Genomic DNA, 57,671 nt, shown 5'->3' with positions numbered 1-57,671 from the left:
AGAACAGGCCCTAGCTGACCCGGCCCGGATCGTCCACCGTGGCGGCGGGGAGGGCAGCTGCCGGGCGTTGCCAGCCGCGGGAGCCGCGGGCGCGCAGCCATGCCGTGGTCTCCTCGGCGGGCATCGCCGCGGCGACGAGCCATCCCTGTACGGCGTCGCAGCGCAGGTCGCGCAGCCGCTCCCAGGTCTCGTCGTCCTCGACCCCCTCGGCGACCACGAGCAGCCCCAGGGAATGCGCGAGATCGACGGTGCACCGCACGATCTCCGCGTCCTCCGCGTCGACCGCCAGCCGGGCCACGAACGAGCGGTCGATCTTCAGCTCGCTCACCGGCAGCCGTTTGAGGTGGACGAGGGAGGAGTAGCCCGTGCCGAAGTCGTCCAGGGACATCTTCACGCCGTGTCCGGTGAGCCCGGCGAGGGTGTCGGCGGCGCGCTGCGGGTCCTCCAGCAGGACGTGCTCGGTTATCTCCAGTTGGAGCGCTCCCGCCGGTACGCCGTGCCGGGCGAGGCGGGCGGCGACCGAGCCCGCGAAGCCGGGGGTGTGGACGTCGCGTGGGGAGACGTTCACCGCGACCGGCACGAACAGCCCCTGCGCCCGCCACTTGGCCACCTGTCCGAGCGCCGTCTCCAGCACGTACTCCGTCAGATGCGGCATCAGCCCCGACGACTCGGCGATCGCGATGAACTCGTCCGGCGGCACCTTCCCGCGCTCCGGATGCACCCACCGGACCAGGGCCTCGAGCCCGGCCACCTGTCCGTCGAAGCGGACCTTGGGCTGGTAGTGCAGCTCGACCTCGTGCGCGTCCAGCGCGCGGCGCAGGTCGGCGAGGAGGCCGAGGCGGTCCGGGGTGTTCGAGTCCCGCTTGGACTCGTAGACCTCGACACCCGTACGGTCCCGTTTCGCCTGGTACATCGCCACGTCCGCGCGGCGCAGCAGGCCTTCGGCGTCGAGTGCGTGGTCGGGGAAGACGGCGACCCCGGCGCTGGCCTCCAGCACGAGGGTGAGGCCGTCGAGGTCGAGCGGGGAGCTGAGCGCGGCGACGAGGCCGCGGGCGATGCGGGTGGCGGACGTCGTGGAGTCGGCGACCGGTAGTAAGACGGCGAACTCGTCACCGCCGAGCCGCGCGGCCTCCGCCCCGCGTGGCAGGGCCAGTCGCAGCCGGTCGGCGGTCTGCAGCAGCAGCCGGTCCCCGGCCAGATGCCCGAGGGTGTCATTGACCGATCGGAAGCGGTCAAGGTCGATCAGCATCAGGGCGGCGCGGGCGTCGATGCGCTCGGCGTCGTCCAGTGCGGTCCAGATGCGCTCCAGGAGCCACTGCCGGTTGGGCAACCCGGTGAGCGGATCGCGCAGTTGCTCCTCCGCCCGGGCGCGGGCCATCCACAGCGTGGAGTCGAGCGCGATGAGCGGAATGGCGAACAGCGGCAGCAGGATCGGCTTGGCGACGGCGACCACACAGACCAGCGGTGCGATGCCGAGCAGGGCGACCGCGACCAGGCCCTGTCTGACCAGGGCGGTGCGGGCGATGGTGGGCAGTCCGCCGGTGCGGGGCGCGTGCAGGTACCACAGCAGCGTGCGGGAGACCGCGAGGTAGGCGGTCGCGACCAGGACCACCTCGGGGGCGGTGTAGAGGGTCCAGGTGTCGGGGTTCCACGGGTTCTCGACGGACGGTACGCGTCCGAAGGCGGCCAGCACGACGGCGCCGGCACTGATGCCGAGGATGTCCACCGCGCCGTGCAGGACGCCCTGCCGCCAGCGGTGGCGCCGGGCTATGCCGACCAGCACGACGACGGTCAGACTGACCATCCCCGCCGGCACCCAGCCGTACAGCAGCAGCACGGCCAGGGTGAGGGCGGCGCCGGAGCCGGTGCCGCCCCACCAGCGGGCGCGGCCGAGCGCGACCAGGTGGCCGACGATGACGCCGGTCAGCACGGCCAGCGACCAGCCGGCCGTGCCGGACGGGAAGAGCGCGTGATGGCCGGTGAACGCCCGCAGGAATCCGGCGCCGAGCGCGAAACCGGCCGCCGCGACGACGGCCGCGGGCAGCGCCGGCCAGGACAGGTGGGGGTGCCGCTCGGCGTCGGCGCCGGGCAGTCCGGCGGTGCGGGCGGCGGCGTACCCATCCGCCGCGGTGGGCCGGTCGGCGACGCGGTCCGACGCCTGCGCGTCCGCACGCAAAGCCGTCCGGAATCCCTCTCGCCAGACGCCGGCCACCCGGCGCAGCCGTGAGTATGGGGCGGCGCTCTCGGTCGGTTCCATTCCCGTCCCTCTCACAGCCGGCGGTGCCCACGCCCCGCGGCCCGATGCCCGACATCCCTCAACGGCACCGCGGGCACGGCAGGTGCACACCTCAACAGTAGGCCGCAGAAGGCTTCCACGGGCAGCGGTCGTCGACGGTTGCCCGAATGCGCCCTGCCCGCCCGTATGCATCTGGTATGCGCCGATCGGGTGTTCTTCAACCGCTACTCGGTGGCGGGGAGCGCGACCTCCGACGCCGCCTCAGGCCCTTGTTCCAGCAGGACGTTGAAGCCGTCCTCGTTCAGAACCGGCACCTTGAGCTGCATCGCCTTGTCGTATTTCGATCCGGGGTTGTCACCCACAACGACGAACGAGGTCTTCTTCGAAACCGAACCGGTCACCTTGGCTCCCCGGCTCTGCAGCGCCTCCTTTGCGCCGTCCCGCGTGAAGTGCTCCAGCGTGCCGGTGACGACGACGGTGAGACCCTCGAGCGGACGGGGCCCCTCCTCCTCGCCGGTGCTCTCCTCCTCCATACGGACACCGGCGGCCCGCCACTTGCGGATGATCTCCTGGTGCCACTCCTCGGCGAACCACTCCTTCAGCGAGGCGGCGATGATCGGGCCGACCCCCTCGGTGTTCGCCAGCTCCTTCTCGCTCGCCTGCTCGATACGGTCGATCGACCGGAACCCGCGGGCCAGCGCCTCGGCGGCGACCGGACCGACATGACGGATCGACAGGCCGGTGATGATGCGGGCGAGCGGGCGCTGCTTGGCGGCGGCGATGTTCTCCAGCATGGCGAGGGCGTTCTTCTTGGGTTCGCCCTGCTGGTTGGCGAAAACGGTGGCGATCTTCTCCTCGCCGGTCTTCGGGTCGCGCTTGGGCAGGCCACTGTCCTGGTCGAGGACGTACGCCTTGATGGGCAGCAGTTCCTCGACGGTGAGGCCGAAAAGGTCGCCCTCGTCCTTCAGCGGCGGTTCCTCGGGCTCCAGCGGCTTGGTGAGGGCGGCCGCGGCGACATAGCCGAAGTGCTCGATGTCCAGCGCCTTGCGGCCCGCCAGATAGAACAGGCGCTCACGCAACTGTGCAGGGCACGTACGGGAGTTCGGGCAGCGCAGGTCGACGTCGCCCTCCTTCATCGGCCTGAGCGCCGTACCGCACTCGGGGCACTCGGACGGCATCACGAACTCGCGCTCGGTGCCGTCGCGCAGGTCGACGACCGGGCCGAGGATCTCCGGAATGACGTCACCGGCCTTGCGCAGCACCACCGTGTCGCCGATGAGGACGCCCTTGGCCTTGACCACGTCCTGGTTGTGCAGGGTGGCGAACTCGACCTCCGAGCCGGCCACCGTCACCGGCTCGACCTGGGCGTACGGCGTGACCCGGCCGGTGCGGCCCACGCCCACGCGGATGTTGACGAGCTTGGTGTTGACCTCCTCCGGCGCGTACTTGTACGCGATCGCCCAGCGCGGGGCGCGCGAGGTGGAGCCGAGGCGGCCCTGGAGGGAGATCTCGTCCAGCTTGACGACCACACCGTCGATCTCGTGCTCGACCGAGTGGCGGTTCTCGCCGTAGTACGCGATGAACTCCCGTACGCCGTCGAGGTCGTCGACCACCTTGTTGTGCCGCGAGGTGGGCAGGCCCCATTCCTTGAGCAGGTCGTAGGCCTGGGAGAGGCGGGTCATGCCGTCGAAGCCCTCCAGGGCGCCGATGCCGTGGACGACCATGTGCAGCGGGCGGGTGGCGGTGACGCGGGGGTCCTTCTGACGCAGGGAACCGGCCGCCGCGTTGCGCGGGTTGGCGAAGGGCTTGTCGCCGGCCGCCACCAGGCGGGCGTTGAGCTCCTCGAACTTCTCCATCGGGAAGTAGACCTCGCCGCGGATCTCCACGAGGTCCGGGACGCGCTCCCCCTTCAGCCGGTCCGGGATCTCCGCGATCGTCCGGACATTGGGCGTGATGTCCTCGCCGGTGCGACCGTCGCCACGGGTCGCCGCGCGGGTGAGGCGGCCGTGTTCGTAGGTGAGGTTGACGGCGAGGCCGTCGACCTTGAGCTCGCACAGGAAGTGGTACTCCTGGCTGCCGAGTTCTCTGGCGATGCGCTCGGCCCAGGCGGCGAGGTCCTCGTCGTTGAAGGTGTTGTCGAGGGAGAGCATGCGCTGGCGGTGCTGGACCGCCGTGAACTCCGTCTCGTACGACCCGGCGACCTTCTGGGTCGGCGAGTCCGGGGTGCGCAGCTCCGGATACTGCTCCTCCAGCTCCTCCAGGGTGCGCAGGAGCTGGTCGAACTCCGCGTCGCTGATGACGGGGGCGTCCTTCACGTAGTACCGGAAGCGGTGCTCCTCGACCTGCTCGGCGAGCTGCGCATGCCGCTCCCGTGCCTCGGCGGGTACCGCTGTGGACTCCGCTTGCTTGTCGCCGGCCACCGTGTTGTCCTCCCGTTACTCAGGGTTGTCCGCGAGGGATCTCGCCGCCCGGACGCAGTGCGCGAGGGCCTGGCGCGCGTACTCCGGGGAAGCGCCCGCGAGACCGCACGTCGGCGTGACCGTGACTGCCGTCGCCAGCAGACCCGGTTGCAGCCCCAGCCTGCGCCAGAGCGTCCGAACACCCATGACGCTACCGGCAGGGTCTGACAATCGGCTGTCCGTGCTGGGCACGACGCCTGCGAACAGCCGGGTACCCCCTTCCACGGCTTCGCCGATCGCCTCGTCGTCACGTTCGGTGAGGAGTGAGAGGTCGAAGGAGACGGCCTTCGCTCCGGCTCGGCGCAGCAGGGCGAACGGGACGTCCGGTGCGCAGGAGTGGATCAAGACCGGACCGCCGTCGTGTACGCCGATGACGTCCCGGAGCGTGGCCTCGACGATCTGCCGGTCGACGGCCCGGTGGGTGCGGTAGCCGCTGGCGGTCTTCACCCGGCCGCGCAGGACGGCGGTCAGGGACGGCTCGTCCAGCTGGAGGACGAGCCGGGCGCCGGGTACGCGCCGCTGTACCTCCGCGAGGTGGAGCCGGAGTCCCTCGGTGAGGGAGGCGGCGAGGTCGCGACAGGCGCCGAGGTCGGAGAGGGCGGCCTCGCCGTTCCTCAGCTCCAGTGCGGCCGCGAGGGTCCACGGGCCGACGGCCTGCACCTTCAACGGGCCCTCGTAGCCCTGCGTGAACTCCTCCAGCGCGTCCAGGTCCTCGCCGAGCCACGACCAGGCGCGCTTGGTGTCCCGCCCCGGCCGGTCCCCGATCCGCCAACCGCTGGGCTCCACGCGCGCGTACAGCTCGACGAGCATCCCGGCGGTCCGCCCGATCATGTCGGCGCCGGGCCCCCGGGCGGGCAGTTCGGGCAGGAACGGGAAGTCCTCGAAGGATCCGGTGACGGTCTTGGCGGCCTCGCGCGCGTCCCCGCCGGGCATGGAGCCGACGCCCGTGGCCGCGCCGAAGCTGAAGTTTTCGTTCACGGGGTGAAGCCTACGTATGGCGTTGGGGCCGGTGTGCGGCTGCGGGCCTCGGTTTCTCGCCCCGCCGCCCCTACCCGTCCCGTCCCTGGGGGCTGCACCCCCAGACTCCCCTTCGGCCTGAACGGCCTCGTCCTCAAGCGCCGGACGGGCTGACTTGTGTCCGCCGGCGCCTCACCATGCCGTTACCACCCCGGCCGCACCGTCAGATCATTGACCTCCGCATCCCTCGGCAGGTCCAGCGCCATCACGATCGTCGTCGCCACCGACTCGGGGTCGATCCACCTCGAGGGGTCGTAGTCCTTGCCCTCCTGCTGGTGGACCTTGGCCTGCATGGGGCTCGCCGTACGGCCCGGGTAGACGGAGGTGACCCGGACGCCGTTCGCGTGCTCCTCGTGACGCAGGGAGTCGGCCAGCGCCTTGAGGCCGTGCTTCGAGGCCGCGTACGCGGACCAGCCGGCGTGGGCGTTGAGGCCGGCGCCGGAGTTGACGAACAGCACATGGCCGCGGGCGGCGCGCAGTTGGGGCAGGAAGAGGCGGGTGAGTTCGGCGGGGGCGAGGAGGTTGACGTTGAGCTGGTGGCGCCAGGTCTTCGGGGTCAGGTCGCCGACCGGGCCCAGGTCGACCACACCGGCGATGTGGAGCAGGGAGTCCACCCGGTCGGGCAGCGTCTGGTGGGAGAGCGCCCAGCTCAGCCTGTCGGGCTCGGACAGGTCACCTACGAGGGTCCTCGCCCCCGGGAACTCGGCGGCCAGTTCCTTCGCACGGCCGGCGTCACGCGCGTGCAGCACGATCTCGTCCCCGCGCGCGTGCAGCCGGCGGGCCACGGCCGCTCCGATGCCGGAGCCCGCCCCGGTGATCACATGTGTAGCCATGCCGCCATGCTCGCATCACTCGCGCGTCGCTCCACGCCCCGGCCCGCCGCGAGGTACACCGGCGCGCCCGCACCTTGCCCGGGGCCACCGTACCCGGGAAGAACCGGGCGCCGGCGAACGCTTTCTCGGGTATGACCCAAGGACACACGATCACCATCGAGCAGGGCACGCAGCGGGTACGGGCCGTCCACGACGGGCAGGTACTGGCGGAGAGCGACCGGCCGCTGATCCTGCGGGAGACGGGCTCTCCCGTGCGGTACTACCTGCCGCCGGAGGACGTCCGGCTCGATCTGCTCACGCCCTCCGAGACCCACACCTACTGCCCGTTCAAGGGCACCGCTTCCTACTGGTCGCTGCCGGGGGCGGCCGACCTCGTCTGGGCCTACCCGGACCCGAAGCCGGGCGTGGCCGAGATCAAGGACCACCTCTGCTTCTACGACGTAGAAGAAGTGTCGTAACCGATGAGTTCCATGCCCCGTGGCAGTCTCCACAGGCATGGACAAGAACACCATCTCGCGCGACGGCACCCCCATCGTGTACCAGCGCATCGGACAGGGCCCGGTAGTCGTCCTGGTCAGCGGGGCGATGTCGGCGGGCGCCACGGTGGCACCGCTGGCCGGGCCCCTGTCGGACCGCTTCGGCGTCGTCGTGTACGACCGCCGGGGCCGCGGCGAGAGCGGCGACACGACGCCGTACACGGTGGAGCGTGAGATCGAGGACCTGGCGGCGCTGATCGAGGCCGAGGGCGGCGACGCGGCGCTGTACGGCATCTCGTCGGGCGGCGCGCTGGCGCTTCATGCGGCGGCGAGCGGGCTGCCGGTGCGTCAGGTGGCCGTGTACGAGGTGCCGTTCGCCATGGACGAGGTCGCGGCGAATGGGCGCGCCGAGTACAGCGAACGGCTCACCGAGGCGCTCGCGCAGGGGCGGCGCGGCGACGCCGTCGAACTGTTCCTGAGGCTGACCGGCCTGGCCGAGGAGATGATCCAGGGCGCGCGCCAGTCCCCCCTGTGGTCCGGCATGGAGACCATTGCGCCGAGCCTGGCGTACGACGACGCCGTCATGGGCGACGGCCGGGTCCCCCGGGACCGGCTGGCCGCCATTACCGCGCCCGTCCTGGCCCTCGCGGGCGGGGCGAGCCCCGGCTGGATGAGACAGGCGGCCCGAGCGGTCGCGGACGCCGCTCCCCAGGGCGCGTACCGCGTCCTCGAGGGCCAGACGCACATGGTGGATCCGCAGGTCCTGGCGCCGGTGCTGGCGGAGTTCTTCAGCGAGTGAGTGCGGCCCAGGCTGCGGCTCAGGCCACGCCCGCCGTCGCCCGCACCGTCGACGCGATCGTCGCCGACCCCACCACGCGCGTGCCGTCGTACAGCACGATCGCCTGGCCCGGGGCCACGCCCCGCACCGGCTCCGTGAAGTGCACCCGCAGCTCGCCGTCGACCGGTTCGGCGGTCACCTCGGTCTCGCCGCCGTGGGCGCGCAGCTGGGCGGTGTAGGTGCCGGGGCCGGTCGGGGCCACACCGCACCACCGGGGCTTGATGGCGGTGAGGGCGCTGACGTCCAGGGCGGACGCGGGGCCGACCGTCACCGTGTTGGTCACCGGGGAGATGTCGAGGACGTAGCGCGGCTTGCCGTCGGGGGCGGGGGTGCCGATGCGCAGGCCCTTGCGCTGGCCGATGGTGAAGCCGTACGCCCCCTCGTGGGTGCCCACGCGGGTGCCGGACTCGTCGACGATGTCGCCCTCGGCCTTGCCGAGGCGACGGGCGAGGAAGCCCTGGGTGTCGCCGTCGGCGATGAAGCAGATGTCGTGCGAGTCGGGCTTCCTGGCGACGGCGAGGCCGCGGCGCTCGGCCTCCGCGCGGATCTCGTCCTTGGTGGTGACCGTGTCGCCGAGCGGGAACATCGCGTGGGCGAGCTGCTGGTCGTCGAGCACACCGAGGACGTACGACTGGTCCTTCGCCATGTCGGAGGCGCGGTGCAGCTCGCGGGAGCCGTCCTCGCGGACGATCACCTTCGCGTAGTGACCGGTGCACACCGCGTCGAAGCCGAGGGCGAGCGCCTTGTCCAGCAGCGCGGCGAACTTGATCTTCTCGTTGCAGCGCAGGCAGGGGTTCGGCGTGCGGCCCGCCTCGTACTCGGCGACGAAGTCCTCGACGACGTCCTCGCGGAAGCGGTCGGCGAGGTCCCAGACGTAGAACGGGATGCCGATGACGTCCGCGGCGCGGCGGGCGTCGCGGGAGTCCTCGATCGTGCAACAGCCCCGCGCGCCGGTGCGGAAGGACTGCGGGTTCGCGGAGAGCGCGAGGTGGACGCCGGTCACGTCGTGGCCCGCCTCGGCCGCGCGGGCGGCGGCGACGGCGGAGTCGACGCCACCGGACATGGCGGCGAGGACGCGGAGGGGGCGGGGGCTCTGCGGGGTGTCAGTCATAACGCTTCCAGGGTACGGGGGCGCGGGAACCGGAGCCCGCGAGTATCCGTTCTCGCTCACATGGAAGAGAAGAAGGGCGGCTCCGGCCGGCGAATCGGGCGACGGTCACTGATCCTCGGTGGGGCCGCGGCCGCGGTCGGCACCGGAGCCGTACTGGCGCGCGACGAGCTGCCGCGGCTGTGGTGGCAGGTGCCCGGGGTGGAGAAGCCGCGGGTGGCGGGCGCCGTCGACTACCGGGGTGCGCGCTGGGTGGCGGCCTCGTCGGCCAACTGGCGGCGGGCGGACCGGCCGGACGACTACACGATCGACATGGTGATCATCCATGTCACCCAGGGCAGCTTCGACAGCGCGGTGAAGGTCTTCCAGGACCCGGGCCACGGCGCCGCGTCCCACTACATCGTCCGCAAGGACGGCCACGTCACGCAGATGATCCGCGAGCTGGACGTCGCCTACCACGCGGGCAACCGGGACTACAACGAACGCAGCGTCGGCATCGAGCACGAGGGCTTCGTCGACCGCCCTCAGGACCTCACGGACGCGATGTACGCCGCGTCCGCCCGTCTGACGGCGCAGATATGCCGGCGCTACGCCATACCCGTCGACCGCGAGCACATCATCGGCCACGTGGAGGTGCCGGGGACGGACCACACGGATCCCGGGGAGCACTGGGACTGGGACCGGTACATGAAGCTCGTACAGCAGGCGGGTACGACCGCGACACCCGCCTAGGCCGCTAGGTCAGCCCCGCCGCGCGGGCCCGTTCCACCGCCGGGCCGATGGCCTTGGCGACCGCCTCGACGTCGGCCGGTGTGGAGGTGTGGCCGAGGGAGAAGCGGAGGGTGCCGCGGGCCAGGTCCGGGTCGGTGCCGGTGGCGAGCAGGACGTGGCTGGGCTGGGCGACGCCCGCGGTGCAGGCGGAGCCGGTGGAGCACTCGATGCCCTGGGCGTCCAGGAGCAGCAGCAGGGAGTCGCCCTCGCAGCCGGGGAAGGTGAAGTGGGCGTTGGCCGGGAGGCGGTCCACCGGGTCCCCACCCAGGATCGCGTCCGGCACCGCCGTACGGACCGCGTCGATCAGGTCGTCGCGCAGGGCACCGATCTCGCGGGCGAAGCGTTCGCGGTGTTCGGCGGCGTGCTTGCCGGCGACCGCGAAGGAGGCGATCGCGGGGACGTCGAGGGTGCCGGAGCGGACGTGGCGTTCCTGGCCGCCGCCGTGCAGGACGGGTACGGGGGTGTACTCCCGGCCGAGGATGAGCGCGCCGATGCCGTACGGGCCGCCGATCTTGTGGCCGGAAACGGTCATCGCGGCGAGCCCGGAGGCGGCGAAGTCGACCGGCAGCTGGCCGACGGCCTGGACCGCGTCGGCGTGCAGCGGTACGCCGAACTCGGCGGCCACCGCGGCGAGTTCGGCCACCGGCAGGACGGTGCCGATCTCGTTGTTGGCCCACATGACGGTGGCCAGGGCGACATCGTCGGCGTTGCGGGCGATCGATTCGCGGAGGGCCTCGGGGTGGACGCGGCCGTAGGAGTCGACGGGGAGGTACTCGACGATGGCGCCCTCGTGTTCGCCGAGCCAGTGGACGGCGTCGAGGACGGCGTGATGTTCCACGGGACTGGCCAGGACCCGGGTGCGGGCCGGGTCGGCGTCGCGGCGGGCCCAGTACAGGCCCTTGACGGCGAGGTTGTCGGCCTCCGTTCCACCGGAGGTGAAGACGATCTCGCTGGGGCGGGCGCCGAGGGCTTCCGCGAGGGTCTCGCGGGCTTCCTCGACGGTTCGCCGCGCGGCACGGCCGGATGCGTGGAGGGAGGAGGCGTTGCCCGTGATGCCGAGGTGGGCGGTCAGCGCCTCTGCCGCCTCCGGGAGCATCGGGGTGGTCGCGGCGTGGTCGAGATAAGCCATGGTGAGGCCGATTCTACGGCCCCGTCTCGGTCGGCCCGGAGCTGCCCACGGCCAGTTCGTGGACCAGTTCCGGCCGTCACGGCCCCGGGCTCAGAAGCTCCACGAGATCGTGTTGTCCGCCTGCATGAACGCGGCGAGTACGACGAGGTCGGCGACGCCCAGCCCGAGGCCCAGCCAGGCCCGGCCCCGGCGGTTGGTGCCCCGCGCGAGTGCCACGGCGGCCAGGCCGATGGCGATCGGGCCGAGGAAGATGTTCAGGACGAGCAGGCCCAGGAGGCCGAGGATGAAGGACGCGACGGCCATGCCGTCGGTGTCACGGATTCCGGTGCGGCGCGTGGCCGGCGCGGTGAGGTGCATGGTGGTCAGCTCCCGACGAGCGGATCGGTCGGATGGACGGTGGTCAGTTCGTCCGGGCGGCGCGGCGGCGGCCGTGGCGCTCGCGGAGCGCGAAGATGCCGAGCCAGCCGGCGATCACGATGGCCGCGACGACGGTGAAGGTGAGCGGTGCGTGGGCGACGGTGCCCATGACCAGGCCGAGCAGCAGGAGTGCGGCGACGAGGAACAGCATGGGTTGGATCCCCCTCCGGATGCCCTCGGGCGGCTTCCGCCCGAAGACTCGGTGAACGATTGTAGTTACAGTTGTTCACTGACTTCCCAGTCTAGCGCGCCCCATGACTTTTAAATTCCAGAGAACAGTTGTTAACTGCATGGCATGAGTCACACCCTCGGCCTGCGGCAGGCACAGAAGCAGAAGACCCGACAGGCGCTGCTGGAGGCGGCGTTGGAACTGCTGGAGGGTCAGAGCCTGAGCAGTCTGGGCCTGCGCGAGGTCACCCGTGCCGTCGGGGTCGCCCCGACCGCCTTCTACCGGCACTTCCGCTCCACCGAGGACCTCGGCGTGGCGCTGGTGGAGGAGGCACTGGGCAGTCTGCACCCGATGGTCAGCACGATCGTGTCAACGGCGGGCGACAGCGAGGAACGCATCATGCGCGCCGTGGAGTTGATCGCCCGTCATGTGGACGCGTACCCCTCCCACGTCCGTTTCATCGCCCGTGAGCAGCACGGCGGGGTCCGGCCGGTGCGGGAGGCCATCCGGAACGAACTGGCCCGGTTCACCGAGGAGGTGAAGGCGGCGCTGGTCACCGACCCCATGGCCGAGGGCTGGAGCGACGACGATCTGCTGATGCTCGCGGGCCTGTACGTCGACCAGATGCTCATCGCGGCCTCGCTCTTCCTCGAGGCCCTGGAGGGTCCCGAGGAGGAACGGCAGCGCGTCACCCGGCTCGCCGCCCGTCGGCTGCGGCTGATCAGCATCGGCCGCGCACACTGGCTGGACTGACGGACAGGGCTCCGCGGACGCGGTCAGCCGAGCCGGACCCGCGCCAGCTGTCGGGACTGGGCGACCAGCCGGTCCGCGCTGTCCCACACCTCGGCGTCCTCCTCGAGGAAACCGCCGGCGAGGTTGCGGGTGGTGATGGACACCCGGAGGGGGCCCGGCGCCGGGCGGCACCGTATGTGCACGGTCAGTTCGACCGTCGGCACCCAGCCGGAGATACCGAGTTCGAAGGCGGTGGGCGGCAGGGCGTCCACCGCCAGAAGCAGCGAGAAGGGGTCGGCGTCCCGGCCGTCCTTCAGGCCGAACCAGGCCCGCATCTCGCCCTTGCCCGACGGCGAGCCGAGGGCCCACCCCAGGGTCGAGGGGTCGAGCTTGAGCATCAGGCGGTCGGTGATGGCCGAACTGCCCGGGACGGGGGCGGGTCCGTCCTCGGGTCCGAAGCACTGGTCCATCGGCGGGACGGCGGGCGGCTTCGCGGTCGTACGGACGTCGTCGGGGAGCGTGTCGAGGTCGCCGTACGAGGCGAGGACACGGATCCGTTCGACCTCGCCACCCTGCTCGTCGTACTGGAAGAGGGACGCCTGGCCCGTCGACAGGGTCCGGCCGGTGCGCACGACGTCCGTGCGGACGACCGCGGGTCCCGGCCGGGAGGCGGTCAGGTAGTGCGCGGAGATGGTGAACGGGTCCGGGTGCGGCAGGGCGTCGGCGAGGGCCCGGCCCAGGACGGCCAGCAGATAGCCCCCGTTGACGGCGTTGATGATCGTCCAGCTGGCCGAGAGGTCGATGTCGTAGACGCCCTCCGCACGGCGGGTGACAGCGGTGTCTCGGTCGAACTCGCTGTTGCCGATGGTCGCCTGGGATGCCTGAGCCATGCCGGTACGGTACAACAGAAAATTACTAAGCGGTAGCTTTTGAGGGTTCCTCCTCGCGTACCGTCGATCGCCGGTTCCACGCGCGCGGCGCCCGCCAGTGGAACCGCATCGCCAGCAGCCGCAGCACGAAGGCCACCGCGGCCGCGATTCCGCTGGTCAGCGGGGTCAGGGCGTCGAAGCGGATACAGAACGCCACCATCGTGGCGCCGACGATCGCGGGGACGGCGTACAGATCGCGGTCCCAGCGCAGCAGTGACGGCACCTCGTTGGCGAGGACGTCCCGCAGCACACCGCCCCCGACGGCGGTGGCGAGGCCGAGGGCCGCGGAGGCATGCAGGCCGAGTCCGTACTCGTACGCCTTCGTCGTGCCCGCGACGCAGAACAGGCCGAGGCCGGCCGCGTCGAAGACGTTCACGCCGGTCTGGATGCGCTCCACCTGCGGGTGCAGGAAGACGACGAGGAGCGCGGCGAACAGCGGGGTGACGAAGTACCCCAGATCCGTGAACGCGGCCGGCGGTACGGCCCCGATGACCAGGTCCCGGAACAGCCCGCCGCCCAGCGCGGTGACCTCGGCGAGGACGGCGATGCCGAAGACGTCGAAGTTCTTGCGGACGGCCAGCAGCGCGCCGGAGATGGCGAAGACGAAGATGCCGATCAGGTCGAGCGTGTGCTGGACGGAAGGGCTGAACAGTTGCTGGAGCACCCGAACATTCTGACGCGCGACGGGGCGTGCACCTGCCGAAGCAAGGTGCACGCCCCGTCACACGGCTACTTGTCCGACGCCTTCGGGTTCTCGTCGGTGCCGTCGGAGGTCACGGTCTCCTCCGAGGGCTCCGAGTCCGAGTCCGAACCCGACGAGTCCGCGGCGTCCGAATCCGACGAGCCCGCCGACTCCGAGCCCGCCGCATCCGAATCCGACGGGTCCGCCGCGGCCGAGTCCGCCGACTCCCCGGAATCCGACCCCGCCGACTCCGCAGCCACCGCCTTCGCCACGGCCGCGCTCGTCTCCGCCGACTCCGCGAGCACCTCGTCCGCCACCAGCTCCGCCGCCTCCTTGGCCGCGGTGAGCAGCACCGTGTCCTGCGGGGCCTGGTCCTCGAAGTTCTCCGGGTGGTGGCAGGCCACCTGCTGGCCGGGGCGCAGCTCGAGCAGCGGCGGCTCGGTGGTCTTGCAGATCTCCGTCGCCTTCCAGCACCGGGTGTGGAAGCGGCAGCCGCTCGGCGGGGAGATCGGCGAGGGCACGTCGCCCTTGAGCAGGATGCGCTCGCTCTTGGCCGACTTGCGGGAGGGGTCCGGGATCGGCACCGCCGACAGCAGGGCCTTGGTGTACGGGTGCATCGGCGACCGGTACAGCTTGTCCCGGTCGGCGAGCTCGACGATCTTGCCGAGGTACATCACCGCGATCCGGTCGGAGACGTGCCGGACGACCGACAGGTCGTGCGCGATGATCACGTACGTCAGGCCCAGTTCCTGCTGGAGGTCGTCCAGCAGGTTCACGACCTGCGCCTGGATCGACACGTCCAGCGCGGAGACCGGCTCGTCGGCCACGACCAGCTTCGGGTTCAGGGCCAGCGCGCGGGCGATGCCGATGCGCTGGCGCTGGCCGCCGGAGAACTCGTGCGGATAGCGGTTGTAGTGCTCGGGGTTGAGACCGACCACCGACAGCAGCCGCTGCACTTCCTTCTTGATGCCGCCCTCGGGCGTGACGCCCTGCAGCCGGAAGGGGGCGCCGACGATCGTGCCGATGGTGTGGCGCGGGTTCAGCGACGAGTACGGGTCCTGGAAGATCATCTGCACATCGCGGCGCAGCGGACGCATCCCGCCGACGCCGAGATGCGTGATGTCCTTGCCCCCGAACTCGACCGTGCCGGCCGTCGGTTCGAGGAGCCGGGTGATCAGGCGGCCCATCGTCGACTTGCCGCAGCCGGACTCGCCCACGACGCCGAGGGTTTCACCGGAGCGCACCTCGAAGTCGAGGCCGTCCACCGCACGGACCGCGCCGACCTGCCGCTTGAGCAGGCCCTTGCGGATCGGGAAGTGCTTCTGCAGCCCGGTCACCTTCAGCAGGGTCTCGCCGGGGGCGGCATCCGCGGTCAGCGTGGCACCGTCGCTCTGCGCAGGGCTACTCACTGCTTTTTCCTCGCTCACAGCTTCGGCGCAATCTCTTCGATCCAGATCCGCTCCCGCTGCTCCGGGGACATGTGGCAGGCGGCCCAGTGCCGGCTGCCGACCTCGGTCAGCTCGGGGCGGACCGTGCGGGTGACGTCGTCCTTCGGGATGTCCGCGTACGGGCAGCGCGGGTTGAAGGCGCAGCCGGACGGGAGGTTGATCAGGGAGGGCGGGGAGCCCTTGACCGGGACGAGGCGCTCCTGCTGGTCACGGTCCAGGCGCGGCATCGAGCCGAGCAGGCCCCAGGTGTAGGGGTGGCGGGGCTCGTAGAACACCTTCTCGGCGGGGCCGCGCTCCACGCAGCGGCCGCCGTACATCACCAGCAGGTCGTCGGCCAGTTCGGCGACCACGCCCAGGTCGTGGGTGATGATGATGACGGCGGAGCCGAACTCCTTCTGCAGATCGCGGATCAGGTCGAGGATCTGCGCCTGGACGGTCACGTCAAGGGCGGTGGTCGGCTCGTCCGCGATGAGCAGTTCGGGGTTGTTGACCAGCGACATCGCGATCATCGCGCGCTGCCGCATACCGCCCGAGAACTCGTGGGGGTAGTTGTCGACCCGCTTGTCGGGCTGCGGGATGCCGACCCGGTCGAGCATCTCCACCGCGCGCCGCTTGGCGGTCTTCTTGTCGACGTCGTGGTGGATGCGGTACGCCTCCACGATCTGCTGGCCGATCGTGTAGTACGGGTGCAGCGCGGACAGCGGATCCTGGAAGATCATCGCCATCTCGCGGCCGCGCATCCGGCGCACCTGGTCGGCGGGGGCGGACAGCAGCTCGGTGCCGTTCAGCCAGATCTCGCCGGAGATCTGCGCCTTGCGCTTGCCGTACTGGCCGGCGGTGTGCAGGCCCATGATGCCGAGCGAGGTCACCGACTTGCCGGAGCCCGACTCGCCCACGATGCCGAGGGTCTTGCCCTTCTCCAGCTGGAAGCTGAGCCCGTCGACGGACTTGACCAGGCCGTCGTCGGTCGGGAAGTGCACCTTCAGGTCGCGCACTTCGAGGAAGGCGGTCGGGGCGGCAGCGGTGGTGGGCTCGCCCACGGCCGCTCCGGTCTTGCTGAGTTCGGTCATGCGAGCCTCACTCGGGGGTCGATCACGGCGTACAGGATGTCCACCACGAGGTTGGCCAGGAGCACCGCGAGGGAGGTGATCAGGGTGACGCCCAGGATGATGGGCAGGTCCTGGGTCTTGATGGCGTTGAGCACCGCCTGGCCGAGGCCGGGCAGGCTGAACGTGGTCTCGGTCAGGATCGCGCCGCCGATGAGGGCGCCGAGGTCCATGCCGAGCATGGTCAGGATCGGCGTCATCGTCGAGCGCATCGCGTGCTTGCCGATGACCACCTGTTCCCGCAGGCCCTTGGCGCGTGCGGTGCGGATGTAGTCCTCGCCGAGGATCTCCAGCATGGTGGCGCGGGTGATCCGGGCGTACATCGCCGCGTACAGGAACGCGAGGGTGACCCACGGCAGGATCATGCCGCCCAGCCAGCCGGAGAAGCTCTCCTCCAGCGGCACGTACTGCCCGTCGATCCAGCCGAGTCCGTAGCTGAAGATCGCCAGGCTCAGCAGACCGGTGAAGTAGATGGGCAGGGAGACGCCGCCCAGTGCGACGACCATCGCGCCGCGGTCCCACAGGGTGCCGCGCTTGAGGGCGGAGAGCACACCGGCGGCGACACCGAAGACCAGCCACAGCAGCGCGGCACCGAGCGCCAGACCCAGGGTCACCGGGAAGCGGTCGGTGAGCACCGGCCAGATGGCCTGCTCGCTGCGGAAGGAGTAGCCGAAGCACGGCGCGGAGCAGTGCGTGACGTCACCGCCGGCCGCGTAGGTGCGGCCCGCGAAGATGCCCTTGAAGAACTCCCAGACCTGAACGTAGATCGGTTCGCCCAGACCCAGCTTCGTCCGCACGGCCTCGACGGCAGCGGGGTCGGCCTGCTTGCCCACGAAGCTCGTGGCGATGTCGACGCCCACCCACTTGGGGACGAGGAAGAAGATGCTGAAGACCACCACCATGATGACCACCAGCATCACTGCGGCGGCGAACAGCCGCCTGATGAGGTAAGTGAGCACAGCTCTCGGCCCGCCGCGGACCGCGGGCCACCGGAGGTCGTCCGATGGCCCGCGGTCACGCCACGCCGGCCTTCACCTGCCTTTCGTGCCGTACGGCGGGTGTGCCGGGTTTACTTCGGGTTCTTCAGGCCGAGGTTGACGAAGTCGTACATGCCGCTGTAGCCGTCGGACGTGTAGACGTTCGCCAGGTCGCTCGAGCGCCAGTTGATGAACTTCTCGAAGACGAAGGGCAGGTAGTAGCCGCCCTCCATCACCTTGTGGTTGATCTCCGTGGCGATCTTGGCCTTCTCGGCGTCGTCCAGCTCGTTGACGTAGTCGTCGAACAGGCCGTCGATCGCCTTGTCCTTGATCAGGGCGTAGTTGTTGTTGCCGCTCTCAAGGATGTAGCTGCTGTCCCACAGCGGCAGACCGAAGCCCTGGACGGTCGGGAAGTCGGGGCCCCAGCCCATGATGATGATGCCGAACTTCTTCTTCTCGACGTTGGAGGGGCTGCCGATGATGCCGCTGGTCTGCGAGCCGTCGTACTGCTCGATCTCGGCCTGGATGCCGACCTTCTTCAGCGAGGCCTGGAGGGACTCGGCGGTGGCCACCTCGACCGGCTTGTTGTTGCGGACCGCGATGGTGGTCTTGAAGCCGTTCGGCTGACCGCAGGCCTTCAGCTCTTCCTTGGCCTTGGCGACGTTGCCGCTCTTGTTGGCGGTGGCGAGCTCGAACGGGTCGTACTTCTGGCCCTCGGAGCCCGGGACGGACGGCGGCAGCATGTTGGTGCCGATGTCACCACCGGCGATGGGGCCGCCGCGCGCGGTCTGCAGGGAGACGTGGTCGGCGCCGTAGATCACGGCCTTGCGGCAGTGCTCGTTGTCGAACGGCTTCACGCTCTGCGGGAAGACCGCGTAACGGATGTAGCCGGACACCGGGTTGTCCAGGTTGGCCTTGTGCTCCTTCAGGGCGGTGGTGCGGCCCTGCGGCGACATGCCGGTCTGGTTGATGTCCAGGTGGTAGTCGCCGTTGATCAGGCGCTGGTCCATGTCATTGGCGTTGGAGAAGAAGTTGACCGTGATCGCGTCCGGGTAGGCCTTGCGGATCGGGTCGGAGGACTGCTTCCAGTTCTCGTTGCGGACCAGCTTCAGGGACTTGCCGGGCTCGTACGACTCGAACTTGTACGGGCCGGAGGAGAACGGGTGCAGGCCGTACTTGGACTTGGTGTCCTTGTCCTGGCGCACCGGCGAGGCGGAGACCAGGGCCAGCATCTCCTCGAAGTCCGAGTTGGCCTTCGGCAGCTTGAAGATAATGGTCTTGTCGTCGGGCGTCTCGATGGCCTTCAGACCGAGCTTGTCCTTGGACTTGTCCTTGTACGGGCCCTGGTACTCGCCCTTGGGGTCGAGGACGTCCTTCAGGTACACCGGACCGCCGGCCAGCACGTCCTGCGCCCAGACGCGCTCGATGCCGTACTTGACGTCCTTGGAGGTGATCGGCTTGCCGTCCTCCCACGTCACGTCGTCACGCAGGGTGTACTTGTAGGTCTTGCCGTCGTCGGAGACCTCGGCGAGCCCGGTGGCGAGGTCGGGCGCCAGCTCGGCGCCGGCCTTGCCCGGCTCGGCCTTGTTCGTGACGAGCTGGCGGGCGTAGTAGCGGGAGAAGTTCCACATGAAGCCGTAGTAGCCGCGCGTGGTGTCCCACGAGTCGGCGTCCTGGGCACCCGCGAACTTCAGCGTGCCGCCCTTCTTGGCCAGGTCGGCCTGGGCGACCTTGTTGTTGGCGGCGTCGAAACCGGCCGCGCCGTCCTTCGAGCCACCGTCGCCGTCGCCGTTGCCGCCGCCGCACGCCGCCGTGGTCAGCAGCGCGGCGACCACGGCGGCAGCGGCCATGGCCTGCTTGCGCCGCCCTGAGGTGCGTTGGGTAGTCACGATCTCGGATCCTCCGGATTAGATGAGAGACCCCGTGCTTTGGGCCACGGGTCGCTTGGGGTACGGCAGTTCAGCGGGAGCCCTTCGGGTCCAGCGCGTCACGCACGCCGTCGCCGAAGAGGTTGAAGGCAAGAACGGTGAGGAAGATCGCCACGCCGGGGACCACCATGTACATGGGGTCCGAGTCGTAGTAGTCGATCGCGTTCGAGAGCATCTGCCCCCACGAGGCCGTGGGCGGCTTGACGCCCACGCCCAGGAAGCTGAGTGCCGCCTCGGTGAGGATGTTGGTGGGGATCATCATCGTCGTGTAGACGATGATCGGTGCGACCAGGTTGGGCAGCAGCTCCTTGAAGAGGATGTACAGCCGCCCGGCGCCCAGCGACCGGGCCGCCTCGACGTACTCGCGCTCACGCAGCGAGAGCGTCTGGCCGCGCACCACGCGTCCGATGTAGGGCCAGCCGAAGAAGCCGATGACCAGGATCATCACGAACAGACGCACGCCCGTGCCGGTCAGCCCCAGCATCTCGTTCGGCATGACGGAGACCAGCGCGATGATGAACAGCAGCTGCGGGAAGGCCAGCAGTCCGTCCATCACCCGGCTGATGACGGAGTCGACCCAGCCGCCGAAGAAGCCGGCGAGGATGCCCAGCACGGTGCCGAGGACGACGGCGACAACGGCGGAGAGGAAGCCGACGAGCAGCGAGATCTGGGCGCCGTAGACGATCCGGGCGAAGATGTCGCGGCCGCTGACCGGCTCGACGCCGAGCAGGTGCTCGCCGCTGATGCCGCCGAAGGAGCCGATGGGGGTGCCGAAGAGCGGGTCGATCAGGTCCTCGTGGTGGGCCTCGGGGTCCTGCCCGACCAGTCCGGTGATGACCGGCGCCAGCACGGCGACCAGAATGAGGAGAAGCACCACGATGCCGCCCGTGAGGGCCAGTTTGTCGCGTTTGAGGCGCTCCCAGGCGATCCGCCCCAAGGAACGGCCCTGTACGGCCTTCGCGTCGCCGCTGACCAGCGCCGCTTCCTCGGCCGCACTCGGGGCCGCTTCCGCGGTCGGCTCGTGCAATGGTGCCGTCATCTGGCAGGGACCCCTCTCAACCGGCGGTAACCGGCCCGCACTTGCCGCTGTAGCGGCGTGATCAGTCCGTCGTACACAGGGGCGCCCTCCGGACGAAGACGCGGAAGAACACCCCTGGAGCGGGAGTCTTCAACGCTTTGGCGATCTGTTGCCAGACTTGACGGTGAATGGATGCGTAACCGTGATGCTGTCCTGGGGTTTCCGTTATCCGGACAGTGGTTAACGGGGGTCGGACGGGGACCAAGTGGAGCGATTGGGACAAGAGGCGCCTTTCTACCCTTGTCTACGCGCGAAGAAGAAGCCCTGGTACGGACCGCGGGAGCGCCAGGGGCTGGTTCCGGTCAGTACCGTCCCTGGGCCGGCGGAAAGCCGTACCCGGCCGCCGGCGCCTGGGCCGGGGCGGCGGCGTGTGCCTCACGGTCGTAGAAGGGTCGGGCGTTGGCGCGCAGCCACATCGCCACCGGGTCGTACTCGTCGGACATCGCGACGGTCGACACCGGAAGCCCGTCCGGGACCGCGCCGATGGACTGCTGCATCATCGTGCGCACCGAGTCGACCGCGGGCGGCGAGGTGTCGTACACATCCAGCCCGATGGCGAGATACGGCGCCCCGAGCGAGGGCTGCACCCAGGCGCGGCGCAACGAGCGGACGGCCGGGGTGCGGTGGGCGTTCTGCGACAAAAGGGCATAGAACTGCGGGATCTGGATGCCGGGTTCGGACAGCCGCAGCGGGCCCGCCGGCTGTCGGTCCAGTCCGGTGGCGATCCGGCGCAGGTCGAGCCAGGGGATGCCGACGCCGCCACCGGGGGCGTGCGGGTTCAGCCAGAGGCCGTAGTGGTCGGGGTAGAGGGTGCGGGCGACGTCGACTCCGTCGACGACCTCGTAACTGCGGTTCCAGCCGCTGGCGGAGAGTTCCTGGGCGGAGGTGACGCAGGGGGCGTAGCCGTAGCCGTCGACCTCCATGTTCCCGTACTGGGCGTCGGGGCTGCCGGCCTGGCCGTGCCACAGCAGCATCCAGACCTGGCCGGAGTTGGGGGTCGCGAGGGCGCGCAGGAGTGCCTCGTAGGCGTCGTAACGCCCCGGCGTCACCTGGCGCAGCATGTGCTCGACCTGGTCGGCCGCGGCGGTGCCGCTCGCGCTCACTTTTTACCGCCCCTTCGTGCAACGCCGTCGTTTGCGCACTAGCTTAAGGCCGCCTACCAGCTCGGGGCTTGGTGTCGTCTTGCGGCTGCGGGTTGTTCGTGGTTGATCGCGCCCACGGTGGGGGTCCCCCCGCTCGAGCGAAGCCGAGAGTGGGGGAGGAGCCGCATATCGATACAGCCCCGCGCCCCTGAGTCGGCTGCCCCCAGGGACGTTTACAGGCCCCGTTGGTAGAAGGGGCGCACCTGCTCGCGCAGCCAGGTGACCACCGGGTCCTGCGCCACGTCCATGAGGACCAGGTTGACCGGCCACTTCACCGGGACCTTGCCCAACGCCCGGCCCAGCGCGTCCAAGGGAGCTGCCCGCAGATCGCCCTCCCACTGGGAGAGTTCGACTCCCACGAACATCACCGGGTCCGCCGTTTCGATCGCCGCCAGGCAGCGACGGGCCGTCAGGACCACGCCGATGCCCTCGAACTCCGCAGACGCCGCCGCGAGGAAGTCGACCGGGTCGTCCTGCCAGTCGGGTTCGAAGAGGCGGACTCGGCCGCCGCTCGTGAGCCCGTCGAGCGGGGTGCGCCCGGCCCGGCACAGTTCGGCCACGGCGGGCGGCGGCAGCGGGATGCCGACCACGCCGCCCGGGTTGACGACGATGCCCGCCTGCGGGGGCAGGCCGCGGGCGAACTCCACGGCCGGGGCCACGGTGTACGACATGTGGGAGCCGACGACCTGCCGGAACTGTTCCTCGGAGCTGAAGACCGGCACGTAGGCCTGACCCTCGATGTCCAGCGTGGGCAGGTCGAGCGGGCCGCTGTGCGGGCCGCCGCCGTTCGGCAGCGGCACCCACACGAAGCTGCGGCCCAGCACCTCGACGATCCGGCCGCCGGCCGAGGGCACACCGAGGGAGGCCGACAGCACCTCCTCCAGCTCGTTGCCGGGCCATCCGCCGTGCGGATGGGGGTGCGCCTGCGCCGGGAAACCCCCGGAAAGGTCCGGGGGGAAGTCCGCCGGGAAGTCGTCCATCTGCCTACCGCCTGCTCCGTACCTCTACTGCGGCTGAAAGGCTAACGCCCCTCACGGGGCGGGTCCCCTCAGCCCACGAAGCCGATGCGGCGCAGGGTGTCCGCCGCCTCCCGGTCGAGGAGGACCGCGCCGCCGCAGCCGTGCGGCAGATCACCGCGTTCCGTGCGGCGCACCAGGCGGCCGGCGGCCCGGCGATGGCGCAGGAACGCGTACCGCGAGACCCCGCGGCCGCGCTCGCGCTGGCCGTCCAGGGCCTGCTCCGGGGTGACGTCGAGCAGCAGCATGTGCAGGGTGCCGCCGCGGCGGCGGGCCTCGCGGGCCAGCCAGGCGCGCACCCAGGCCTGCGTACCGCAGTCGTGCACGACGACGCCCTCGCCGGTGCGCAGGGTGCGGCGCAGTCCGGCGTAGTGGGCGAGACGGACGAGGGGCCGGTAGACCGCGTACGGCAGCCAGGCGGGCATGCGGCCGTCCCAGCGGTCGCGGGTGTCCTGGGAGTCGACGCGCAGTCCGCGCACCGCCCTGCGCATCAGGGTCGACTTGCCGCTGCCGGGCAGGCCCGTGACCACGACGAGGTCGCGGGGCCCGAAGAGCAGCGCATGCGGGCTGCGGCCCTCCCGCTCGCGCAGGTCGCGGACGACGGGTGACGGCAGCGAAGCGCACGCCTCCCTGGCCGGGGCGGTCGGCTGCTTGGGCAGCGCGAGACCCGAGGTGGTGGCGTACGCCGTGGTCCTGTTCACCGTGATCGTCCTCCCCTGGGGCGGTTCACGAGTTCCCATCCCCGTCGAGTGTAAAGAGAAGGTAATGCTCGGTGCCTCCTGTTTCCGTCCCCTTCCTGCAACAGCGCTGCTACAGCATGCCCCGCCCGGCTGTGCGGAATCTGTGCGGCCGCTGTTCGCGGGCCCCGGTAAAGGCCCGGCAAGGTGACCCTGCCGCACCCGGCCGATGCATGCAATGATGGCCGCGCCAACTGCATACCGGCCGTTTGAATCCGCGCGGGAGAGTCCCCGGCAGCACTGCCGTCGGGGCGCCGAAGGAGCAAGTCCCTCCCTTGAATCTCTCAGGCCCCGTTACCGCGCGGGCGAGGCACATCTGAAAAGCGGGCCCTGCGTGCAGTGGCCCCACCCAAGGTGCAAGCCAGGACCGACACATGGTCATGGCGAACCTCTCAGGTTCCGATGACAGATGGGGAGGAACGACCTTCCCGTCATGCCCTTGGAGACCGACCGATGAGCAGTACCGCACTCCGCCGCACCGCGCTCGATGCCCTGCATCGCTCGCTCGGCGCGACGATGACCGACTTCGCCGGCTGGGACATGCCCCTGCGCTACGGCTCCGAGCGCGACGAACACCTCGCCGTGCGTAACCGGGCCGGCCTCTTCGACCTCTCCCACATGGGCGAGATCACCGTGACCGGCCCGCAGGCCGCCGCCCTGCTGGACTACGCGCTGGTCGGGAACATCGGCGGCGTCAAGGTCGGCCGCGCCCGCTACACCATGATCTGCCGGGCGGACGGCGGCATCCTCGACGACCTGATCGTCTACCGGCTCGCCGAGGCCGAGTACATGATCGTGGCGAACGCCTCGAACGCCCAGGTGGTGCTCGACGCGCTCACCGAGCGGGCCGACGGGTTCGACGCCGACGTCCGCGACGACCGGGACGCCTACGCCCTGATCGCCGTCCAGGGCCCGGAGTCCCCCGGCATCCTGAAGTCGCTCACCGACGCCGACCTCGACGGCCTGAAGTACTACGCCGGCCTGCCCGGCACCGTCGCCGGCGTCCCCGCCCTGATCGCCCGCACCGGCTACACCGGCGAGGACGGCTTCGAGCTGTTCGTGAAGCCGGAGCACGCCGTCGCGCTGTGGCAGGCGCTGACCGAGGCCGGCCAGGGCGTCGGCCTGGTCCCGTGCGGGCTGTCCTGCCGGGACACGCTGCGCCTGGAGGCGGGCATGCCGCTGTACGGGCACGAGCTGTCGACCTCGCTGACGCCCTTCGACGCCGGGCTCGGCCGGGTCGTGAAGTTCGACAAGGAGGGCGACTTCGTGGGACGCGAGGCCCTTGCCGAGGCCGCCGAGCGTGCCGCATCCGAGCCGCCGCGCGTCCTGGTCGGCCTGATCGCCGAGGGCCGCCGGGTGCCGCGCGCCGGGTACGCCGTGGTCGCCGGCGGAGCCGTGATCGGCGAGATCACCTCCGGTGCCCCCTCCCCCACGCTGGGCAGGCCGATCGCGATGGCGTACGTCGACGCCGCGCACGCGGCGCCGGGCACGCCCGGGGTCGGCGTGGACATCCGGGGCAGCCACGAGCCGTACGAGGTCGTGGCGCTGCCCTTCTACAAGCGCCAGAAGTAGACACCGGGCCGCGGGTCCGGCGTGACCCCGCGCACATTTCCCCTGCTCACCCGCAATTCCAGCAGTCCCCCATTCACCAGCACTCCCCCGCGTACAGGAGAATTCAGGCCATGAGCAACCCCCAGCAGCTGCGCTACAGCAAGGAGCACGAGTGGCTGTCGGCCGTCGAGGACGGCGTCGCGACGGTCGGCATCACCGAGTTCGCGGCCAACGCGCTCGGCGATGTCGTCTACGCCCAGCTCCCCGAGGTGGGCTCCACGGTGGCCGCGGGCGAGACCTGCGGCGAGCTGGAGTCGACCAAGTCGGTCAGCGACCTGTACTCCCCGGTCTCCGGCGAGGTCACCGAGATCAACGAGGACGTGGTGAACGACCCGTCCCTGGTGAACTCCGCCCCCTTCGAGGGCGGCTGGCTGTTCAAGGTGCGCGTCGCCGAGGAGCCGGCCGACCTGCTCTCCGCCGACGAGTACGCCGCCCACACCGCCGGCTGAGGAGTCGTAGCCGTATGTCCGTACTGAACACTCCGCTGCACGAGCTCGACCCGGCGGTGGCCGCCGCCGTCGACGCCGAGCTGCACCGTCAGCAGTCCACCCTCGAGATGATCGCCTCCGAGAACTTCGCGCCGGCCGCGGTCATGGAGGCGCAGGGCTCGGTCCTGACCAACAAGTACGCCGAGGGCTACCCGGGCCGCCGCTACTACGGCGGCTGCGAGCACGTCGACGTGGTCGAGCAGATCGCGATCGACCGCATCAAGGAGCTGTTCGGCGCCGAGCACGCCAACGTGCAGCCGCACTCGGGCGCGCAGGCCAACGCGGCCGCGATGTTCGCGCTGCTCAAGCCCGGCGACACGATCATGGGTCTGAACCTCGCGCACGGCGGTCACCTGACCCACGGCATGAAGATCAACTTCTCCGGCAAGCTGTACAACGTGGTGCCCTACCACGTCGACGACTCCGGTGTGGTCGACATGGCCGAGGTCGAGCGCCTCGCCAAGGAGCACAAGCCGAAGCTGATCGTCGCCGGCTGGTCGGCCTACCCGCGCCGGCTGGACTTCGCCGCGTTCCGCCGGATCGCGGACGAGGTCGGCGCGTACCTCATGGTCGACATGGCGCACTTCGCCGGGCTGGTCGCGGCCGGACTGCACCCGAACCCGGTGCCGCACGCCCACGTGGTCACGACCACGACCCACAAGACGCTGGGCGGCCCGCGCGGCGGTGTGATCCTGTCCGTCCAGGACCTCGCCAAGAAGATCAACTCGGCGGTGTTCCCGGGGCAGCAGGGCGGCCCGCTGGAGCATGTGATCGCGGCGAAGGCGGTGGCGTTCAAGGTCGCCGCCTCCGAGGAGTTCAAGGAGCGGCAGATGCGGACGCTGGAGGGCGCCCGCATCCTGGCCGAGCGCCTGGTGAAGGACGACGTGAAGGCCGTGGGCGTGGATGTGCTCTCCGGCGGTACGGACGTCCACCTGGTCCTCGTCGACCTGCGCAAGTCCGAGCTCGACGGTCAGCAGGCCGAGGACCGGCTCCACGAGGTCGGCATCACGGTCAACCGCAACGCCGTCCCGAACGACCCGCGCCCGCCGATGGTGACGTCCGGCCTGCGCATCGGTACGCCCGCGCTGGCCACCCGCGGCTTCACGACCGAGGACTTCGCCGAGGTCGCGGACGTCATCGCCGAGGCGCTGAAGCCGTCCTACGAAGCGGCGTCGCTGAAGGCCCGGGTCGCCGCCCTCGCGGAGAAGCACCCGCTGTACCCCGGCCTGACGAAGTAACCCGCTTCCCGGGGCACCGCGCACACTGGGAGGTGAGCGCGGTGCCCCGCCCCTTGTTCCACCCCTGTCCTGAGGAGTCACCGTGGCCATCTCGGTCTTCGACCTGTTCTCGATCGGCATCGGCCCGTCCAGCTCCCACACCGTGGGCCCCATGCGCGCGGCCCGCATGTTCGCCCGCCGGCTGCGCAACGAGGACCTGCTGGACTCGGTCGCTTCTGTGCGCGCCGAGCTGTACGGCTCCCTCGGCGCGACCGGACACGGACACGGCACGCCCAAGGCGGTGCTTCTCGGCCTGGAGGGCGCCTCGCCGCGGACCGTCGACGTCGAGACCGCCGACCAGCGGGTGGAGGACATCAGGTCCGCGGGCCGGATCCGCCTCCTCGGCGAGCACGAGATCGCCTTCGCCTACGACGACGACCTGGTCCTGCACCGCCGTAAAACCCTCCCCTACCACGCCAACGGCATGACCCTGTGGGCCCACGACGCCACCGGCGCCGAACTCCTCTCCAAGACGTACTACTCGGTGGGCGGCGGATTCGTCGTCGACGAGGACGCGGTGGGCGCGGACCGGATCAAACTCGACGACACCGTCCTGAAGTACCCCTTCCGCACGGGCGACGAACTGCTGCGCCTGACCAAGGAGACGGGCCTGTCCATCTCGTCCCTGATGCTGGAGAACGAGCGCGCCTGGCGGTCCGAGGAGGAGATCCGCGAGGGCCTGCTGGAGATCTGGCGGGTGATGCAGGCGTGCGTGTCGCGCGGCATGTCCCGTGAGGGCATCCTGCCGGGCGGGCTGAAGGTACGCCGCCGTGCCGCCGTCTCCGCCCGCCAACTCCGGGCGGAGGGCGAGCCGTTGGCGCACGCCATGGAGTGGATCACGCTCTACGCGATGGCCGTGAACGAGGAGAACGCGGCCGGCGGCCGGGTCGTCACCGCCCCCACCAACGGCGCGGCGGGCATCATCCCCGCGGTCCTGCACTACTACATCAACTTCGTGCCGGGCGCCGACGAGGACGGCGTGGTCCGCTTCCTGCTCGCCGCGGGCGCCATCGGCATGCTCTTCAAGGAGAACGCCTCCATCTCCGGCGCCGAGGTCGGCTGCCAGGGCGAGGTCGGCTCCGCCTGCTCCATGGCGGCGGGCGCGCTCGCCGAGGTGCTCGGCGGCAGCCCCGAACAGGTCGAGAACGCCGCCGAGATCGGCATGGAACACAACCTCGGCCTCACCTGCGACCCCGTCGGCGGCCTGGTCCAGATCCCCTGCATCGAACGCAACGGCATGGCCGCGGTGAAGGCCGTCACGGCGGCGCGCATGGCGATGCGCGGGGACGGCTCGCACAAGGTGTCGTTGGACAAGGTCATCAAGACGATGAAGGAGACCGGCGCGGACATGTCGGTCAAGTACAAGGAGACGGCCCGGGGCGGGCTGGCGGTGAACATCATCGAGTGCTGAGGAGACCGTCGGTCACTCTTCCCGCCACAGGGCACTGGTTTCGCTGGTCGCCTTGATCAGTTGCGGCGCGGAGTGCGGGGCGGGCCACATCTGGATCAGGTACTCCTCCATGGGGGCGTCAGGTTCGCGTGGGTCACCGTCGTCGCGGTGCCGTCCGTGGACACGGAGCCGGTAGTCGCCCGGGCCGGGCAGGTGCAGCTGCCGTGCGGGGTCGTCGCCCCCGCCCGTGGTGCCGAAGTCGAGCAGGCTGCCGTGCCAGGCGACGGACACCTCCCCCACGTCCTGCCAGTCCTCCGGCTCCGGTGGCGGGGCGCCGTCCCACAGCTGCGCGGTGACCATGACGGTGCCGAGTTCCTGCCCGCACAGGACGCGCGCCGCACCCCCGTCCGGGGCCGCGGCGACCAGACCGGTGTCCGCCCAGTCGGGCTCGAACTCCACCGCCAGGTCCTCGTCGACCAGGTCGACCGTGGAAGCGTCCACGTGCACGCTGCTGCCGGCGGTCTGTACCAACTGAGCCATGCAGTCCTCTCTTCACGACGGATCACGACGGAGCGGGGCCACACCCATGGTGGGCCTGGCCCCGCTCGTCTGCGACCGGTTCAGGTCATCTGCGAACGCCGGTCGCGTGGTCTCCCTGGAACGCCCGGGTTCTTCAGTCGCTGCCGCAGCCGACCGGACCCCTCACCGACGGCGGCGCCGGGGCGGTCGCGGATTCCTTGCCCGTCACCTCCACGTAGAACGCGTCGTTCTCCAGCGTCCGCAGGCTGTTGAGGAACGACCTGCGCAGCGACCCCTCACGGGAGTTGTCCTGCCGGTCGAGGAAGTGGCACGAGTAGTCCGGGTTCCGCGAGGCGCCCTCGTACGTCTGGGCGAAGGGGTACTCGTCGCAGGACAGGTCGGGACGGTTGGGCGGGCGAGGCACGTCAGGGCCGCACGCCACGTTCCGGTTGGCGGTCTGCAGCGCCTGGTCGAAGGTCCGGTGCAGCGGATACCGGGAACCGGGCACGCCCCAGGGCTGGTTCAGGTTCCGCTGCGCCCAGTCGATGTGCCAGGCGACGGCGTCCACACGGGGGTTGCGGACGGACACCTGCCAGATCGGCGGCACATCGGGGTAGACACATCCGCCGAATCGGACGGGGGTGACGCGGGGCGTGTTGTCGCAGCGGGGGCGGAACACCTCGCCGATGTAGGCGGAGCCCTCGTCGAAGCCGGGTGCGTCCAGGGTCGCGTACGGGATGATGCTGTCGTTGACCAGCTGACGGCCGGGCGACGACATGGTGAAGTCATACGTCCGTGTTGTGCCTGGGGTCAGCAACTGCGGCCCGGACTCGTCGATGTCGCAGTAGTTGCAGTCGTAGCCGACCCGGCCGGTGACCGCGTACGCCGCGGGCGTGGACGGGTCGGTCAGGCGCAGTTCGACCCTCTGCCGCCACTGGTAACGGTTGCGCGGATCCAGCTCCGCGGTGGCCTTGCTGTAGAGGTTCGCGGTGCCGGCCGGCTGCTCGTTGATCGTGAAGATCACCGGGATGCGGTAGTACGAACACGACGTGACGCGGTCGTGATTGGCCTGACCGAGCGAACAGTCGACCGCCGCGGTGCCGACGTCGCTGCTGGTGGTCTCGCTCTTGAAAACCCTGATCTTCTCCGGCTTGCCGAGCTCGACGGCCCGCACGTCGGCGTCGGAGTTCTTCGGCTCGGGGGTGGCGGCTCCTGCCGGAGCGGTGGCCCCCAGTGGTATCAGCAGGGCCGCGCCGACGACGGCGATGATCGCGCGTGCCCTGCCGGATAATCTCTCGCCCATGCGGGTGTGTCCTCCTGTTGGGTCATAGGGACGGCAGCTCAGCCGCAGGACCCGGAAATCCAGCGATGGGAACGGAGTTTGTAGGTACCGGCGAGATTGCCGCCGTGCTGCTGACGGGTGCAGCCCTTCCGGTTCTGGTAGTTGGCGCCGCTGTAGTAGGCCACGCCGGTCGCACTGGAGGTGCCGGCGTTGAAAACCGACTTGACGTTATGGGTCGCCGACCAGGAACAGCGGATGGATCCGGTCTGCCAGTCGGGGTCCGCGACGTCCCACTGGCACTTGGAGCCGGTGAAGTTCGCACCGGTCCAGAAGCACACGTACCCGCTGGGGCAGACCGCCGCAGCGCGGGCGAGCCCGTCCTTGCTCACGGGCGGTGCGGCCTCACTCGCCTGGGCGCCGGTCGGAGCGGCCAGGGCAGTTGCGACGGCCACGGCAACGCCCACGGTCACGGCCCGAGTTCGCGAATTCAATTTTCTCAATTTCATCCACTCCTTTCGGTCTGAACACCGTGCACTCAGAACGCGAAAGTAGAGCTGGAGCGGGTCCGCCCCCAAGGGAGAAATGCGCCACAGTGTGTGAACTGCTCATGCGTTCGACATTCGATGTCTATACGCATTCCGTTCAAACCAAAGAAAGTTGACAGCGCAAATGAGAAGGAGACGGCGCGGGGCGAGGCCGGCGGTGAACATCATCGAGTGCTGACGTTCGGATCTCAATCAAACGGGGCATCATCAACTCCCGTCCCCCCACTCAGACTTCGGGAGCCCCCGCATGCTGCGCGGCATCGACGTCAGCTCGTACCAGTCCTCCGCCTACGACACCGACGGGCTCTCCTTCGTCTTCATCAAGGCGACGGAGGGCCGTTCGTACGTCAACCCGAAACTGTCCGCCCAGACCAAGCGCGGCCGTGACGCCGGGCTCGTCGTCGGCTTCTACCACTTCCTCTGGCCGGGCAACCTCACCGCCCAGGCCGAGTACTTCGTCGGCAAGGCCCCGGACAGACCGGGCGACATCCTCGCCGTCGACTGGGAGACGACCGGCGACGGCACGCATGCGAGCAACGCGGAGAAGGACCGCTTCATCAAGAAGGTGAAGGAGCTGCGGCCGGACAACAGGGTGATCCTCTACTGCAATCGGCACTACTGGTTGAACGTCGACGACACCTCCTACGCCGGAGACGGCCTCTGGATCGCCGACTACGTCACGGCGGGCAAGCCCCGCATCAAGGCCAAGTGGCGCTTCCACCAGTACACGGACGATCCGATCGACAAGAACGTGGCCGACTTCGCGAGCAGGGCCGCGCTCCGGGCCTGGGCCGAGGGCGCCTGACGACCGCGCCGGCCTTCCCTCGACCAGGCCCTGAAACACCCGGGCGCGAAGGCCCTACGCGCGGAACTCCGGCTTCCGAACCGAGGAGGCCGCCGCCAGTGCCTCGGTGACCTCCGCGACGCCGGCCCGCAGACCGTACACCGGGGTGTCGGGCTGCTGGCGCCAGGACTCGTCGATTCCGCCCGCGTCGACCGTGTCGAAGCCGAGCTCGTCGATCAGGGCCCGCACCTTCCGCTTCGCCGCCTCGTCGTCGCCGGCCACCGGGAGGGCCATGCGGTCGGGGGCGCCGGCGGGGCGCGGGCGCTCCAGGATGTCCTGGGCGAAGGTGCCGTTGAAGGCCTTGATCACGGGGTGGCCGATCTGGCGCTCGGTCCAGCGGCTCTCGGTGAGGCCCTCGTCCTCGATCGCGGCGATCCTCCCGTCGCGCTCCTTGGGGTAGTAGTTGCCGGTGTCGATGACCGCGACGCCCTCGGCCGCCTCGTCCAGCAGGCCGGACGGCAGGTCCGGGACCGCCTTCACCGGGATCGTGATCACCACGATCCCGGCGCCCCGTGCCGCCTCCTCGACCCTGACCGGCGTGGCGCCGGTCTCTTCGGCCAGTTCCTTCAGGGTGTGCGGGCCGCGCGAATTGGCGACGGAGACGTCATGGCCGAGGGCGGTGAGCCGACGGGTCAGGTTGCCGCCGATGTTGCCGGCGCCGATGATGCCGATCTTCATGACAGGACCTTCCGAGGTGGATACTCGTTGTGACGGGCACAAACCCCGGGCCGAACCCGGCTATTCCGGCGGGTACGGCAGACGTGCGTCCGACGCCGGACATGACGAAGGGGCGCCCGTCGCCGACCGGCCGGGCGCCCCTTGCGCGCGCGTCACTTGTTCAGGTACGTCCAGAACTCGTCGAACGACATGCGCTTGTCGCCGTCGAGGTCACGGCTGGCGATGACGGCCTCGGCGATCCCCTGGGTGACGTTCCAGTCGCCCTCCTGCGTCAGAGCGGTCCTGAACTCGGCCGCGGTGATCACACCGTCACCGTCCGAGTCGATCCGCTCGAACTGCTTGCGCGCTTCCTCGATGTCCGCCACCGATTCGCCCCTCGTCTCATGCTGTGTCCGTCGTGCTGACGAAGGTCAGATTAACGGTCCGGGTGAGCGCGCAACGCGGCGACCACCCAGGAGAACTCCTCCTCGTGCGCAGGCCGGCGTTCGAGGCCGTTCACGACGGCCGAGAGCTCGCGGTACCGGGCGACCCGCACGTTCGAGGCCGCCGTCAGGCGCTCGAGCACGGCGGCCCGATCGGCGTTGCCGAGCAGGCCGCGCAGGATGTCGTCGGCCTCCGGGGCGTCCGGGGCGACGCCCTTGCGCAGCGCCTCCCCGGCGAGCTGCACCAGGCGGCTCATGAACCACAAGGACGTGCCCGCCGGGATCTCCGGTCCGCGGTCGGCCGCGTTGAACTCGACCATCCTGCGCATCAGTGCCCGGAAGTCCGGGTCCTGGATCAACTCGGCGAGCTCCACCCATGCGTCCACCTGCTCGGGCGTCGGGTCGTCGGGCAGCTCCGCCGCCGCGAACCGCAGCCGGGTGCGGATGTCGGGGTCGGCCGTGTCGAGGCCGTCGAAGATCTCCGCCATGAAGTCCTCGACGATCCGTCTCCGCTCGGCGGCCGACAGCCGTGCCAGCTTGTTCATCAGGGTCATCTCCTCTGCGGTCGAGCCGCGTCGCGCCACGGTCGACAGCACCGCACGGGTCACCTTGAGCGAGCTGATCTGCGCGTCCAGCGCCGCCACGTGCGCGGCGGCGACCTCCGCCACGGTCCGCTCGCCGGCCAGCACCTTGCGGACGTCGTCCAGGCCGAGACCCAGCTCACGCAGGGTGCGGACCAGTTCGAGGCGGGCGACGGACCCGGCGTCGTACAGCCGGTAGCCGCCCGCGGAACGGGTCACCGGGGGCAGGGCGCCCTCGTCGGACCAGTAGCGGATGGTGCGGACCGTCAGCCCGGTCGCCCGGGCCAGCTCGCCGATGGTGAAAAGTGCGGTGCCGTTGTCGATCACGTCTGCGAGTCTGGGCCTTCCAGTGGGTGGAGACTCAAGGAGCGGGGGCGCGTTCGTGGCGGAGACTCTGCGGGGCATTCTGGACGCGGCGGCGCGGGGCGTCTTCCCGCCCGCGGACGGCGGCACGACGATCGTGCCCCAGCCCTCTCACCGGGACGCCGGTGTCCTCGCCTTCACGGCGCACTCCGTCGTCTTCACGGACGAGGACCCGGACTGGGTGCGGGCCACGCTGGCCGCCGTCGGCTGCGACCCGCTCGCCGCGACCATGAACGCATGGTTCCATGCGGCCTTCATGGAGCGTACGGGGCGTGGGACGGACACCATCGACGTGATGACGGTGGGTTCACCGCTCCCGGGCGGACCGTCCCTCGCCCTGACGGAGATCGCCGACCCCGGGCATCCCCGAGTGGTCAGTTCCCGCAGGCGGCGTGACGACGTGCGGGTGTGGGCGGCGGACGGCGGCGTGCTCGTCCTGGGGCGGGGGATCGCGGGGCGGCTGGAGGTCGCGGTGGAGGTGGCGGAGGCGGTACGCCATCGAGGGCTGGGGCGTCGGCTGGCGGTGGCGGCTCGGCAGCTGTCCGGGGGCGAGCCCGTGTGGGCCCAGGTGTCGGCGGGCAACGCCCGTAGCCTGCGGGCGTTCCAGGCGGCCGGTTACCGTCCGGTGGGGTCGGAAGCGCTGTTCCTCACGCGTTGACGCGGCTGCGCTCTCAGCGGTCCACCACCCGCATCTCGAACCATGTCGTCTTTCCCCGGGGCAGCAGGTCGACGCCCCAGCGGTCGGACAGCTTGTCGACCAGGTCGAGCCCGCGGCCGCTGACGTCCATCTCCTGGACCGGCATCAGACAGGGCAGCCCCCGGGACGGGTCGCGGACCTCGATGCGGATCCAGCCGGGCCGGCGGCGCATACGGAGGCCGAAGACCCGGGCGCCGGTGTGCCGTACGGCGTTGCCGACGAGCTCCGAGACCAGTAAGACGGCGTCCTCGGTCACCTTCGGTGGCAGGCCCCAGTGGCGCAGGACCACCACCTGGGCGAGTCGGCGCGCGGTGGCCGCGGACTCCGGGCGGGACGGGAGCGGAACCTCCGCCTTTGTCGGGTTGCCGAACAACTCGAGCGCCTTGAGCGCCCGTTCGTCCTCGACCGCGGGCGACCAGCGCGCCACGGTCGCACGGCCGCGTCCCTGCGGCTGTTCGATGCCCTCGAGCCCCGCCATGCCCCCATCATGGCCGCCCGGCACGGCCTCCGGGGCCGTTCCTGAGGAATACGCCCCCCGGAATACCTCATTCCGGGCGATCCGTTCGGCATATGCCGCTGGCAGTTCGGAGCCGCTCGCAGCCCCTCCGACCTGCGGAGAAGGGTCGGTTGACGGCAAAGGACCGGCTCCCTCGAGAAGGCAGGCTTAAGGTTGCCTTAAGGCTTCCATAAACCGCCCCATCGAGGGACCCGGATCAGACACCGCGTCAATTGCAAGTGCTTCAGCGGCGTTGCCCCGGCGAGTCCGGGAGGAACTCAGAGGAACTTCGCCTTGCCCGGCCCCTCCTCCACGAAGCTGCGCATCCCGCGCTCCCGGTCCTCCGTCGCGAACAGCCCGGCGAACCAGTTCCGCTCGACGGCGAGTCCGGTCTCGATGTCGGTCTCCAGGCCCGTGTCGACCGACTCCTTCGCCGCGCGCAGCGCGAGCGCCGGACCCTGCGCCAGCTTCGCCGCCCACGCGTGCGCCGTCTCGTAGACCTCGGCCGCCGGGACGACACGGTCCACCAGGCCCAGCGTCAGCGCCTCGTCGGCCTTCACCATCCGGCCGGTGAAGATCAGGTCCTTGGCCTTCGACGGGCCGACCAGCCGGGCCAGCCGCTGGGTGCCGCCGGCACCGGGGATCAGGCCGAGCAGGATCTCCGGCTGGCCCAGCTTGGCGTTGTCGGCGGCGATACGGTAGTCCGCGCAGAGGGCGAGTTCGCAGCCGCCGCCGAGCGCGTAGCCGGTGACGGCGGCGACGACCGGCTTGGGGATGCGGGCGACGGCGGTGAAGGAGTCCTGCAGGGCACGGGCGCGCAGGACCATCGCGGTGTGGTCCATGGCCTGCATCTCCTTGATGTCCGCGCCGGCCGCGAACACCTTCTCGCCGCCGTACACGACCACGGCGCGCACATCCTCGCGGCGCGCGGCCTCTTCGGCGAGTTCCTTGAGCCGGTCCTGCGTGGCGACGTCGAGCGCGTTCATGGGCGGGCGGTCGAGACGGAGGGTGCCGACGCCTTCGGCGACTTCGAGATTCACGGTCATGCAAGGAGGTTAACGGGGACTAACGACAATCGGCCCCGGTGCCATACGTCACACCGGGGCCGTCCGCCGAACACGTCTGCCGAAGACGTCTACGCCTTCCACTTCTCCCACGACATGTTCCAGCCGTTGAGCCCGTTGTCCGGGTCCACGGTCCGGTCGTTGGAGTTCTTGACGACGACCACGTCGCCGAGCATCGAGTTGTTGAAGAACCAGGCCGCCGGCGCGCCCTTGTCCCAGCCGCCGCGCACATCGCGCAGGCCGATGCAGCCATGGCTGGCGTTGTAGCTGCCGAAGGCGCCGCCGGCCCAGTAGTTGCCGTGCAGGAAGGTGCCGGAGGTGGTCAGGCGCAGGGCGTGCGGGACGTCCTTGATGTCGTACTCACCGCCGTAGCCGACCGTCTCGCCGTTCATCCGGGTCACCACGTGCTTCTCGCTGATGACCATCTGGCCGTTCCAGGTCTCCATGCCCGCCTTGCCGGTGGTGACCGGGATGGTCTTGACGACCTTGCCGTCCCGCATGACCTTCATGGTGAGCTTCTTGGCGTCGACGACGGAGACCTGGTTGCGGCCGATGGTGAAGGAGACGGTCTTGGCCTGCTCGCCGTAGACGCCGGGACGGCCCTCGACGCCGTTCAGATTGAGGTCGACGGTGACCTTGGTGCCGGCCTTCCAGTACTTCTCTGGCCGGAAGTCGAGGCGGTCGTTGCCGAACCAGTGGCCCTCGACCTCGACGGCCGGCTCGGTCTTTATCCTTATCGCCTTCTCGACGTCCTCGGGGTTGGTGATGCCCCGGGTGAAGTTCAGGGAGAAGGGCATTCCGACGCCGACCGTGGAGCCGTCCTCGGGGGTGAAGTGGCCGATGAACGTGTTCTGCGGCGTCAGGGTGGTGAAGTCGGAGTCCTCAGCGCTCTTCCGGCCGGCGGAGTCCTCGGCGACCGCGTGCACCTGGTACTTGGTGGCGGAGGCCAGGTGGGTGGACGGCGTCCAGGTGGCGCCGTCCTTGGATATCTCGCCGGCTATCTCGGCGCCCTTGGCGTCCTTGACGACGACCTCGGTCAGCTTGCCCTTGGCTGCGGTGACCTTGAGGGCGCCGCTGGTGTCGACGGACTTGGCGCCGTCCTCGGGGGCTATGGTGACGGCCGCCTCGGACTGCTTGCTCTCGGTCGTGGCGGTCCCCTTGCCCTTGCCGCCACCGGACGCGGCTCCTGAGCCCGAGTCCGAGCCGCCGCACGCCGTCACGGCCAGCAGCAGCGCGCCGGCGATCAACGCCGGCAGCCGTCTGCGTCCGCGCCCACCGCGCGCGTCAACCGAAGCCCCCGATATCGGTCGCACGTTCAAGTTGTTCTCCCCTCAACGGGCCCCGGACCGGGCCCTCGTACGGGCCTCGTCGGACCCGCCTCCCCCGCGCGTCCCGCGCGCACGGCGCATATTAACCACATGACCAGGGGGGTCGGAGCCGCACGAGTGTCACCGTTCCGTCCCAACATCGACAACCCGTGCGACCGCCAAGCCGCCGTGCCGAAGGGTCACTTCACAGCACTGCCCGCTTTCCACGCATTCCATCCCATGTTCCAGCCGCCGAGCCCGTTGTCGGGAGCGACCACCTCGTCCTTGCTGTTGACGATCTCGACGACGTCGCCGACAAGGGTGCGGTCGAAGAACCAGCCCGCCGGAGTGTCCGAGCTGCCGCCCTTCACATCGCGCAGCCCCACACAGCCGTGGCTGACGTTGGACCGGCCGAAGACGTCGGCGGACGACCAGTAGTTGCCGTGCAGGAAGGTGCCGGAGTCGGTGAGCCGCATGGCGTGCGGGACGTCCGGGATGTCGTACTCGCTCTTGCCGTCGGGCTTGCGGAAGCCGACGGTGGCGCCGTTCATCCGGGTCACCTCGTGCATGTCGGTGACCACCATCTTGCCGTTGTACGTCGTCGTCTTCGGTGCCCCGGCGGAAATCGGCACCGTGGCCAGCAGCTCGCCGTCCCGGCTGACCTCCATGGTGTGTGCGGCCGCGTCGACCAGTGAGATCTGGCTGCGGCCGACGGTGAAGGTGACCGTCTTGTACTGCACGCCGTAGACGCCGGGCGCGCCCTCCACGTCCCTGAGGCGGAGCGCGACGGTGACCTCGGTGCCGGGGCTCCAGTACTTTTCGGGGCGGAAGTCGAGGCGGCCCTTGCCGAACCAGTGGGGGCGGATCTCGACGGCCGGTTTCGCGCTGACGTGGACGGCGCGTTCGACGGCGGCGCGGTTGTCGATCTCCCGGTTGAACTCCAGGGAGACGATCATGCCGGTGCCGACTGTGGAGCGGTTCTCCGGGGTGACGTACGCGATGAAGCGTTCCTTGGGGACATACGTCGTGAAGGTGGCGTGCCGGGCCGAGCGGCGGCCGTCGGAGTCCCGGGCGACCGCATGGACCGTGTACTCGGCGGCCAGCGCGAGTTTCTTGTCGTCGGGTGTCCAGCGCCGGCCGTCCGCGGAGATGCGACCGGGCACCGGGGTCTCCTGGGCGTCCTGGGACTTGACGACGTCGACCGATTCCAGGCGACCGCCGGGCACCCGTACGGACAGCGTCTCGTCGGGGCGGACGCCCTTGCTGCCGTCGTCCGGCGAGATGCTGATGACGTGCTCGGGCGTCGGGGGTTTGCCGAGCGTGCCGAGCCCGCTCAGGCCGCCCGAAGTGCAGCCGGCGGCTCCCGCCAGCAGTCCAGCCCATGTCAGTACGGCGGCCAGTGCGGCCCTCGCGCGCCGCGCGCGCCCATGTACGTGCCTCACAAACATGCCCAACGATCGGGCCCGCCCTGGGGAAACGTGAGTGCGAGCCAAGCTCTGGGCAGAACAGTGGGGAGGACGACGCGACGGGGGATGCGGAGGGACGCCGCCGCCCTTTTCGCCAGTCGTTCCATGAGCCGTGGGAGGCTGACAGGTGTCCAGCGCAGCCGAGCAGGAGGCGGTGGCGGAGCAAGGCGCCGCCGGACAGCAGGGCCCGGCCGCCGCCGTGAACGGCGTGCAGCGCAGGGCGCCCGAGGTGCCCGTGTGGCCGGGTGCGCCGACGCCTCTGGGAGCCCGTTTCCGGGTCGGCCCGGACGGCGTGGCGGGCACCAACTTCGCGCTGTGGGCGGGCGGGGCGGAGGCGGTCGAGCTGTGTCTGTTCGACGAGGAGGGCGGTGAGACCACCGAGCGCCGGCACCGCCTCACCGAGCTGACGCACGAGATCTGGCACGGCTTCGTACCGGGAGTCATGCCGGGGCAGCGGTACGGCTATCGGGTGCACGGCCGCTGGGATCCGTGGACCGGCGGCCGCTGGAACCCGGCGAAGCTGCTGCTCGACCCGTACGCGCGCGCGGTGGACGGCGACTACGCCGCGTTCGGGTTGTCACCCGAGGTGTACGGGCACGTCCGTGACTGGCCGCAGCAGCAGGTCGCGGACACCGTGCGCGACGAACGGGACTCGGCGCCGTACGTCCCCAAGGGCGTGGTGGTCCACGACGACGCGCCCGACGACGAATGGATGGACGACCGCCGCCCCAAGACGCCGTGGGCGGACTCGGTGATCTACGAACTGCACGTGCGCGGATTCACCCGACTGCACCCCGGCATCCCCGAGGAACTGCGGGGCACCTACGCGGGCCTGGCCCACCCCGCTGCCATCGAGCACCTCACGAAGCTGGGCGTCACGGCGGTCGAGCTGCTGCCCGTCCACCAGTTCGCCCACGAGGACCACCTGCTGCGCCGCGGCCTGAGGAACTACTGGGGGTACAACTCGATCGGCTATTTCGCCCCGCACGCCGCGTACGCCGCCTCCGGCACGCGCGGCCAGCAGGTCGGCGAGTTCAAGCGCATGGTGCGCGCCCTGCACTCGGCCGGCATCGAGGTCATCCTCGACGTCGTCTACAACCACACCGCGGAGGCGGGCGAGCTGGGCCCGACGCTGTCCCTGAAGGGCATCGACAACCGCGGCTACTACCGCCTGCAGTCCGACGCCCGCCGCTACGCCGACTACACCGGCTGCGGCAACACCCTGCACGTCGTCCAGCCGCATGTGCTGCGCCTGATCACGGACTCGCTGCGCTACTGGGTGACCGAGATGGGCGTGGACGGCTTCCGGTTCGACCTGGCAGCCGCGCTGGCCCGCTCCATGCACGACGTCGACATGCTGTCGCCGTTTCTGGCGGTCATCGCGCAGGACCCGGTGCTGCGCCGGGTGAAGCTGATCGCCGAACCCTGGGACGTCGGCTCCGGCGGCTACCAGGTGGGTGCCTTTCCCCCGCTGTGGACGGAGTGGAACGACCGCTATCGCAACGCCGTACGGGACTTCTGGCGGCACGCACTGCCGGACGTCCGGGAGATGGGCTACCGGCTGTCGGGGTCGAGCGACCTGTACGCATGGGGCGGCCGACGGCCGTACGCCTCGGTCAACTTCATCACCGCGCACGACGGTTTCACCCTCCGGGACCTCGTGTCGTACGAGCGCAAGCACAACGAGGCGAACGGCGAGGGCAACCGGGACGGCTCGGACGACAACCGGGCGTGGAACTGCGGGGTCGAGGGCGAGACGGACGACGAGCGGATACGGGCGCTCAGGCGGCGCCAGTTGAGGAACCTGCTGACCACACTGCTGCTGTCGACCGGCGTGCCGATGCTGGTCGCGGGCGACGAGCTGGGGCGGACCCAGCGCGGCAACAACAACGCGTACTGCCAGGACAACGAGATCAGCTGGCTGGACTGGGGACTGCTGGAGGACCCCGGCTGGAAGGCCCTGTTCGAGCTGACCTCCCGGCTGATCAAGCTGCGACACCGGCATCCCGTACTGCGCCGGCGGGCGTTCTTCTCCGGACGCGCGCACTCCGCGGACGGGCTCAGGGACCTGGCCTGGTTCACCCCGCGAGGCACGGAGATGACGGAAGGGGACTGGTACGCGCCCGCGGCCACGCTCGGCATGTATCTGTCCGGGCGGGACATCCCGGGGCGCGACGAGCGGGGGGCGCCGATCCTCGACGACAGCTTCCTGGCCGTGCTGCACGCCGGGGAGCGGCCGGTGAGCTTCGTACTGCCGGGGCCGCCCTGGGCGGAGCACTACGAGGTGATCGTCGACACCTCGCGGGAGGAGCAGGGCGATGAACCGGGCGTGGTGCACCGGGCGGGGGTGACGATCACGGTGCCGGGGCGGGCGGTGCTGTTGCTGAAGGTGGGGTGAGGCTGTTGCTGGAGGTGGGTTGAACGCCGTTGCCGAAGGTGGGTTGAACGCCATTGCTGAGGGTGGGTCGAGTCAAAACTCGGTGGGCGTTGTCAGTGGCTGTCCGTAGGCTCGCCACTGATGCCCACGACACGTGCCACCCCGACCGAGGACCGCTCCACCGTCCGCTCGCTGCTGCGCCTGTGGCCCTATGTCCGGCCGGTGCGGGCGCGGCTGTTCACCGCCGCGTTCGTCGCGATACTCGCGTCCTGCACGGGGCTGGTGATCCCGCTCGTCCTGAAGTGGCTCGTGGACGGGCCGGTCGCCGACCGGGACCCGGCGGGGGTGTGGCTCGGGGCGTTGTATCTGCTGCTGCTCGGGCTGGCCGAGGCGCTGCTGTTCGGGCTGCGGCGGTGGCTGGTGGCGCGGCCGCTGGCGGGGGTCGAGGCGTCGATGCGGGCGGATCTGTACCGGCATCTGCAGCGGCTGCCGGTGGCGTTCCACGACCGGTGGCCCTCGGGGCAGTTGCTGTCCCGGGGCACGACGGATCTGATGCTGCTGCGGATGTTCCTCGCCTTTCCGCTGACGTTCCTGCTGGTCAACGGTGTGACGATCCTGGTCGGCGTGATCATCATGCTGGCGCAGGATCTGATGCTCGGGCTGGTGATCCTGGGGCCCGCCGTGCCGGTGGTCGTCACCTGTGTGATCTTCGAGAAGCGGTATGCGGAGGTGGCGCGGCGCGCACAGGACCAGGTGGGTGATCTGACGACGGTCGTCGAGGAGGGCGTGCTCGGCATCCGGATCATCAAGGGGTTCGGCCGGCATCGCAGTCAGGCACGGGCGTTCCGGGAGCTGTCGCGGACGCTGCGGGGGACGGAACTGCACAAGGCGCGGCTGCTGGCGACGATTCTGGGCGTCATCGTGACGTTGCCGGAGGTGGCGATCGGGGCGGCGCTGGTGTTGGGGGCGGTGCAGGTTGCGGACGGGGGGTTGTCGGCGGGGACGCTGGTGGCGTTTTTGTCCACGGCGCTTGCTCTTCGGTGGCCGGTGGATTCCATTGGCTTCTTGCTGGCGATGAGTCAGGAGGCGGCGACGGCTACTGAGCGGTACTTCGAGGTGCTGGACGCTGCGGCTGAGGAGGAGCGCGGCCCGGCGTTGCCGGGTGCCGCTGCGCCCACCCGTGCCGCCCCAGCGGCACGACTGCCCGCAGCTCGGGCCGGACTGCGTTTCGAGGCCGTCACCTTCCGGTACCCCGACGCCCCCGTCGGCTCGCCCCCCGTGCTCGAGCGCATCGATCTTCACATTCGTCCCGGCGAGTCCATGGCGCTCGTCGGGGCCACCGGTAGTGGGAAGACCACGCTGACTGCGCTGGTCCCCCGGTTGCACGAGGTGACCTCCGGGCGGATCACGCTGGACGGGGTGGACATCACGGCCATGTCCCGTCAGGAGCTGCGGTCCAGGGTCGCCGTCGCCTTCGAGGAGCCCACGCTGTTCTCGGCGAGCGTCGGGGAGAACGTCCTCATGGGCGCCGCCGACGGTGCCGGAGCCGCCGAGCTGGACCGTGCCCTCGCCGTCGCGCAGGCCGGGTTCGCGCACGCGTTGCCGCAGGGTACGGACACGCAGGTCGGTGAGCAGGGTCTGAGTCTGTCCGGCGGCCAGCGGCAGCGGCTGGCGCTCGCCCGGGCGGTCGTGGGACGGCCGGAGTTCCTGGTGCTGGACGACCCGCTGTCCGCGCTGGACGTGCACACGGAGGCCGCCGTCGAGGCCGCGCTGCGGGACGTCCTCGCGGCCACCACCGCCCTCATCGTGGCGCACCGCCCGTCCACGGTGCTGCTCGCCGACCGGGTGGCGCTGCTGTCCGGCGGCCGGATCGCCGCCGTCGGCACGCACCACGAACTGCTGCGGACCAACGCCGAGTACTCCCACCTGATGTCCGGGGCGGACCAGACGCACCAGGAGGCAGCCCGATGACCGCGTCCGCCACCTCCACCCCGGTCGCCGACGAGCCGGAGGACTCGCGCCCCCGCACGGCCGACGACCCGTTCGACAAGGACGTCCTGCCCACCCCGCCCGGCGCCACGGCCGCCCTGCTGCGTTCCCTGCTCGCGCCGATGAAGGCCCGTGTCGCGCTGACCACGCTTCTGCTGCTGCTCCAGCAGGCGGCCGTGCAGGCGGGCCCGCTGCTTGTGGCGTACGCCATCGACAACGCCGTACCGGCGTTCCGCGACCAGGACCACGGGCCGCTGATCGCGGTGGCGGTCGGCTATCTGCTGTGCGCACTGGCCTCCGGCGGGCTGCAGTACGCGTTCGTGGCCGCCTCCGCCCGGGTCAGCCAGGATGTGCTGCTGGACCTGCGCGGCCGGATCTTCCGGCACGCCCAGGCGCTGAGCATCGACTTCCACGAGCGCTACACCTCGGGCCGGCTGATCTCCCGCTCCACCACGGACGTCGAGTCGCTGCGCGAGCTGCTGGAGGAGGGCCTCCAGGAGCTGGTGATGGTCATCCTGTCCTGCGTGTACGTCGCGGCGATCCTGCTCTGGCTGGATCTGGGGCTCGGCGCGGTGGCGGTGGCGTCGTTCGTGCCGCTGTGGGGGCTCGTACGGCTGTACCAGCGGCGGGCGCGGCGGGTGTACCGGCAGCGGTCGACCGCGATCGCCGCCGTGATCGTGAAGTTCGTGGAGACGATGAACGGCATCCGCCCGGTGCGCGCCTTCCGCCGGGAGGCCGCGAACGACGCCGAGTTCGGCGTCCTGAACCGGCGGCACGAGCGGACCAACGGGGACGCGCTGCTGGAGATGGCCCGCTATGTCGTCGGCTCGCGCATCGTGGGCAACACGGCCGTCGCGCTGATCGTGCTGTGGGGCGCCCACCGAGTGGCGGACGGCACGCTGGCGCTGGGTGTGCTGGCGGCCTCGGTGCTGTACCTGCGGCGGATGTACGACCCGATCGACCGGTTCGGCATGTTCCTGAACTCGTACCAGTCGGCGGCGGCCTCGCTGGAGAAGATCGCCGGGCTGCTCGCCCAGACGCCTTCCGTGCCGGAACCGTCGGAGCCCCGGCAGCTTCCGGCCCTCGCCTCCGAACACCCCGGTCGCGAGGTCGTCTTCGACGGCGTCCGCTTCGCCTACCGCACCGGTGGCGAGGTGCTGCCCCGCTTCGACCTCACGATCCCGGCGGGGCAGACGGTCGCGGTCGTCGGCACCACGGGCGCGGGCAAGTCGACGCTGGCCAAACTGCTCGCCCGCTTCTACGACCCCTCCGACGGCCGGGTGCTGCTCGACGGGGTCGACCTGCGCGAGCTCGCGGTGCCCGAACTGCGACGCGGGGTGGTGATGGTGACGCAGGAGGCGTTCCTGTTCTCCGGCACGGTCGCGGAGAACATCGCCATCGGCCGCCCGGACGCGAGCCGCGAGGAGATCGAGCGGGCGGCGAAGGCAATCGGTGCGCACGATTTCATCAGCGCGCTGCCCGAGGGCTACGACACCGACGTCCGCAAGCGGGGCGGCCGTATCTCCGCCGGTCAGCGTCAGCTCGTCGCCTTCGCCCGGGCGTTGCTCGCCGACCCGGCGGTGCTGATCCTCGACGAGGCGACCAGCTCGCTGGACATCCCGGGAGAGCGGGCGGTGCAGCGGGCCATGGCGACGGTGCTGAAGGGGCGCACCGCGGTCGTCATCGCGCACCGGCTGTCCACGGTGGAGATCGCCGACCGGGTGCTCGTCATGGAGCACGGCCGGATCGTCGAGGACGGCAGTCCGGCCGAACTCGTCGCCGGTACCGGCCGGTTCGCGGGTCTGCACCGGGCGTGGCGGGACAGTCTGGCGTGAGCGCCGACGGGAACGGGGACGGGGACGGATGATCGACGCGTACGAGGATCCCGGCAGACCCGACTGCCGGAGCGGCGGCCGGTATCTCTGGTGGCTGGTGCGCAGCCAGCCGGGGCGGTCGGTCGCCGGGGCGGTGCTGGGCTGTGTGTCACTGGTGGCCGCGGCGGCGGTGCCGTATCTGCTGTCCCGGGCGATCGACGACGGGCTCGAGCCCGGTGACGGGACCGCGCTGGCCGGCTGGGCCGCCGCCCTGCTGGTGGCCGGGGCGCTCACGGCCTGGCTGGACATCATGCGGCACCGCATCATGACCCGGGTGCGGATGGACGCCAACTTCCGCACGGTCAAGGTCGTGGTCGGGCAGGCGGTGCGGCTGGGCTCCTCGCTGCGGCGGCAGGTCGCGGCCGGGGAGGTCGTCACGATCGGTGTGGGGGACGTGCAGACCATCAGCACCTCGCTGACCGTCGTGGGGCCCGGCGTGGGCGCGGTCGTCTCGTACGCCGTGGTCGCCGGGCTGCTGCTGGCCGTGTCGCCGCTGCTGGCGGCCGTGGTGCTGCTGGGCGTGCCGGTGATCGCCGTGCTGGTCGGGCCGCTGATGGGCCGGTTGCAGGGCGTGGAGACGGCCTACCGGGAGCGGCAGGGCGTGCTGACCGCGCGCATCGGCGACCTGGCGGGCGGACTGCGCGTGCTGGGCGGACTGGGCGGCAAGGACCTGGTCGGCGACGCGTTTCGCCGCGACTCGCAGCGGCTGCGGGCCGAGGGCTACCGGGTCGGGGCGGTGACCAGCTGGATCCAGGCGCTGGGCCTCGGGCTGCCGACGGTGTTCCTGGCCGTGGTGACCTGGCTCGCGGCGCGGATGGTGGCGCAGGGGGACATCACCGTGGGCGAGTTGGTGTCCGTGTACGGCTATGTGGCGGTGCTGGTGGTGCCGGTGGCGTACTTCCTGGAGTTCGGCAACCAGGTCAGCCGGGGGCTGGTGGCCGCGCGGCGGGTCGTACGGTTTCTGCGGCTGGAGCCCCTGGAGGACAGCGGCGTGGAGGATGCGCCGGCCGAGCCGTCCGTGCTGTACGACCCCGAGTCGGGAGTCCGGGTGATGCCGGGCCGGCTGACCGCGCTGGCCGGTGCGCGGCCCGCCGACTCGGCGACCGTCGTCGACCGGCTCGGGCGGTACGTCCCTTCGGCGGCGACCTGGGGTGACAGACGGCTCGACGAGGTCGCGTTGCCGCAGGTCCGGGCGCGGATCCTGGTTGCGGACCACGAGTCCGACCTGTTCGCGGGCACACTGCGGGAGGTAGTGTGCGGACGCCGGGATCGGGACGACGCGGCGATCGCGCGGGCCGTGCACGCGGCCGTTGCCGACGACGTCGTGCAGGGCCTGCCGGACGGGCTGGACTCCCGGATCGACGCGCAGGGCCGCAACCTCTCCGGCGGGCAGCGGCAGCGCGTACGGCTGGTGCGGGCGCTGCTGGCCGATCCCGAGGTGCTGCTCGCCGTGGAGCCGACGTCCGCGCTGGACGCGCACACGGAAGCCGCGGTGGCTCAGCGGCTGCGGGCGGCCCGGGACGGCCGTACGACCGTCGTCACCAGCACGTCCCCGCTGGTACTCGACCACGCGGACATCGTGTACTTCCTGGTCGACGGCAAGGTCGCGGCCGGCGGCAGCCATCAGAGCCTGCTGGCCGAGGAGCCCGGGTACCGGGCGCTGGTGGCCCGTGACGCGGAGGAGACGGTGCGATGACAGCGGGACCGGGCCGGCTGCCGGTCGCGGAGCGGGCCGACGTACGGCGGGCCACGCTGGGGCTGGTCCGGGCGGACGGGCGGGCCTTCGCCGTCGCGGTCGCCCTCAACGCGCTGGCCGCCGGGGCCGGGCTGGCCGGGCCGTGGCTGCTCGGCCGGATCATCGACGAGGTGCGGGCGGGGGCCGGCGTCGCGGTGGTGGACCGGCTGGCGTTCGCCATCGTGCTGTGCGCACTGGCGCAGCTGCTGCTGGCGCGCTGGGCCCGGTACGTGGGGCACCGGTTCGGCGAGCGGACGCTGGCCCGCATCCGGGAGGGCTTCGTCTCCCGGGCGCTCGCGCTGCCCTCCTCCGTCGTGGAGCGGGCCGGGACGGGCGATCTGACGGCCCGGGGCACGGCCGACGTCGCCGCCGTGGGCGCCACGCTGCGCGATGCCGGGCCCGAGCTGCTCGTCGCCTTCATCCAGGCGGCGTTCCTGCTCGGCGCGGTCTTCGTGCTCGACCCGCTGCTCGGCGCCCTGTCGGCGCTCTGTCTGACCCCCATCTGGTTCTCGACGCGCTGGTATCTGCGCCGGGCCCGGGACGCCTATCTCGCCGAGGGCGCGGCCACGTCGGACGTCGCCGAGATCCTCGCGGCGACCGCTGCGGGCGCCCGCACGGTCGAGGCCTTCCGGCTCGGCGAGCGGCGGACCGCCGCGAGCCGGGACGCGCTGGAGACGGCCCGCCGCACCCGGCTGCACACGCTGTTCCTGCGCTGCGCGTTCTTCATCGTCGTGGACTTCTCCTACGTCATCCCGGTGGTCGGCGTGCTGCTGCTCGGCGGCTGGCTGCACGCGGGCGGAGAGATCAGCCTGGGGTCGGTGGTGGCGGCCGCGCTGTACCTGCGGCAGTCGACCGAACCGCTCGACCAGCTCCTGGTCCGGATCGAGCAGTTGCAGAGCAGCGGCGCCTCCTTCGCCCGCGTCGAGGGCCTGGCCCGGGTGGAGCGGGCGGTCCCGGCCGACTCCCCCGACCCGGCCGACGACCGCATCGACGTCACCGGCGTGCACTACGCCTACGACCGCGGCGGCGAGGTGCTGCGCGGGGTGGACCTGACGGTGCGGCCCGGGGAGCGGCTCGCGGTCGTCGGTCCGTCCGGCGCGGGAAAGAGCACGCTGAGCAGGCTGCTGGCGGGCATCGACGCGCCGGGCGCGGGCACCGTGACGGTGGGCGGGGTGCCGGTCGCCGGTCTGGGGCCGGAGCGGCTGCGCCGCCAGGTCGTGCTGGTCACGCAGGAGCACCATGTGTTCCTGGGCACGGTCCGCGACAATCTCCTGATCGCCGAACCGGCCGCGACGGACGAGGAGTTGTGGGCCGCGCTCACCGCGGTCGGTGCCGACGGCTGGGTGCGCGAGCTGCCCGACGGCCTGGACACCGAGCTCGGTACGGCAGGGCGGCGCACCGATGGCTCACAGGCCCAGCAACTCGCCCTGGCCCGGGTCGTGCTGGCCGACCCGCACACCCTGATCCTCGACGAGGCCACCGCCCTGCTCGACCCGACGACCGCCCGGCACACCGAGCGCGCCCTGGCCGCCGTGCTCGAGGGCCGTACGGTGATCGCCATCGCGCACCGTCTGCACACCGCGCACGACGCGGACCGGGTGGCCGTGATGGAGGCCGGACGCCTGTCCGAACTCGGCACGCACGAGGAACTGGTGGCGGCGGACGGTGCATACGCGAGGCTGTGGCGGACGTGGCACGGGGACCCGGCCCGGTAACACGCCAGTCCGTATACCGAACGTGAACTCCCGGACAACGAACGATTTCCGGACAAGTTTTTGACGCGCTCCTGACAGTAAGCGCTCCTCGGTGCCACGCTTCCCACGGCCACTTCACAGCAACCCCACCGATCCGCCGCTGTGTTGTCTCCCGGCCATCCGCACCTGGTTTCGCGTTCTGCCCGGGCGGCCCACCCGCCGTCCGGATCTCCCCTGGCCGCGTGATCCGCGGCCATGCAGAAGGAGTCAGTGTTGAGAAGCAGTTCCTCTCGCAGACGCACCTCCCACACCGCCCCCCGTCGAACCCCCCGCCGAACCGCCGCCGTCGTCCTCGTCGGCGTGTCCGCCCTGATCGCCGCGGCCGTCCAGTCGGGCGCCGCCACCGCAGCACCGGAGAAGGCACCGTCGGCTGCGGGCAAGGTCATACCGGGCGCCGAGTCCGTCAAGCTGTCCCCCGCCCAGCGCGCCGAGCTGATACGCGAGGCCAGCGCCACCAAGGCGGACACCGCGAAGGACCTGGGCCTCGGCGCCAAGGAGAAGCTGGTCGTCCGTGACGTCGTCAAGGACGGCAACGGCACGGTCCACACGCGCTACGAGCGGACGTACGACGGCCTCCCCGTCCTCGGCGGAGACCTGGTCGTCGAGACCGCGAAGTCCGGCGAAACCGAGGCCGTAGTCAAGGCGACCCGCGCCGCCATCAAGCCGGCGACCATCACGGCCGCCGTACCCGCCGCCAAGGCCGAGAAGCAGGCGCTGGCCGCCGCGAAGGCGGAGGACGCCAAGAGTCCGGACGTCAACCGGGCGCCCCGCAAGGTGATCTGGGCCGCGAACGGCAAGCCGACCGTGGCGTACGAGACGGTCGTCGGCGGCTTCCAGCACGACGGTACCCCGCAGGAACTGCACGTCATCACCGACGCCACCACCGGCGAGAAGCTGTACGAGTGGGAGGCGATCGAGACCGGCACCGGCAACACGGTGTACAGCGGCACGGTCACCCTCACCACCACGCAGTCGGGGTCGACGTACAACCTCACGGACGGCGCGCGCGGCGGGCACAAGACCTACAACCTGAACCGCGGCACCTCCGGCACCGGCACCCTCTTCTCCGGCTCCGACGACATCTGGGGCAACGGCAGCCCGTCCAACCTGGAGTCCGCGGCCGCCGACGCGCATTACGGTGCCGCGCTGACCTGGGACTACTACAAGAACGTGCACGGGCGCAGCGGCATCCGCGGTGACGGCGTCGGCGCGTACTCCCGGGTCCACTACGGCAACAACTACGTCAACGCGTTCTGGTCCGACAGCTGCTTCTGCATGACGTACGGCGACGGCTCGGGCAACGCCAACCCGCTGACGTCGATCGACGTGGCCGCGCACGAGATGACCCACGGGCTCACCTCGAACACGGCCGGCCTCAACTACAGCGGCGAGTCCGGCGGCCTGAACGAGGCCACCTCCGACATCTTCGGCTCGACAGTCGAGTTCTACGCGAACAACTCCTCCGACGTCGGTGACTACCTCATCGGCGAGGAGATCAACATCAACGGCGACGGCACGCCGCTGCGGTACATGGACCAGCCGAGCAAGGACGGCGCGTCGAAGGACAGCTGGTACTCGGGCATCGGCTCGATCGACGTGCACTACTCGTCGGGCCCCGCGAACCACTTCTTCTACCTGCTGAGCGAGGGCAGCGGCACCAAGACCATCAACGGTGTCACCTACAACTCGCCCACCTCGGACGGCCTTCCGGTCACCGGCATCGGCCGCGACAAGGCGGAGAAGATCTGGTTCCGGGCGCTGACCACCAAGTTCACGTCCACGACCAACTACTCGGGCGCCCGCACCGGCACCCTCGCGGCGGCCGGCGAGCTGTACGGCACCACGAGCGCCGAGTACAAGGCGGTGCAGGACGCCTGGGCGGGCGTCGCGGTCGGGCCCCGCCCGGGCGGTGGCGGGGGCGGCGGTACGTCCTTCGAGAACACCGCCGACGTGCCGATTCCGGACAACGGCGCCGCGGTGACGTCCTCGATCCCCGTGACCGGGCGGACCGGCAACGCCCCGTCCAACCTCCAGGTCGCGGTCGACATCGTGCACACCTGGCGCGGTGACCTCGTGATCGACCTGCTGGCCCCGGACGGGACGGCGTACCGCCTGAAGAACTTCAGCTCCTCCGACTCGGCGGACAACGTGAGCGAGACCTACACGGTCAACGCGTCCTCCGAAGTCGCCAACGGAACCTGGCGGTTGAGGGTCCAGGACCAGGCGGCCCAGGACGTCGGCACCATCAACAGCTGGAAGCTGACGTTCCCGTAGGCCTGTTCGCGGTTCCCCGAAGACAGGGCGCCGTCCCGGTGGTTCAACTCCCCGGAGCGGCGCCCTCGTTCACATTCCCGAAACGTTTACCGGACAGTCGCCTTTCGGCCAACATCACCTCGGGGTCCTGACATGTACGCGCCTTGAATGCCACTCTTCCCTCACCCGCCGCACCAGCACCGATCGAATCCCCCACAGAGGAGCTTGTGTGACTCCCCTCTACGCGCGTCACCAGCGCACCACTCTGGCCATCGCCACCGCCGTGGCAGCCGGAGCCCTGCTCACCACCGGTCTGACCACCGGCAGTTCCGCGGCCGAGGCCCCGGCGCAGAGCAGCAGTAAGGCGACCCCGCTCGCCGTCCCGGTCGCGCTGGCCCCCGCAGCCCGCACCGCCCTCATCAAGGACCAGCAGGCCGAGGCGACCGAGACCGCCGACGAGATAGGCCTCGGCGCCCACGAGAAGCTGGTCGTCAAGGACGTCGTCAAGGACGCCGACGGCACCGTCCACACCCGCTACGAGCGCACCTACGCCGGCCTCCCCGTCCTCGGCGGCGACCTCGTCGTCCACGAGTCGGCCTCCGGCGCGACCGAGGGCGTCACCAGGGCGACGAAGGCCACCGTCAAGGTCGCCGGTCTCACCCCGGACATCACGAAAGCCACCGCCGAGAAGCAGGCCCTGAAGGCGGCCAAGGCCGAGGGCTCCACCAAGTCGGAGGCCGACAGCGCGCCCCGCAAGGTCATCTGGGCGGCCGAGGGCAAGCCGACACTCGCCTACGAGACGGTCGTCGGCGGCTTCCAGCACGACGGCACCCCGCAGGAACTGCACGTCATCACCGACGCCACCACCGGCGAGCAGCTCCACGAGTGGGAGGCGATCCAGACCGGCTCGGGCCACAGCCAGTACAGCGGCACGGTGACGATCGGCACCTCGCAGTCGGGGTCGACGTACCAGCTGAGCGACCCGACCCGCGGCAACAACCGGACGTACAACCTCAACCGCGGCACCTCCGGTACGGGCACCCTGTTCACCGACGCCGACGACACCTGGGGCACCGGATTGCCGTCCCACACCCAGACCGCCGCCGTGGACGCCCATTTCGGCGCCCAGGTCACCTGGGACTTCTACAAGACCGTCCTCGGCCGCAACGGCATCCGGAACGACGGCGTCGCCGCGTACTCCCGCGTCCACTACGGCAACGCGTACGTCAACGCGTTCTGGTCCGACAGCTGCTTCTGCATGACGTACGGGGACGGCGAGGGCAACAACAAGCCGCTGACGTCCCTGGACGTGGCCGGCCACGAGATGACGCACGGCGTCACGTCGAACACGGCCGGGCTCAACTACTCCGGCGAGTCGGGCGGCCTGAACGAGGCCACCTCCGACATTCTCGGCACGGCGGTGGAGTTCCACGCGGCGAACTCCTCCGACCCCGGTGACTACCTCATCGGCGAGAAGATCGACATCCGCGGCAACGGCACTCCGCTGCGCTACATGGACCAGCCGAGCAAGGACGGCAACTCGGCCGACTACTGGCGGTCGAACCTCGGCAGCCTGGACGTCCACTACTCGTCCGGCCCGGCGAACCACTTCTTCTACCTCCTGGCGGAGGGCAGCGGCACCAAGACCATCAACGGAGTCACCTACAACTCGCCGACGTCCAACGGCGCCACGGTCACCGGCATCGGCCGCGCCAAGGCCGTCCAGATCTGGTACAAGGCCCTGACCACGTACATGACGTCGACGACCCGCTACTCGGGCGCCCGTACGGCGACCCTGAACGCGGCGCGTGATCTGTACGGCTCCGGCAGCACGGAGTACAACGCGGTCGCGGCGGCGTGGTCGGCGGTCAACGTGAGCTGAGCGCAGACCTGTTGACGCAGGGCTGAGGGGCGGCACCCGGGACGAAGGCATCCCCGGGTGCCGCCTTACGCTTGGGCCCCATGTCCTTCACGTACGACGACGTCGGCGCGACCCGCGACAGCGGCTTCTGCCCGCCCGGCTTTCACCCCCTGCACGTGCGCACCCGCATCGGCGAGGGCGAGGAGGTCTTCCGCAGAGCCGCCGAGGCGGTCATGACCTGGGAGATGCACCGCGCGCTGGGCGTCGGCATCGACGCGTCGGCCGACCGCGCGGCCCCTGGCGTCGACGTCACGGTCACCCTCGCCGGAGTGATCAGGGCACCGTGCCGGGTGGTGTGGACGGTGGAGGAGTACCGGCGGGTGGGCTGGGCGTACGGGACGCTTTCCGGCCATCCGGAGTGCGGCGAGGAAGCGTTCGTGGTGGAGCGGACAGGCGACGGCACGGTCTGGCTGACCGTGAACGCCTTCAGTCGTGGGGCGAAGTGGTACGCCCGAGCGGGCGGTCCGGCCACTCGGGGGTTGCAGCATGCGTATGCGCGGCGGTGCGGGGCGGTGTTGCGGCGATTGTGCGGGGAGAGCGACTGACCCACCCGTAAGACAGGACCGGTGCCAAGCTGGGCTGCACTTGAACCGCCGAGCCTGACACAGCCTCGGCCGGCACGCTTCCCTGCGTGCCGGCCGGGGCTGTCGCACGCTCGCCTCGGCGCGCCCTACCGCATCAACACCCCCGCCCCCTCCACCACATCCTCCGACGGCACCGCCACCAGCCCCAGCTCCGCACTCGTCGCCAGCAACCGGTGTGCGGGCAGGATGCGGACCGTGTAGCCGTACGGCCCCGTCCGGTCCAGGGACAGCGGGCCCTCGTACATCCAGCGCCCCTCCGTGTCGGGGCCGCCCGCCGGTTTCAGCGGCACCGTCGTGGCGTCGGCGATGCGGTCCTCGGAGTCCACGCGGCCGGAGACGGCCTGGACCTCGATGTCGTCGAGGGCCAGGTCGCCCAGGGCGACGCGGACGCGGAGGGTGAGGGTCGTGCCCAGCTCGGCCGTTGCCGTGGTGGCGGACGTTTCGACGTGGTCGACCCGCACCGCGTGCCAGGACCTGCGCAACCGGGCCTTCCACTCGGCGAGTTCGCGCGCCGCGTCCGGGTCCATGGCGCGGTGGGCGCGGGCTGCGGGCGCGTACAGGCGCTCGACGTACTCGCGGACCATGCGGCCGGCCAGCACCTTGGGGCCGAGCAGGGTGAGCGTCTGGCGGACCATCTCGATCCAGCGGTCGGGCAGGCCGGCCGGGCCACGCTCGTAGAAGCGCGGGGTGATCCGCTGTTCGAGCAGGTCGTAGAGGGCGGACGCCTCGATGTCGTCGCGACGGTCCGGGTCGGTACCGACGCCGTCCGCGGTCGGGATGGCCCAGCCGAAGTCGGGCTGGAACCACTCGTCCCACCAGCCGTCGAGGACGGAGAGGTTCAGGCAGCCGTTGAGGGCCGCCTTCATGCCCGACGTGCCGCAGGCCTCCAGCGGGCGCAGCGGGTTGTTCAGCCAGATGTCGCAGCCGGGGTAGAGCTTCTGCGCCATCGCCATGCCGTAGTCGGGCAGGAAGACGATCCGGTGGCGTACGCGCGGGTCGTCGGCGAAGCGGACGAGTTCCTGGATGAGCCGCTTGCCGCCGTCGTCCGCGGGGTGTGCCTTGCCGGCCACCACGATCTGGACCGGGCGTTCCGGGTGCAGCAGCAGGTCCATCAGGCGGTCGCGGTCGCGCAGCATCAGCGTCAGGCGCTTGTACGACGGGACGCGGCGGGCGAAGCCGATCGTCAGGACGTCCGGGTCGAGCACGCCGTCGATCCAGCCCAGCTCGGCCGTGCCCGCGCCGCGTTGCCGCCAGGAGGCGCGCAGCCGTTCCCGTACCTCCGTCACGAGCTGCTCGCGCAGGGTGCGGCGCAGCTCCCAGATGTCCTGGTCGGGGATGTCCGCGACAGCGTCCCAGCGGTCCGAACCGCCGTCGCTGAAGGCGTCCTCGGCACGCTCGACGCCGATCTGCCGGGCGCCGAGCTGGAACACCTCGGGGGCGATCCAGGTCGGGGCGTGCACGCCGTTGGTGACGGAGGTGATCGGCACCTCGTCGGGGTCGAATCCCGGCCACAGTCCGGAGAACATCTCCCGGCTGACGTTGCCGTGCAGCAGGGAGACCCCGTTGGCGCGCTGGGCCAGGCGCAGGCCCATCACGGCCATGTTGAAGAGGTTGGGTTCGCCGCCGGGGTAGGTCTCCATGCCGAGCTGGAGGATGCGTTCGACGTCGATGCGCGGGAGTTCGGCGTCGGGGCCGAAGTGGCGGGCGACGAGTTCGCGGTCGAAGCGGTCGATGCCGGCCGGGACGGGGGTGTGGGTGGTGAAGACGGTACCCGCGCGGACCGCTTCCAGCGCCGAGTCGAACTCCAGCCCGACATCGGAGAGTTCGGCGATCCGCTCCAGGCCGAGGAAGCCGGCGTGGCCCTCGTTGGTGTGGAAGACCTCGGGCTCGGGGTGGCCGGTGAGCCGGCAGTACGTCCGTACCGCCCGGACCCCTCCTATGCCGAGCAGCATCTCCTGGAGCAGCCGGTGCTCGCTGCCGCCGCCGTAGAGCCGGTCGGTCACGCCGCGTTCGCCGAGGTCGTTCTCCTCGATGTCCGAGTCGAGCATCAGCAGCGGGACCCGGCCGACCTGGGCCAGCCAGATCCGGGCGCGCAGGAATCTGCCGCCGGGCAGGGCGAGGGTGACCTGGGCGGGGGTGCCGTCGGGCTCCTTGAGCAGGGCCACCGGCAGCTCGTTGGGGTCGAGGACGGGGTAGTGCTCCTGCTGCCAGCCGTCCCGGGAGAGGGTCTGGCGGAAGTAGCCGTGCCGGTAGAGCAGCCCGACCCCGATCAGCGGTACGCCGAGGTCGCTGGCCGCCTTCAGGTGGTCGCCGGCCAGGATGCCCAGGCCGCCGGAGTACTGGGGCAGAGCGGCGGTGATGCCGAACTCGGGTGAGAAGTAGGCGACGGCGGCGGGGAGTTCACCGGACTGTGTCTGGTACCAGCGGTCGCCGGTGACGTAGTCGTGGAGATCGTCGGCCACCGTGGTGAGGCGGCGCAGGAAACGGCGGTCCTCGGCCAGCTCGGCCAGCCGCTCGGGCGGCACGCTGCCGAGGAGCCGTACGGGATCGGCGCCCGATGCGGCCCACCGCTCCGGATCGACGGACTGGAACAGATCGCGTGTCTCCGTGTGCCAGGACCAGCGCAGATTGCGTGCCAGGTCGCTCAGCGGGCGGAGGGGGTCGGGGAGAACGGGTCGGACCGTGAATCGACGGATCGCCTTCACATTCCACCTCGTCGTGCGTGCGGAAGGACGCACAACGGTGTGCGTCCCGTAGTCATATCGACGGTAGTGGTTACCCGGCGTCGCCGTGGCCGACTCCTGGCGCACCGGCTCGGGTCGGGCCGGTCATGCCCCAAGCCGACCGAAATCCGCCGCAACCTTTACTCATCCCCATGGCCGATATGGCCGATTCCGCCCCCACAGGCCTCCTTGTGGCGCTTCACCCGGCACGAGAGGCTGCCAACCGGCGTACCGGCCGGTGAGCGGGTGCACGCGGTCGTCGGCGGTTGCCGTACGCCGAGTCGAGGAGGGGAACTCGGACCATGGCACGGACGCGAACACGGCGTCTGCGCTGGGCGGGTGGCCTCACCGCGGTGACATGTGCCGCGGTGTTTTCGGCCACCGTTCCGCCCGCGCAGGCCGCGCCGGAGGGGCGGATACTCGGCGCCGGAGAACCCGGCGCCGTCAGCGGCAGCTACCTGGTGACGCTGAAGGGGGGAACGAAGGCTCCGTCGGCGGCCGGGAAGGGCATCGCCGAGAAGTACGGGGCGAGAATCAGCCACACGTACGGCACGGTCCTGAACGGCTACGCGGTGCGGGCCGGCGAGAGACAGGCGAAGCGGCTCGCAGCCGACCCGCGCGTCGCCTCCGTCACCCAGGACACCCGTGTGGTCGCCGACCACACCCAGAAGAACCCGCCGTCCTGGGGCCTGGACCGCATCGACCAGCCCAACCTGCCGCTGGACAAGAGCTACACCTGGCCGGAGTCGGCGGGCAGCGGGGTGACGGTGTACGTGATCGACACCGGCATCCGCATCTCCCACAAGGACTTCGGCGGCCGGGCCGGTTACGGCTGGGACTTCGTCGGCGGCGACAGGTCCGCCGGGGACGGCAACGGACACGGCACGCATGTCGCCGCGACGGTCGCCGGCAAGAGCTTCGGTGTCGCCAAGAAGGCCAAGGTCGTCGCCGTGCGGGTACTGGACAACGCCGGTTCCGGTACGACCGCGCAGGTCATCGCCGGTATCGACTGGGTGACCAGGCACGCCCGCAAACCGGCTGTCGCCAATCTCAGCCTGGGCGGCTTCTACAACGCCCAACTGGACGCCGCCGTACGCACGTCCATCGCGTCGGGTGTCACGTACACCGTCGCGGCGGGCAACGACGGCCTCCCGGCCGGCCTGTACTCCCCCGCGGGCGTACAGCAGGCGATCACCGTCGGCGCCACGAGCCGCACGGACGCCCGGGCGTCCTTCTCGAACTACGGCTCCGCACTGGACCTGTTCGCCCCGGGCGTGGCGATCACCTCCGCGTCCCACAAGAGCAACACCGGCACGGCGACCTTCTCCGGTACGTCGATGGCGTCGCCGCACGCCGCGGGCGTGGCCGCGCTGTATCTGGCCGGCCATCCGAAGTCCACACCGGCGCAGGTTTCCAAGGCGCTTGTGGCGGGGGCGGTTTCCGGCAAGGTCTCCGGTCGCGGCCTGGGTTCACCGAACAAACTTCTCCAGGTACCGCGGTCGTAGCGTCACATTCCAGCCGTGACGCCAGTATCGGCCCCGTTCGTCTCGAACGGGGCCGGTCTTGTGCGTAGACATACGCGTGAGTAGTTAACAAAGTGCCGGATTGCCCACCCGAACAGGGTGGGAAGGCTCCTGCGGTACGCCCCCACCGGCACATCCCGCACGACCCACCTCCCCACAGCCATCCGCCCACCCACGTTGACGCGGACAGGAGCGGTGATGCCCGCCACGCACCACTCGTCAGCACCCCTGACATCGAGCCCCGAAAGCAGCCCCGAAAGCCCCGAGGCACAACCCGTGCGCCCCGTCGACACCGGCCGACCGGTCCCGGAGCCGGCCTCCGTGGGCGACGCGACCACCGTCGGGCGCATACCCGTCCTCGACGTCCGCCCGATCGTCCAGCACGGGCGACGGCCCGCGAAGGCGGTGACCGGGGAGACGTTCGAGGTCTCGGCGACCGTCTTCCGGGAGGGCCATGACGCCGTATCGGCCAATCTCGTATTGAAGGACCCGGACGGCCGCCCCGGCCCGTGGACACCGATGCGTGAACTCGCCCCCGGCACGGACCGCTGGGGCGCCACCGTCACCGCCGGTGATCCCGGCCTGTGGACGTACACCGTGGAGGCGTGGGGCGACCCGGTCACCACCTGGCGCCGGACCGCCCGGATCAAGGTCCCGGCCGGGATCGACACCGGCCTGGT

General features: G+C 70.6%; 49 protein-coding genes and 1 riboswitch. Of the genes, 20 read left to right on the top strand and 29 right to left on the bottom strand.

Annotated elements, in window-relative coordinates:
* Positions 1 to 10: 10 nt before the first annotated feature.
* From ACFVJQ_RS37630 to ACFVJQ_RS37615, 4 genes are all read right to left on the bottom strand, one after another.
* Positions 11 to 2,257 (bottom strand): putative bifunctional diguanylate cyclase/phosphodiesterase, encoded by a 2,247-nt coding sequence (locus tag ACFVJQ_RS37630; protein ID WP_385513667.1) that lies wholly within the window; start codon positions 2,255 to 2,257, stop codon positions 11 to 13.
* A 203-nt stretch (positions 2,258 to 2,460) separates the two neighbouring features.
* A complete protein-coding gene (ligA, locus tag ACFVJQ_RS37625; protein WP_385790186.1) occupies positions 2,461 to 4,656 on the bottom strand; it encodes an NAD-dependent DNA ligase LigA in 2,196 nt (731 codons plus the stop codon).
* A gap of 15 nt (positions 4,657 to 4,671) precedes the next feature.
* Entirely contained in the window at positions 4,672 to 5,628 is a 957-nt protein-coding gene (locus ACFVJQ_RS37620; protein ID WP_385513726.1) for a methionine synthase, read from the bottom strand.
* Positions 5,629 to 5,855: 227 nt separating this feature from the next.
* Positions 5,856 to 6,545: an SDR family oxidoreductase gene (locus ACFVJQ_RS37615; protein ID WP_385513665.1), complete on the bottom strand. Its 690-nt coding sequence runs from the start codon at positions 6,543 to 6,545 to the stop codon at positions 5,856 to 5,858.
* Positions 6,546 to 6,676: 131 nt separating this feature from the next.
* Here ACFVJQ_RS37615 and ACFVJQ_RS37610 point away from each other — a divergent pair, with 131 nt between their 5' ends.
* Together ACFVJQ_RS37610 and ACFVJQ_RS37605 are read left to right on the top strand one after the other, a co-directional pair.
* Positions 6,677 to 7,003 (top strand): DUF427 domain-containing protein, encoded by a 327-nt coding sequence (locus ACFVJQ_RS37610; protein ID WP_385513664.1) that lies wholly within the window; start codon positions 6,677 to 6,679, stop codon positions 7,001 to 7,003.
* Positions 7,004 to 7,040: 37 nt separating this feature from the next.
* The gene (locus tag ACFVJQ_RS37605) at positions 7,041 to 7,820 is read left to right on the top strand and encodes an alpha/beta fold hydrolase (RefSeq protein WP_385790191.1); all 780 of its coding nucleotides are present in this window, start codon (positions 7,041 to 7,043) and stop codon (positions 7,818 to 7,820) included.
* Between the two features lie 19 nt (positions 7,821 to 7,839).
* On the opposite strand, the gene mnmA is transcribed toward ACFVJQ_RS37605, so the two are convergent.
* Positions 7,840 to 8,970 carry a tRNA 2-thiouridine(34) synthase MnmA gene (gene mnmA, locus ACFVJQ_RS37600; protein WP_385513663.1) on the bottom strand — a complete coding sequence of 377 codons (1,131 nt, stop codon included), beginning with the start codon at positions 8,968 to 8,970 and terminating at the stop codon, positions 7,840 to 7,842.
* Between the two features lie 60 nt (positions 8,971 to 9,030).
* On the opposite strand from mnmA, the gene ACFVJQ_RS37595 reads away from it, so the two are divergent.
* Entirely contained in the window at positions 9,031 to 9,699 is a 669-nt protein-coding gene (locus ACFVJQ_RS37595) for an N-acetylmuramoyl-L-alanine amidase (RefSeq protein WP_385513662.1), read from the top strand.
* Positions 9,700 to 9,703: 4 nt separating this feature from the next.
* Here the strand turns inward: ACFVJQ_RS37595 and ACFVJQ_RS37590 are convergent, their stop codons facing one another.
* The 3 genes from ACFVJQ_RS37590 to ACFVJQ_RS37580 form a co-directional block, all read right to left on the bottom strand.
* A complete protein-coding gene (locus ACFVJQ_RS37590; RefSeq protein WP_385513661.1) occupies positions 9,704 to 10,867 on the bottom strand; it encodes a cysteine desulfurase family protein in 1,164 nt (387 codons plus the stop codon).
* Positions 10,868 to 10,957: 90 nt separating this feature from the next.
* Positions 10,958 to 11,224, bottom strand: coding sequence for a DUF4190 domain-containing protein (locus tag ACFVJQ_RS37585; protein ID WP_385790183.1), 267 nt, complete (start codon positions 11,222 to 11,224; stop codon positions 10,958 to 10,960).
* 43 nt (positions 11,225 to 11,267) lie between these two features.
* Positions 11,268 to 11,435 carry a hypothetical protein gene (locus tag ACFVJQ_RS37580; RefSeq protein ID WP_224734295.1) on the bottom strand — a complete coding sequence of 56 codons (168 nt, stop codon included), beginning with the start codon at positions 11,433 to 11,435 and terminating at the stop codon, positions 11,268 to 11,270.
* A gap of 144 nt (positions 11,436 to 11,579) precedes the next feature.
* Between ACFVJQ_RS37580 and ACFVJQ_RS37575 the strand changes: the two genes are divergently transcribed.
* Entirely contained in the window at positions 11,580 to 12,206 is a 627-nt protein-coding gene (locus ACFVJQ_RS37575) for a TetR family transcriptional regulator (RefSeq protein ID WP_385790181.1), read from the top strand.
* 23 nt (positions 12,207 to 12,229) lie between these two features.
* Here ACFVJQ_RS37575 and ACFVJQ_RS37570 read toward each other — a convergent pair whose 3' ends face one another.
* From ACFVJQ_RS37570 to ACFVJQ_RS37525, 10 genes are all read right to left on the bottom strand, one after another.
* Positions 12,230 to 13,075 (bottom strand): thioesterase family protein, encoded by an 846-nt coding sequence (locus ACFVJQ_RS37570; protein WP_385790179.1) that lies wholly within the window; start codon positions 13,073 to 13,075, stop codon positions 12,230 to 12,232.
* Positions 13,076 to 13,100: 25 nt separating this feature from the next.
* Entirely contained in the window at positions 13,101 to 13,778 is a 678-nt protein-coding gene (locus tag ACFVJQ_RS37565) for a trimeric intracellular cation channel family protein (protein WP_385513657.1), read from the bottom strand.
* A gap of 65 nt (positions 13,779 to 13,843) precedes the next feature.
* Positions 13,844 to 15,205, bottom strand: a complete 1,362-nt coding sequence (locus ACFVJQ_RS37560; protein ID WP_385790176.1) for an ABC transporter ATP-binding protein — start codon at positions 15,203 to 15,205, stop codon at positions 13,844 to 13,846.
* A gap of 14 nt (positions 15,206 to 15,219) precedes the next feature.
* Positions 15,220 to 16,314 carry an ABC transporter ATP-binding protein gene (locus tag ACFVJQ_RS37555; protein ID WP_385513655.1) on the bottom strand — a complete coding sequence of 365 codons (1,095 nt, stop codon included), beginning with the start codon at positions 16,312 to 16,314 and terminating at the stop codon, positions 15,220 to 15,222.
* The gene (locus tag ACFVJQ_RS37550) at positions 16,311 to 17,309 is read right to left on the bottom strand and encodes an ABC transporter permease (RefSeq protein WP_385513654.1); all 999 of its coding nucleotides are present in this window, start codon (positions 17,307 to 17,309) and stop codon (positions 16,311 to 16,313) included. The genes ACFVJQ_RS37555 and ACFVJQ_RS37550 overlap by 4 nt, the downstream gene beginning before the upstream one ends.
* Before the next feature lie 110 nt (positions 17,310 to 17,419).
* On the bottom strand, positions 17,420 to 19,216 hold the full coding sequence (locus tag ACFVJQ_RS37545; RefSeq protein WP_385513653.1) for an ABC transporter substrate-binding protein: 1,797 nt from the start codon (positions 19,214 to 19,216) through the stop codon (positions 17,420 to 17,422).
* Positions 19,217 to 19,286: 70 nt separating this feature from the next.
* A complete protein-coding gene (locus ACFVJQ_RS37540) occupies positions 19,287 to 20,294 on the bottom strand; it encodes an ABC transporter permease (RefSeq protein WP_385513652.1) in 1,008 nt (335 codons plus the stop codon).
* Between the two features lie 341 nt (positions 20,295 to 20,635).
* A complete protein-coding gene (locus tag ACFVJQ_RS37535; protein ID WP_385790173.1) occupies positions 20,636 to 21,436 on the bottom strand; it encodes an enhanced serine sensitivity protein SseB C-terminal domain-containing protein in 801 nt (266 codons plus the stop codon).
* A 212-nt stretch (positions 21,437 to 21,648) separates the two neighbouring features.
* Positions 21,649 to 22,455, bottom strand: coding sequence for an enhanced serine sensitivity protein SseB (locus ACFVJQ_RS37530; RefSeq protein ID WP_385790171.1), 807 nt, complete (start codon positions 22,453 to 22,455; stop codon positions 21,649 to 21,651).
* A 68-nt stretch (positions 22,456 to 22,523) separates the two neighbouring features.
* On the bottom strand, positions 22,524 to 23,192 hold the full coding sequence (locus tag ACFVJQ_RS37525; protein WP_385513649.1) for an AAA family ATPase: 669 nt from the start codon (positions 23,190 to 23,192) through the stop codon (positions 22,524 to 22,526).
* Positions 23,193 to 23,438: 246 nt separating this feature from the next.
* Positions 23,439 to 23,538: riboswitch (glycine riboswitch) on the top strand.
* Between the two features lie 143 nt (positions 23,539 to 23,681).
* Between ACFVJQ_RS37525 and gcvT the strand changes: the two genes are divergently transcribed.
* The 4 genes from gcvT (at position 23,682) to ACFVJQ_RS37505 (ending at position 28,015) form a co-directional block, all read left to right on the top strand.
* Positions 23,682 to 24,800, top strand: coding sequence for a glycine cleavage system aminomethyltransferase GcvT (gene gcvT, locus ACFVJQ_RS37520; RefSeq protein ID WP_385790168.1), 1,119 nt, complete (start codon positions 23,682 to 23,684; stop codon positions 24,798 to 24,800).
* Positions 24,801 to 24,910: 110 nt separating this feature from the next.
* Complete coding sequence (gene gcvH / locus ACFVJQ_RS37515; RefSeq protein WP_129800467.1) at positions 24,911 to 25,288, top strand: glycine cleavage system protein GcvH; 378 nt, start codon at positions 24,911 to 24,913, stop codon at positions 25,286 to 25,288.
* Positions 25,289 to 25,302: 14 nt separating this feature from the next.
* The gene (glyA, locus tag ACFVJQ_RS37510; protein WP_385513647.1) at positions 25,303 to 26,565 is read left to right on the top strand and encodes a serine hydroxymethyltransferase; all 1,263 of its coding nucleotides are present in this window, start codon (positions 25,303 to 25,305) and stop codon (positions 26,563 to 26,565) included.
* Between the two features lie 82 nt (positions 26,566 to 26,647).
* The gene (locus ACFVJQ_RS37505; RefSeq protein WP_385513646.1) at positions 26,648 to 28,015 is read left to right on the top strand and encodes an L-serine ammonia-lyase; all 1,368 of its coding nucleotides are present in this window, start codon (positions 26,648 to 26,650) and stop codon (positions 28,013 to 28,015) included.
* A gap of 12 nt (positions 28,016 to 28,027) precedes the next feature.
* Here the strand turns inward: ACFVJQ_RS37505 and ACFVJQ_RS37500 are convergent, their stop codons facing one another.
* The 3 genes from ACFVJQ_RS37500 to ACFVJQ_RS37490 form a co-directional block, all read right to left on the bottom strand.
* Complete coding sequence (locus ACFVJQ_RS37500) at positions 28,028 to 28,534, bottom strand: hypothetical protein (RefSeq protein WP_385513645.1); 507 nt, start codon at positions 28,532 to 28,534, stop codon at positions 28,028 to 28,030.
* 133 nt (positions 28,535 to 28,667) lie between these two features.
* Complete coding sequence (locus ACFVJQ_RS37495) at positions 28,668 to 29,816, bottom strand: hypothetical protein (protein ID WP_385790165.1); 1,149 nt, start codon at positions 29,814 to 29,816, stop codon at positions 28,668 to 28,670.
* 38 nt (positions 29,817 to 29,854) lie between these two features.
* A complete protein-coding gene (locus ACFVJQ_RS37490) occupies positions 29,855 to 30,247 on the bottom strand; it encodes a peptidase inhibitor family I36 protein (RefSeq protein ID WP_385513643.1) in 393 nt (130 codons plus the stop codon).
* A gap of 340 nt (positions 30,248 to 30,587) precedes the next feature.
* On the opposite strand from ACFVJQ_RS37490, the gene ACFVJQ_RS37485 reads away from it, so the two are divergent.
* A complete protein-coding gene (locus ACFVJQ_RS37485) occupies positions 30,588 to 31,145 on the top strand; it encodes a glycoside hydrolase family 25 protein (protein WP_385513642.1) in 558 nt (185 codons plus the stop codon).
* 54 nt (positions 31,146 to 31,199) lie between these two features.
* Here ACFVJQ_RS37485 and ACFVJQ_RS37480 read toward each other — a convergent pair whose 3' ends face one another.
* From ACFVJQ_RS37480 to ACFVJQ_RS37470, 3 genes are all read right to left on the bottom strand, one after another.
* The gene (locus tag ACFVJQ_RS37480; RefSeq protein WP_385513641.1) at positions 31,200 to 31,862 is read right to left on the bottom strand and encodes an NADPH-dependent F420 reductase; all 663 of its coding nucleotides are present in this window, start codon (positions 31,860 to 31,862) and stop codon (positions 31,200 to 31,202) included.
* A 152-nt stretch (positions 31,863 to 32,014) separates the two neighbouring features.
* On the bottom strand, positions 32,015 to 32,227 hold the full coding sequence (locus ACFVJQ_RS37475; protein ID WP_385513640.1) for an EF-hand domain-containing protein: 213 nt from the start codon (positions 32,225 to 32,227) through the stop codon (positions 32,015 to 32,017).
* A 50-nt stretch (positions 32,228 to 32,277) separates the two neighbouring features.
* Positions 32,278 to 33,192: a MerR family transcriptional regulator gene (locus tag ACFVJQ_RS37470; RefSeq protein ID WP_385513639.1), complete on the bottom strand. Its 915-nt coding sequence runs from the start codon at positions 33,190 to 33,192 to the stop codon at positions 32,278 to 32,280.
* A 55-nt stretch (positions 33,193 to 33,247) separates the two neighbouring features.
* Here ACFVJQ_RS37470 and ACFVJQ_RS37465 point away from each other — a divergent pair, with 55 nt between their 5' ends.
* Positions 33,248 to 33,886, top strand: coding sequence for a GNAT family N-acetyltransferase (locus tag ACFVJQ_RS37465; RefSeq protein ID WP_385513638.1), 639 nt, complete (start codon positions 33,248 to 33,250; stop codon positions 33,884 to 33,886).
* 13 nt (positions 33,887 to 33,899) lie between these two features.
* Here ACFVJQ_RS37465 and ACFVJQ_RS37460 read toward each other — a convergent pair whose 3' ends face one another.
* From ACFVJQ_RS37460 to ACFVJQ_RS37445, 4 genes are all read right to left on the bottom strand, one after another.
* Positions 33,900 to 34,403 carry an ATP-binding protein gene (locus ACFVJQ_RS37460; RefSeq protein ID WP_165396360.1) on the bottom strand — a complete coding sequence of 168 codons (504 nt, stop codon included), beginning with the start codon at positions 34,401 to 34,403 and terminating at the stop codon, positions 33,900 to 33,902.
* 296 nt (positions 34,404 to 34,699) lie between these two features.
* Positions 34,700 to 35,467 carry an enoyl-CoA hydratase/isomerase family protein gene (locus ACFVJQ_RS37455; protein WP_129800477.1) on the bottom strand — a complete coding sequence of 256 codons (768 nt, stop codon included), beginning with the start codon at positions 35,465 to 35,467 and terminating at the stop codon, positions 34,700 to 34,702.
* An 89-nt stretch (positions 35,468 to 35,556) separates the two neighbouring features.
* A complete protein-coding gene (locus ACFVJQ_RS37450; RefSeq protein ID WP_385513637.1) occupies positions 35,557 to 36,804 on the bottom strand; it encodes an Ig-like domain-containing protein in 1,248 nt (415 codons plus the stop codon).
* Positions 36,805 to 36,992: 188 nt separating this feature from the next.
* Positions 36,993 to 38,234, bottom strand: coding sequence for an Ig-like domain-containing protein (locus ACFVJQ_RS37445; protein ID WP_385513636.1), 1,242 nt, complete (start codon positions 38,232 to 38,234; stop codon positions 36,993 to 36,995).
* A 151-nt stretch (positions 38,235 to 38,385) separates the two neighbouring features.
* Here ACFVJQ_RS37445 and glgX point away from each other — a divergent pair, with 151 nt between their 5' ends.
* The 8 genes from glgX (at position 38,386) to ACFVJQ_RS37405 (ending at position 52,706) form a co-directional block, all read left to right on the top strand.
* Positions 38,386 to 40,656 (top strand): glycogen debranching protein GlgX, encoded by a 2,271-nt coding sequence (gene glgX / locus ACFVJQ_RS37440; protein ID WP_385513635.1) that lies wholly within the window; start codon positions 38,386 to 38,388, stop codon positions 40,654 to 40,656.
* A 120-nt stretch (positions 40,657 to 40,776) separates the two neighbouring features.
* A complete protein-coding gene (locus ACFVJQ_RS37435) occupies positions 40,777 to 42,606 on the top strand; it encodes an ABC transporter ATP-binding protein (protein ID WP_385513634.1) in 1,830 nt (609 codons plus the stop codon).
* Complete coding sequence (locus tag ACFVJQ_RS37430) at positions 42,603 to 44,459, top strand: ABC transporter ATP-binding protein (protein WP_385513633.1); 1,857 nt, start codon at positions 42,603 to 42,605, stop codon at positions 44,457 to 44,459. The genes ACFVJQ_RS37435 and ACFVJQ_RS37430 overlap by 4 nt, the downstream gene beginning before the upstream one ends.
* A 28-nt stretch (positions 44,460 to 44,487) precedes the next feature.
* Entirely contained in the window at positions 44,488 to 46,194 is a 1,707-nt protein-coding gene (locus ACFVJQ_RS37425; RefSeq protein ID WP_385790160.1) for an ABC transporter transmembrane domain-containing protein, read from the top strand.
* Positions 46,191 to 47,948: an ABC transporter ATP-binding protein gene (locus tag ACFVJQ_RS37420; protein WP_385513631.1), complete on the top strand. Its 1,758-nt coding sequence runs from the start codon at positions 46,191 to 46,193 to the stop codon at positions 47,946 to 47,948. Before ACFVJQ_RS37425 ends, ACFVJQ_RS37420 begins: the two co-directional genes overlap by 4 nt.
* A 252-nt stretch (positions 47,949 to 48,200) precedes the next feature.
* On the top strand, positions 48,201 to 50,261 hold the full coding sequence (locus ACFVJQ_RS37415) for a M4 family metallopeptidase (protein WP_385790158.1): 2,061 nt from the start codon (positions 48,201 to 48,203) through the stop codon (positions 50,259 to 50,261).
* 208 nt (positions 50,262 to 50,469) lie between these two features.
* The gene (locus tag ACFVJQ_RS37410) at positions 50,470 to 52,122 is read left to right on the top strand and encodes a M4 family metallopeptidase (protein WP_385790156.1); all 1,653 of its coding nucleotides are present in this window, start codon (positions 50,470 to 50,472) and stop codon (positions 52,120 to 52,122) included.
* An 80-nt stretch (positions 52,123 to 52,202) separates the two neighbouring features.
* Positions 52,203 to 52,706, top strand: a complete 504-nt coding sequence (locus ACFVJQ_RS37405; RefSeq protein ID WP_385513628.1) for a DUF1990 family protein — start codon at positions 52,203 to 52,205, stop codon at positions 52,704 to 52,706.
* A gap of 125 nt (positions 52,707 to 52,831) precedes the next feature.
* Here ACFVJQ_RS37405 and ACFVJQ_RS37400 read toward each other — a convergent pair whose 3' ends face one another.
* Positions 52,832 to 55,450, bottom strand: a complete 2,619-nt coding sequence (locus ACFVJQ_RS37400; protein ID WP_385790154.1) for a glycosyltransferase family 1 protein — start codon at positions 55,448 to 55,450, stop codon at positions 52,832 to 52,834.
* 320 nt (positions 55,451 to 55,770) lie between these two features.
* On the opposite strand from ACFVJQ_RS37400, the gene ACFVJQ_RS37395 reads away from it, so the two are divergent.
* Positions 55,771 to 56,973: a S8 family peptidase gene (locus ACFVJQ_RS37395; protein WP_385790152.1), complete on the top strand. Its 1,203-nt coding sequence runs from the start codon at positions 55,771 to 55,773 to the stop codon at positions 56,971 to 56,973.
* Positions 56,974 to 57,189: 216 nt separating this feature from the next.
* The coding region (locus tag ACFVJQ_RS37390) for a maltotransferase domain-containing protein (protein ID WP_385790150.1) at positions 57,190 to 57,671 on the top strand (482 nt) is incomplete at its 3' end.

The organism is Streptomyces sp. NPDC127197 (genome assembly GCF_042672405.1).
Taxonomy (GTDB): domain Bacteria; phylum Actinomycetota; class Actinomycetes; order Streptomycetales; family Streptomycetaceae; genus Streptomyces; species Streptomyces flavusporus.
Note: the sequence above shows the minus strand (reverse complement) of the source record. Positions and strands in the feature narration are given on the sequence as shown.

Coding starts and splice junctions, on each gene's coding strand:
- ACFVJQ_RS37420 (WP_385513631.1), top strand. CDS start 46,191: ATGACAGCGGGACCGGGCCGGCTGCCGGTCGCGGAGCGGGCCGACGTA.
- ACFVJQ_RS37480 (WP_385513641.1), bottom strand. CDS start 31,862: ATGAAGATCGGCATCATCGGCGCCGGCAACATCGGCGGCAACCTGACC.
- ACFVJQ_RS37460 (WP_165396360.1), bottom strand. CDS start 34,403: ATGGCGGGGCTCGAGGGCATCGAACAGCCGCAGGGACGCGGCCGTGCG.
- ACFVJQ_RS37610 (WP_385513664.1), top strand. CDS start 6,677: ATGACCCAAGGACACACGATCACCATCGAGCAGGGCACGCAGCGGGTA.
- ACFVJQ_RS37585 (WP_385790183.1), bottom strand. CDS start 11,224: ATGCACCTCACCGCGCCGGCCACGCGCCGCACCGGAATCCGTGACACC.
- gcvT (WP_385790168.1), top strand. CDS start 23,682: ATGAGCAGTACCGCACTCCGCCGCACCGCGCTCGATGCCCTGCATCGC.
- ACFVJQ_RS37430 (WP_385513633.1), top strand. CDS start 42,603: ATGACCGCGTCCGCCACCTCCACCCCGGTCGCCGACGAGCCGGAGGAC.
- ACFVJQ_RS37620 (WP_385513726.1), bottom strand. CDS start 5,628: ATGCCCGGCGGGGACGCGCGCGAGGCCGCCAAGACCGTCACCGGATCC.
- ACFVJQ_RS37395 (WP_385790152.1), top strand. CDS start 55,771: ATGGCACGGACGCGAACACGGCGTCTGCGCTGGGCGGGTGGCCTCACC.
- ACFVJQ_RS37540 (WP_385513652.1), bottom strand. CDS start 20,294: ATGACGGCACCATTGCACGAGCCGACCGCGGAAGCGGCCCCGAGTGCG.
- ACFVJQ_RS37405 (WP_385513628.1), top strand. CDS start 52,203: ATGTCCTTCACGTACGACGACGTCGGCGCGACCCGCGACAGCGGCTTC.
- ACFVJQ_RS37485 (WP_385513642.1), top strand. CDS start 30,588: ATGCTGCGCGGCATCGACGTCAGCTCGTACCAGTCCTCCGCCTACGAC.
- ACFVJQ_RS37580 (WP_224734295.1), bottom strand. CDS start 11,435: ATGCTGTTCCTCGTCGCCGCACTCCTGCTGCTCGGCCTGGTCATGGGC.
- ACFVJQ_RS37530 (WP_385790171.1), bottom strand. CDS start 22,455: ATGGACGACTTCCCGGCGGACTTCCCCCCGGACCTTTCCGGGGGTTTC.
- ACFVJQ_RS37455 (WP_129800477.1), bottom strand. CDS start 35,467: ATGACCGTGAATCTCGAAGTCGCCGAAGGCGTCGGCACCCTCCGTCTC.
- ACFVJQ_RS37495 (WP_385790165.1), bottom strand. CDS start 29,816: ATGGGCGAGAGATTATCCGGCAGGGCACGCGCGATCATCGCCGTCGTC.
- ACFVJQ_RS37615 (WP_385513665.1), bottom strand. CDS start 6,545: ATGGCTACACATGTGATCACCGGGGCGGGCTCCGGCATCGGAGCGGCC.
- glyA (WP_385513647.1), top strand. CDS start 25,303: ATGTCCGTACTGAACACTCCGCTGCACGAGCTCGACCCGGCGGTGGCC.
- ACFVJQ_RS37595 (WP_385513662.1), top strand. CDS start 9,031: ATGGAAGAGAAGAAGGGCGGCTCCGGCCGGCGAATCGGGCGACGGTCA.
- ACFVJQ_RS37570 (WP_385790179.1), bottom strand. CDS start 13,075: ATGGCTCAGGCATCCCAGGCGACCATCGGCAACAGCGAGTTCGACCGA.
- ACFVJQ_RS37605 (WP_385790191.1), top strand. CDS start 7,041: ATGGACAAGAACACCATCTCGCGCGACGGCACCCCCATCGTGTACCAG.
- ACFVJQ_RS37555 (WP_385513655.1), bottom strand. CDS start 16,314: ATGACCGAACTCAGCAAGACCGGAGCGGCCGTGGGCGAGCCCACCACC.
- ACFVJQ_RS37435 (WP_385513634.1), top strand. CDS start 40,777: ATGCCCACGACACGTGCCACCCCGACCGAGGACCGCTCCACCGTCCGC.
- ACFVJQ_RS37500 (WP_385513645.1), bottom strand. CDS start 28,534: ATGGCTCAGTTGGTACAGACCGCCGGCAGCAGCGTGCACGTGGACGCT.
- ACFVJQ_RS37590 (WP_385513661.1), bottom strand. CDS start 10,867: ATGGCTTATCTCGACCACGCCGCGACCACCCCGATGCTCCCGGAGGCG.
- mnmA (WP_385513663.1), bottom strand. CDS start 8,970: ATGACTGACACCCCGCAGAGCCCCCGCCCCCTCCGCGTCCTCGCCGCC.
- ACFVJQ_RS37575 (WP_385790181.1), top strand. CDS start 11,580: ATGAGTCACACCCTCGGCCTGCGGCAGGCACAGAAGCAGAAGACCCGA.
- gcvH (WP_129800467.1), top strand. CDS start 24,911: ATGAGCAACCCCCAGCAGCTGCGCTACAGCAAGGAGCACGAGTGGCTG.
- ACFVJQ_RS37425 (WP_385790160.1), top strand. CDS start 44,488: ATGATCGACGCGTACGAGGATCCCGGCAGACCCGACTGCCGGAGCGGC.
- ACFVJQ_RS37630 (WP_385513667.1), bottom strand. CDS start 2,257: ATGGAACCGACCGAGAGCGCCGCCCCATACTCACGGCTGCGCCGGGTG.